59 protein-coding genes (2 of these 59 cut by a window edge) are annotated in these 55155 nt (G+C 72.4%); 27 read left to right on the top strand and 32 right to left on the bottom strand.

What is annotated here, in order from left to right:
- Positions 1 to 658, bottom strand: partial view of a sensor histidine kinase gene (locus tag ACYP53_RS15335; protein ID WP_459647678.1) — the 5' portion only. Its footprint begins 557 nt before the window's first position; only the first 658 of its 1215 coding nucleotides appear in the window; it begins with the start codon at positions 656 to 658; the stop codon falls past the left edge of the window.
- Positions 659 to 793: 135 nt separating this feature from the next.
- Between ACYP53_RS15335 and ACYP53_RS15330 the strand changes: the two genes are divergently transcribed.
- Both ACYP53_RS15330 and ACYP53_RS15325 read left to right on the top strand, forming a co-directional pair.
- Positions 794 to 1474: a hypothetical protein gene (locus tag ACYP53_RS15330; protein ID WP_459647677.1), complete on the top strand. Its 681-nt coding sequence runs from the start codon at positions 794 to 796 to the stop codon at positions 1472 to 1474.
- Positions 1471 to 1899: a hypothetical protein gene (locus tag ACYP53_RS15325; protein WP_459647676.1), complete on the top strand. Its 429-nt coding sequence runs from the start codon at positions 1471 to 1473 to the stop codon at positions 1897 to 1899. Before ACYP53_RS15330 ends, ACYP53_RS15325 begins: the two co-directional genes overlap by 4 nt.
- A 2-nt stretch (positions 1900 to 1901) precedes the next feature.
- On the opposite strand, the gene ACYP53_RS15320 is transcribed toward ACYP53_RS15325, so the two are convergent.
- The gene (locus tag ACYP53_RS15320; protein WP_459647675.1) at positions 1902 to 2801 is read right to left on the bottom strand and encodes a helix-turn-helix transcriptional regulator; all 900 of its coding nucleotides are present in this window, start codon (positions 2799 to 2801) and stop codon (positions 1902 to 1904) included.
- Between the two features lie 102 nt (positions 2802 to 2903).
- Here ACYP53_RS15320 and ACYP53_RS15315 point away from each other — a divergent pair, with 102 nt between their 5' ends.
- The 3 genes from ACYP53_RS15315 to ACYP53_RS15305 all read left to right on the top strand — a co-directional run bounded on the left by ACYP53_RS15315 (position 2904) and on the right by ACYP53_RS15305 (position 5525).
- Positions 2904 to 4424, top strand: coding sequence for an MFS transporter (locus ACYP53_RS15315; RefSeq protein ID WP_459647674.1), 1521 nt, complete (start codon positions 2904 to 2906; stop codon positions 4422 to 4424).
- Between the two features lie 142 nt (positions 4425 to 4566).
- Positions 4567 to 5049 carry a MarR family winged helix-turn-helix transcriptional regulator gene (locus ACYP53_RS15310; protein WP_459647673.1) on the top strand — a complete coding sequence of 161 codons (483 nt, stop codon included), beginning with the start codon at positions 4567 to 4569 and terminating at the stop codon, positions 5047 to 5049.
- Positions 5046 to 5525, top strand: coding sequence for a MarR family transcriptional regulator (locus ACYP53_RS15305; protein WP_459647672.1), 480 nt, complete (start codon positions 5046 to 5048; stop codon positions 5523 to 5525). Before ACYP53_RS15310 ends, ACYP53_RS15305 begins: the two co-directional genes overlap by 4 nt.
- A gap of 43 nt (positions 5526 to 5568) precedes the next feature.
- Here ACYP53_RS15305 and ACYP53_RS15300 read toward each other — a convergent pair whose 3' ends face one another.
- Both ACYP53_RS15300 and ACYP53_RS15295 read right to left on the bottom strand, forming a co-directional pair.
- Entirely contained in the window at positions 5569 to 6696 is a 1128-nt protein-coding gene (locus tag ACYP53_RS15300) for a serine hydrolase domain-containing protein (RefSeq protein WP_459647671.1), read from the bottom strand.
- Positions 6697 to 6811: 115 nt separating this feature from the next.
- Positions 6812 to 7258: an Lrp/AsnC family transcriptional regulator gene (locus tag ACYP53_RS15295; RefSeq protein ID WP_189918060.1), complete on the bottom strand. Its 447-nt coding sequence runs from the start codon at positions 7256 to 7258 to the stop codon at positions 6812 to 6814.
- Between the two features lie 93 nt (positions 7259 to 7351).
- Between ACYP53_RS15295 and ACYP53_RS15290 the strand changes: the two genes are divergently transcribed.
- A complete protein-coding gene (locus ACYP53_RS15290; protein ID WP_459647670.1) occupies positions 7352 to 8167 on the top strand; it encodes an LLM class flavin-dependent oxidoreductase in 816 nt (271 codons plus the stop codon).
- On the top strand, positions 8164 to 8598 hold the full coding sequence (locus ACYP53_RS15285) for a nucleoside deaminase (RefSeq protein WP_459647669.1): 435 nt from the start codon (positions 8164 to 8166) through the stop codon (positions 8596 to 8598). Before ACYP53_RS15290 ends, ACYP53_RS15285 begins: the two co-directional genes overlap by 4 nt.
- 24 nt (positions 8599 to 8622) lie before the next feature.
- Here ACYP53_RS15285 and ACYP53_RS15280 read toward each other — a convergent pair whose 3' ends face one another.
- Positions 8623 to 9240 carry a TetR/AcrR family transcriptional regulator gene (locus ACYP53_RS15280; protein WP_459647668.1) on the bottom strand — a complete coding sequence of 206 codons (618 nt, stop codon included), beginning with the start codon at positions 9238 to 9240 and terminating at the stop codon, positions 8623 to 8625.
- A gap of 75 nt (positions 9241 to 9315) precedes the next feature.
- Between ACYP53_RS15280 and ACYP53_RS15275 the strand changes: the two genes are divergently transcribed.
- Entirely contained in the window at positions 9316 to 9897 is a 582-nt protein-coding gene (locus ACYP53_RS15275; RefSeq protein WP_459647667.1) for an RBBP9/YdeN family alpha/beta hydrolase, read from the top strand.
- An 18-nt stretch (positions 9898 to 9915) separates the two neighbouring features.
- Here the strand turns inward: ACYP53_RS15275 and ACYP53_RS15270 are convergent, their stop codons facing one another.
- Positions 9916 to 10443, bottom strand: coding sequence for an AAA family ATPase (locus ACYP53_RS15270; RefSeq protein WP_459647666.1), 528 nt, complete (start codon positions 10441 to 10443; stop codon positions 9916 to 9918).
- A gap of 145 nt (positions 10444 to 10588) precedes the next feature.
- On the opposite strand from ACYP53_RS15270, the gene ACYP53_RS15265 reads away from it, so the two are divergent.
- Together ACYP53_RS15265 and ACYP53_RS15260 are read left to right on the top strand one after the other, a co-directional pair.
- Positions 10589 to 11059, top strand: coding sequence for a DUF5959 family protein (locus tag ACYP53_RS15265; protein ID WP_459647665.1), 471 nt, complete (start codon positions 10589 to 10591; stop codon positions 11057 to 11059).
- 50 nt (positions 11060 to 11109) lie between these two features.
- Positions 11110 to 11520, top strand: a complete 411-nt coding sequence (locus tag ACYP53_RS15260; RefSeq protein ID WP_459647664.1) for an SCO4402 family protein — start codon at positions 11110 to 11112, stop codon at positions 11518 to 11520.
- Between the two features lie 15 nt (positions 11521 to 11535).
- Here ACYP53_RS15260 and ACYP53_RS15255 read toward each other — a convergent pair whose 3' ends face one another.
- Both ACYP53_RS15255 and ACYP53_RS15250 read right to left on the bottom strand, forming a co-directional pair.
- Positions 11536 to 11673, bottom strand: a complete 138-nt coding sequence (locus ACYP53_RS15255) for a DUF397 domain-containing protein (protein WP_459647663.1) — start codon at positions 11671 to 11673, stop codon at positions 11536 to 11538.
- A 28-nt stretch (positions 11674 to 11701) separates the two neighbouring features.
- Complete coding sequence (locus ACYP53_RS15250; RefSeq protein WP_459647662.1) at positions 11702 to 12568, bottom strand: helix-turn-helix domain-containing protein; 867 nt, start codon at positions 12566 to 12568, stop codon at positions 11702 to 11704.
- 111 nt (positions 12569 to 12679) lie between these two features.
- Between ACYP53_RS15250 and ACYP53_RS15245 the strand changes: the two genes are divergently transcribed.
- The 4 genes from ACYP53_RS15245 (at position 12680) to ACYP53_RS15230 (ending at position 14830) form a co-directional block, all read left to right on the top strand.
- Positions 12680 to 13057, top strand: coding sequence for a hypothetical protein (locus ACYP53_RS15245; protein WP_459647661.1), 378 nt, complete (start codon positions 12680 to 12682; stop codon positions 13055 to 13057).
- The gene (locus tag ACYP53_RS15240; RefSeq protein ID WP_229928727.1) at positions 13054 to 13239 is read left to right on the top strand and encodes a hypothetical protein; all 186 of its coding nucleotides are present in this window, start codon (positions 13054 to 13056) and stop codon (positions 13237 to 13239) included. Before ACYP53_RS15245 ends, ACYP53_RS15240 begins: the two co-directional genes overlap by 4 nt.
- The gene (locus ACYP53_RS15235; RefSeq protein WP_189918025.1) at positions 13236 to 13466 is read left to right on the top strand and encodes a hypothetical protein; all 231 of its coding nucleotides are present in this window, start codon (positions 13236 to 13238) and stop codon (positions 13464 to 13466) included. Before ACYP53_RS15240 ends, ACYP53_RS15235 begins: the two co-directional genes overlap by 4 nt.
- A gap of 254 nt (positions 13467 to 13720) precedes the next feature.
- A complete protein-coding gene (locus tag ACYP53_RS15230) occupies positions 13721 to 14830 on the top strand; it encodes a threonine aldolase family protein (protein WP_459647660.1) in 1110 nt (369 codons plus the stop codon).
- On the opposite strand, the gene ACYP53_RS15225 is transcribed toward ACYP53_RS15230, so the two are convergent.
- Positions 14820 to 16268, bottom strand: a complete 1449-nt coding sequence (locus ACYP53_RS15225) for a wHTH domain-containing protein (RefSeq protein WP_459647987.1) — start codon at positions 16266 to 16268, stop codon at positions 14820 to 14822. The two genes, ACYP53_RS15230 and ACYP53_RS15225, sit on opposite strands and share 11 nt — an antisense overlap.
- 425 nt (positions 16269 to 16693) lie before the next feature.
- Entirely contained in the window at positions 16694 to 18652 is a 1959-nt protein-coding gene (locus tag ACYP53_RS15220; protein WP_459647659.1) for an HD domain-containing protein, read from the bottom strand.
- A gap of 125 nt (positions 18653 to 18777) precedes the next feature.
- On the opposite strand from ACYP53_RS15220, the gene ACYP53_RS15215 reads away from it, so the two are divergent.
- From ACYP53_RS15215 to ACYP53_RS15205, 3 genes are all read left to right on the top strand, one after another.
- A complete protein-coding gene (locus ACYP53_RS15215; protein WP_459647658.1) occupies positions 18778 to 19356 on the top strand; it encodes an NADAR family protein in 579 nt (192 codons plus the stop codon).
- A complete protein-coding gene (locus tag ACYP53_RS15210; protein ID WP_459647657.1) occupies positions 19353 to 20504 on the top strand; it encodes a hypothetical protein in 1152 nt (383 codons plus the stop codon). Before ACYP53_RS15215 ends, ACYP53_RS15210 begins: the two co-directional genes overlap by 4 nt.
- Before the next feature lie 68 nt (positions 20505 to 20572).
- Positions 20573 to 21733, top strand: coding sequence for a hypothetical protein (locus tag ACYP53_RS15205; protein WP_189918019.1), 1161 nt, complete (start codon positions 20573 to 20575; stop codon positions 21731 to 21733).
- 75 nt (positions 21734 to 21808) lie between these two features.
- Here ACYP53_RS15205 and ACYP53_RS15200 read toward each other — a convergent pair whose 3' ends face one another.
- Positions 21809 to 23191, bottom strand: coding sequence for a glycine--tRNA ligase (locus ACYP53_RS15200; RefSeq protein ID WP_189918018.1), 1383 nt, complete (start codon positions 23189 to 23191; stop codon positions 21809 to 21811).
- A 182-nt stretch (positions 23192 to 23373) separates the two neighbouring features.
- Between ACYP53_RS15200 and ACYP53_RS15195 the strand changes: the two genes are divergently transcribed.
- From ACYP53_RS15195 to ACYP53_RS15180, 4 genes are read left to right on the top strand one after another with little or no spacing between them, the layout of a single operon-like run.
- Positions 23374 to 24438 carry a metal ABC transporter substrate-binding protein gene (locus ACYP53_RS15195; protein ID WP_459647986.1) on the top strand — a complete coding sequence of 355 codons (1065 nt, stop codon included), beginning with the start codon at positions 23374 to 23376 and terminating at the stop codon, positions 24436 to 24438.
- A gap of 11 nt (positions 24439 to 24449) precedes the next feature.
- A complete protein-coding gene (locus tag ACYP53_RS15190) occupies positions 24450 to 25214 on the top strand; it encodes a metal ABC transporter ATP-binding protein (protein ID WP_189918017.1) in 765 nt (254 codons plus the stop codon).
- Positions 25211 to 26143 carry a metal ABC transporter permease gene (locus ACYP53_RS15185; protein ID WP_459647656.1) on the top strand — a complete coding sequence of 311 codons (933 nt, stop codon included), beginning with the start codon at positions 25211 to 25213 and terminating at the stop codon, positions 26141 to 26143. The genes ACYP53_RS15190 and ACYP53_RS15185 overlap by 4 nt, the downstream gene beginning before the upstream one ends.
- Positions 26144 to 26178: 35 nt before the next feature.
- Positions 26179 to 26589, top strand: coding sequence for a Fur family transcriptional regulator (locus tag ACYP53_RS15180; RefSeq protein ID WP_189918013.1), 411 nt, complete (start codon positions 26179 to 26181; stop codon positions 26587 to 26589).
- A 79-nt stretch (positions 26590 to 26668) separates the two neighbouring features.
- Here the strand turns inward: ACYP53_RS15180 and ACYP53_RS15175 are convergent, their stop codons facing one another.
- From ACYP53_RS15175 to leuA, 4 genes are all read right to left on the bottom strand, one after another.
- The gene (locus tag ACYP53_RS15175; protein WP_189918011.1) at positions 26669 to 27502 is read right to left on the bottom strand and encodes an isoprenyl transferase; all 834 of its coding nucleotides are present in this window, start codon (positions 27500 to 27502) and stop codon (positions 26669 to 26671) included.
- 4 nt (positions 27503 to 27506) lie between these two features.
- On the bottom strand, positions 27507 to 28253 hold the full coding sequence (recO, locus tag ACYP53_RS15170; protein WP_189918008.1) for a DNA repair protein RecO: 747 nt from the start codon (positions 28251 to 28253) through the stop codon (positions 27507 to 27509).
- Between the two features lie 210 nt (positions 28254 to 28463).
- A complete protein-coding gene (locus ACYP53_RS15165; RefSeq protein WP_189918006.1) occupies positions 28464 to 29129 on the bottom strand; it encodes a TerB family tellurite resistance protein in 666 nt (221 codons plus the stop codon).
- A 262-nt stretch (positions 29130 to 29391) separates the two neighbouring features.
- Complete coding sequence (leuA, locus tag ACYP53_RS15160) at positions 29392 to 31188, bottom strand: 2-isopropylmalate synthase (RefSeq protein WP_189918004.1); 1797 nt, start codon at positions 31186 to 31188, stop codon at positions 29392 to 29394.
- Positions 31189 to 31522: 334 nt separating this feature from the next.
- On the opposite strand from leuA, the gene ACYP53_RS15155 reads away from it, so the two are divergent.
- The gene (locus tag ACYP53_RS15155; protein ID WP_459647655.1) at positions 31523 to 32545 is read left to right on the top strand and encodes a M4 family metallopeptidase; all 1023 of its coding nucleotides are present in this window, start codon (positions 31523 to 31525) and stop codon (positions 32543 to 32545) included.
- A gap of 146 nt (positions 32546 to 32691) precedes the next feature.
- Positions 32692 to 32958, top strand: a complete 267-nt coding sequence (locus ACYP53_RS15150; RefSeq protein WP_189918000.1) for a protealysin inhibitor emfourin — start codon at positions 32692 to 32694, stop codon at positions 32956 to 32958.
- Positions 32959 to 33061: 103 nt separating this feature from the next.
- Here the strand turns inward: ACYP53_RS15150 and era are convergent, their stop codons facing one another.
- The 15 genes from era to hrcA form a co-directional block, all read right to left on the bottom strand.
- Entirely contained in the window at positions 33062 to 33991 is a 930-nt protein-coding gene (gene era / locus ACYP53_RS15145; protein WP_189917997.1) for a GTPase Era, read from the bottom strand.
- Positions 33992 to 34055: 64 nt separating this feature from the next.
- Complete coding sequence (locus ACYP53_RS15140; protein ID WP_189917995.1) at positions 34056 to 34217, bottom strand: hypothetical protein; 162 nt, start codon at positions 34215 to 34217, stop codon at positions 34056 to 34058.
- 135 nt (positions 34218 to 34352) lie between these two features.
- Positions 34353 to 34706, bottom strand: a complete 354-nt coding sequence (locus ACYP53_RS15135; RefSeq protein ID WP_189917993.1) for a cytidine deaminase — start codon at positions 34704 to 34706, stop codon at positions 34353 to 34355.
- 28 nt (positions 34707 to 34734) lie between these two features.
- On the bottom strand, positions 34735 to 35280 hold the full coding sequence (locus tag ACYP53_RS15130) for a DUF4383 domain-containing protein (RefSeq protein ID WP_189917992.1): 546 nt from the start codon (positions 35278 to 35280) through the stop codon (positions 34735 to 34737).
- A gap of 21 nt (positions 35281 to 35301) precedes the next feature.
- Entirely contained in the window at positions 35302 to 35538 is a 237-nt protein-coding gene (locus tag ACYP53_RS15125; RefSeq protein WP_189917990.1) for a hypothetical protein, read from the bottom strand.
- Positions 35539 to 35571: 33 nt separating this feature from the next.
- The gene (locus ACYP53_RS15120; protein WP_189917987.1) at positions 35572 to 36897 is read right to left on the bottom strand and encodes a hemolysin family protein; all 1326 of its coding nucleotides are present in this window, start codon (positions 36895 to 36897) and stop codon (positions 35572 to 35574) included.
- Between the two features lie 19 nt (positions 36898 to 36916).
- Complete coding sequence (ybeY, locus tag ACYP53_RS15115) at positions 36917 to 37411, bottom strand: rRNA maturation RNase YbeY (protein WP_189917985.1); 495 nt, start codon at positions 37409 to 37411, stop codon at positions 36917 to 36919.
- Positions 37412 to 37425: 14 nt separating this feature from the next.
- Complete coding sequence (locus ACYP53_RS15110) at positions 37426 to 38451, bottom strand: PhoH family protein (protein ID WP_229928748.1); 1026 nt, start codon at positions 38449 to 38451, stop codon at positions 37426 to 37428.
- A gap of 325 nt (positions 38452 to 38776) precedes the next feature.
- On the bottom strand, positions 38777 to 39700 hold the full coding sequence (locus tag ACYP53_RS15105) for a ribonuclease Z (protein WP_189917983.1): 924 nt from the start codon (positions 39698 to 39700) through the stop codon (positions 38777 to 38779).
- A gap of 6 nt (positions 39701 to 39706) precedes the next feature.
- Positions 39707 to 40060 (bottom strand): histidine triad nucleotide-binding protein, encoded by a 354-nt coding sequence (locus ACYP53_RS15100; protein ID WP_189917981.1) that lies wholly within the window; start codon positions 40058 to 40060, stop codon positions 39707 to 39709.
- 52 nt (positions 40061 to 40112) lie between these two features.
- Entirely contained in the window at positions 40113 to 40829 is a 717-nt protein-coding gene (locus ACYP53_RS15095; protein ID WP_189917979.1) for an RDD family protein, read from the bottom strand.
- Between the two features lie 140 nt (positions 40830 to 40969).
- On the bottom strand, positions 40970 to 44230 hold the full coding sequence (locus tag ACYP53_RS15090; protein WP_459647654.1) for a S41 family peptidase: 3261 nt from the start codon (positions 44228 to 44230) through the stop codon (positions 40970 to 40972).
- Between the two features lie 131 nt (positions 44231 to 44361).
- The gene (locus tag ACYP53_RS15085) at positions 44362 to 45111 is read right to left on the bottom strand and encodes a 16S rRNA (uracil(1498)-N(3))-methyltransferase (RefSeq protein WP_189917977.1); all 750 of its coding nucleotides are present in this window, start codon (positions 45109 to 45111) and stop codon (positions 44362 to 44364) included.
- A gap of 103 nt (positions 45112 to 45214) precedes the next feature.
- A complete protein-coding gene (gene dnaJ / locus ACYP53_RS15080; RefSeq protein WP_189917975.1) occupies positions 45215 to 46354 on the bottom strand; it encodes a molecular chaperone DnaJ in 1140 nt (379 codons plus the stop codon).
- A gap of 71 nt (positions 46355 to 46425) precedes the next feature.
- On the bottom strand, positions 46426 to 47460 hold the full coding sequence (gene hrcA, locus ACYP53_RS15075) for a heat-inducible transcriptional repressor HrcA (RefSeq protein ID WP_189917973.1): 1035 nt from the start codon (positions 47458 to 47460) through the stop codon (positions 46426 to 46428).
- Between the two features lie 302 nt (positions 47461 to 47762).
- On the opposite strand from hrcA, the gene htpX reads away from it, so the two are divergent.
- The 3 genes from htpX (at position 47763) to ACYP53_RS15060 (ending at position 50197) form a co-directional block, all read left to right on the top strand.
- Positions 47763 to 48683, top strand: coding sequence for a zinc metalloprotease HtpX (htpX, locus tag ACYP53_RS15070; protein ID WP_189917972.1), 921 nt, complete (start codon positions 47763 to 47765; stop codon positions 48681 to 48683).
- 64 nt (positions 48684 to 48747) lie between these two features.
- Positions 48748 to 49332, top strand: coding sequence for a PspA-associated protein PspAB (gene pspAB, locus ACYP53_RS15065; RefSeq protein ID WP_189917970.1), 585 nt, complete (start codon positions 48748 to 48750; stop codon positions 49330 to 49332).
- Between the two features lie 31 nt (positions 49333 to 49363).
- On the top strand, positions 49364 to 50197 hold the full coding sequence (locus ACYP53_RS15060) for a DUF3097 domain-containing protein (protein ID WP_189917968.1): 834 nt from the start codon (positions 49364 to 49366) through the stop codon (positions 50195 to 50197).
- A 31-nt stretch (positions 50198 to 50228) separates the two neighbouring features.
- Here ACYP53_RS15060 and hemW read toward each other — a convergent pair whose 3' ends face one another.
- Together hemW and ACYP53_RS15050 are read right to left on the bottom strand one after the other, a co-directional pair.
- Entirely contained in the window at positions 50229 to 51458 is a 1230-nt protein-coding gene (gene hemW, locus ACYP53_RS15055; protein ID WP_459647653.1) for a radical SAM family heme chaperone HemW, read from the bottom strand.
- 58 nt (positions 51459 to 51516) lie between these two features.
- Complete coding sequence (locus ACYP53_RS15050; RefSeq protein WP_189917964.1) at positions 51517 to 53439, bottom strand: AMP-dependent synthetase/ligase; 1923 nt, start codon at positions 53437 to 53439, stop codon at positions 51517 to 51519.
- A gap of 333 nt (positions 53440 to 53772) precedes the next feature.
- On the opposite strand from ACYP53_RS15050, the gene ACYP53_RS15045 reads away from it, so the two are divergent.
- Positions 53773 to 55155, top strand: partial view of an ABC transporter ATP-binding protein gene (locus tag ACYP53_RS15045; RefSeq protein ID WP_459647652.1) — the 5' portion only. It continues 351 nt past the right edge of the window; 1383 of the gene's 1734 nt are visible here — the first part of the coding sequence; the start codon lies at positions 53773 to 53775; the stop codon falls past the right edge of the window.

Below are 55155 nucleotides of genomic sequence, written 5' to 3'. Positions count from 1 at the left end.
GCTCGATCCGGCGGCGCTCGGCGTCCACCGCGTCGACCAGCCCGGCCCGGCTCTCGGTGATCTCCTCGACCCGGCGCTCCAGGGCCTCCGCCCGGTCCGGGCCGAGCAGCCGCCGCGCCGCCCACACCTCCAGCCGGGCCGTGGCCTCCGCCGCCCAGGGCAGCGCGACCAGCAGCGCCACCCCGATGACCGTCAGCGCGACGTCCGTCCCGGCCAGGTCCGAGCGCAGCGCGGTGCCGGGGGGCATCAGCCAGATCCAGCCGTACAGGGTGGTCAGCACCACGGCCGCGCCCGCGCCGTACAGCACCGCCAGCGCGCCCGCCGCCAGCAGCGGGCCGACCACCAGGTGGTGCAGCACCTGGCGCCAGGTCAGCCCCAGCAGCAGCCTGCGGGAGCCGGTGACCGGGCGCGGCGGCGGGATCTCCACGCCGTACAGCGCGCGCAGCCGGCCGCGCTGGAGGGCGGTCAGCGGACGGGTGCACAGCAGGACGGCGGCGAGCACCGCGAACAGCATCCGGGACTCGGTGACGGCCAGCCAGACCGGCAGGGCCGACGGCAGGCCGGCGGCTATGAAGCGGACGTCCCGCCGGACCTCGGACGACCACGGTGGGCGCCGGAGGCTCCTGACGAGCGCTCGGCGCAGCGTGGTGGAGGGCATGGCCGACAGCGTAGGGCCCGGTGATCATCGGCCGCCATGAAGGGGGGTACCCGCTGGGGGTGTACCTGGCTACACCCCCGATTCGGGGTGGAGCACCACCGACAGAAGGGGGTGCCGGGCGGAAGGCTTGAGCCCATGACGAGCACCGCATCGCACTCCGCCACTCCGCCGCACGGGCGGCGCGTCCCCGGGAACCACGGGGGTGTCACCGGGGGCGCGCTCTTCCCGGCGTCGGAGCCGGCGGGGGCGCGGCCGACCGGGGCGCCGACCGGGTCCCCGGTCGGGTCGCCGGTCGGGTCGCCGGTCGGGTCGTCGTCGGAGGGCTCGCTGCCGGTCGGGTCGCTGCCGGCCGGCGGCGGGCCCTGGTCGGTCCGCAGCGTCGGGGCCGGCCGCGGCCGGGCCGCGCTGGAGCTGTACCAGCACGGGGAGCTGGCCGACGTCCTGGTCGCCGCCCGGCTCACCCCGCAGCTGCTGCGCGGGGCTCGGCGCTGCCCGTCCACCGGGCGGGCCCGGCACGTGCTCGCCTGGGGGCGGCTGCCGGCCGACGGTGCCGCGCCCTCGGTGGTGTTCACCGGGCGGCGCGGGTTCCGAGGCCTCCCGGGGCTCCGGGCGTTCCGGGCGTTCCGGGCCTCCGGACCTGGCCGGTCCCGCCGGGCCGCCGCCGCGGCCGAGGTGGTCACGGTGGCCGGGCGGTTCTGGCTCGCCTGGGCCGAGGGGCCGTTCGACGCGGTGCTGGTCGAGCACCCGGCGGGCGGCGGCGCCGAGCGGCTGCCGCTGGAGCGGGTGCCGGGCCGCCGGGCCGGGGGTGCGGCATGAGCACCGCAGCCCTCTCCGCCCGGCCCGTCCGGACCGTCCCGTTCGTCCCCCCGTTCATATCCTCGGCCGTCCCCGCCGTCGTCCTGCCCGCGCGCTTCGCCCGGGTGCCCGCCCTGGCCGCGGTCGCGCTGCTGCCCTGGCTGGCCGTCCTCGCCGTCTCCCACGAGACGGTGTGGGTCGTGCTGGACCTGGTGGAGTTCTCCGCCCTGCTCTCGCTCGACGCGCTGCTGCGCCGGCGCAGCCCCGCCGCGCTGTGGGCGGGCGCGGCGGTGGCCCTGCTGCTCGTCGGGGACGCCCTGGCCGACATCGCCTGCGCCGGGCCGGGTTGCGCGGTGCTCGCGGCGCTCGTCATGGCGGGCTGCGTCGAGCTGCCGCTCGCGGCGGTGTGCCTGCTGCTCGGGCGGGGCGCCGCCGACCGGGCCTGACCTCAGGCCCCGGTGGGGAGCCGGTCCATCAGCGCGCGGGTCTCGTCGTCCAGCGGGGTGTAGGTGATGATCCGGGTGCCGAGCCGGGGGCTGAGCCAGAAGTTGGTGTACTCGCAGCTCAGCATGCCGACGCCGGGCACCTGGAAGCGCTTGATGCCGTTGCTCGGCCGCATCACGTCGTGCCGCTGCCAGACCTCCGCGAAGTCCGGCGAGGCCTTGAGCAGCCGGGCCAGCAGCGCCTTCCAGGCCGGCTCCGAACTGTGGTCGGCCATCGCCGAGCGGAACCGGGCCACCATGCCGAGCCGCTCGGTGCGGTAGTCGATCAGCACCTCGCGGAACCGCGAGGGCGTGAACGCCATCCACATCAGGTTGCGGTCCTCCGGCGGCAGGGCGGCGAGGTCGCCGACGATCCCGGTGTACTGCGCGTTGTACGCCAGCACGTCGTAGCGGGTGTTGACCGCCAGGGCCGGGTACGGCGCCAGCTGATCCAGCACCAGCCGCACGCTCGGGGTCACCGAGGGGCACTCCCTCACCGGCGCCGGGTCGTCCGCGCCGGCCAGGGTGAACAGGTGCGCGCGCTCGCTCGGGTCGAGCAGCAGCGCCCGGGAGACGGCGTCCAGCACCTGGGTGGACACCTGGATGTCCCGGCCCTGCTCCAGCCACGTGTACCAGGTCACCCCGACCGCGGCGAGCTGCGCGACCTCCTCCCGGCGCAGCCCCGGCGTCCGGCGGCGGCCGGTCATCGGCAGGCCCACCTGGTCGGGCGCGATCCGCTCGCGGCGGCTGCGCAGGAACGCGGCCAGCTCGTGCCGGCGGGCGTCCTCGGCACCGACCGGGCCGACCGGGCGCGGCCTGGCGGATCCGTTGGCGGGGGCTTGTGCGGCGGGGGTCATCAGGCTCATGCTCCCCAGCATGCGGCAGCCGTCAGCCTGTTGCCAGGTACTTCTTATACCTGGATAACCACACTCTGGTACCAGGGTGAGAGCGGGCGGATCGTATGACCCGTGACCCAACGACTCGCCGCCGCCCCCACCCCGCACCGCACCGCCACCACCCCCGGCAGCGCGGCCACCCGCAGCCCCGCCGGCGCCCCGTCCACCGGAGCGCCCGGCACCGCCGCTCTCGGAACCCCCGCCCACGGAACTCCCGCCCTCGGCACCGCCGGGCTGGTCACCGTCCTGCTCGGGGCCTTCCTGCCGATGCTCGACTTCTTCATCGTCAACGTCGCCCTGCCCACCATCGACGAGGACCTGGCCGCCGGGCCCGCCGTCCTCGAACTGGTCGCAGCCGGCTACGGCATCGCCTTCGCCGTCCTCCTCGTCCTCGGCGGGCGCCTCGGCGACATCTTCGGCCGCCGCCGGCTCTTCGTCGTCGGCGCCGCCACCTTCGCCCTCACCTCGCTGGCCTGCGGCCTCGCCCCCGACGCGTGGTCCCTGGTCGCCGCCCGGGCCGCCCAGGGCGCCTCGGCCGCGCTGCTGATCCCCCAGGTGCTCGGCACCATCACCGCCGCCACCGACGGCGCCCGGCGCGGCCGCGCGCTCAGCGTCTACGGCGCGGTCGGCGGCATCTCGGTGGTGATCGGGCAGGTGCTCGGCGGGATGCTGGTCGCCGCCGACCTGTTCGGCACCGGCTGGCGCTCGGTGTTCCTGCTGAACGTGCCGTTCGCGCTGCTCGCCGTCGTCCTCGCGTTCCGCTACGTCCCGGAGAGCCGGGCCACCCAGGCCGCCCGGGTCGACGTGCCCGGCACCGTGCTGCTCACCGCCACGCTGCTCTCCCTGCTCATCCCGCTGATGGAGGGCCGGGCCGCCGGCTGGCCGCTCTGGTCCTGGGTGCTGCTCGCGCTGTTCCCCGTGCTGGCCGTCTCCTTCGCCCTGGTCGAGCGCCGCGCCGAGCGGCGCGGGGACACCCCGCTGGTGCCGCCGACCCTGCTGCGCATCCCCGAGATGCGGCGCGGCCTCGGCATCGCGCTCCCCTACTTCGCCGGCTTCGGCGGCTTCATGTTCGTCATCGCGGTCGCCCTCCAGCAGGGCCTCAGGCTCGGCCCGGTCGCGGCCGGCTGGGCGCTCGTCCCGATGGCCGTCGGCTACTTCAGCGCCTCGCTGGCCGGCCCGCGCCTGATCGGCCGCTGGGGCAGCCGGGTGCTGAGCGCGGGCGCCGTCATCCAGGCCGCCGGCCTCACCACCCTCGCCCTGACCGTCCTCGCCGACTGGTCGCACTTCTCGCCGCTGCGGATGGCCCCGGGCGTCGCCCTCGCGGGCATCGGCCAGGGCCTGATCGGCACCCCGCTGTTCCGGGTCGTCCTCTCCAAGGTGCCCGCCGCCCGGGCCGGCGTCGGCAGCGGCGTCCTCGCCACCAGCCAGCAGTCCAGCCTCGCCCTCGGCGTCGCCACCCTCGGCACCCTGTACCTGTCGCTCTCCCCCAGCCTCGGCATGGGCCACGCGCTCGCCCTCTGCCTCGGGATCCAGCTCCTCGGCTCCTTCACCATCCTGTACCTGACCACCCGGCTGCCCCGTTCCATCGGCTGACCCCACCGGGCCCCCGGGCCCCGGACGGCGGCGGACGGCCCCGCGATCGCACCCCGATCGCGGGGCCGTCGGCGTTCCGGCTTCCGCCGGCCCGCGCGCAAAACAGTAGCCATAGACATAGTAGCCATGTACGGTATCTGTCATGAGTACAGCAGCCGAGGGCGCGACGGCGGGGTTCCTGGTCTGGCGCCTGTCGATGAAGTGGCGGGTGGCCGTCGACCGGGCGGTCGCGCCGTTGGGCCTGACGCACGCCCAGTACGCGGTGATGGCGTCCCTGTACGGCATGGCCCGCTCCGGGCTGCGGCCCAGCCAGCGGCGGCTCGCCGACCACACGGGGCTGGAGGCGCTGTACGTCTCCAAGCTCGCCCGCGCTCTGGAGGCCAACGGGCTCGTCGCCCGCACCCGGGACCCGGACGACCCGCGCGCCATGCAGCTGACGCTCACCGAGGAGGGGCGCGAGGTCACCCGTCGCGCCGTCACGGTGGTCCAGGGCCTCCTGGACCGGCTGCTGGAGCCGCTCGGCGGCCAGGACAGCCCCCGCGCGCGGCAGTTCACGAGCGAACTGGCCGCGCTGCTCGACGCACCTCTTGATCCGTCCACCGAGAACGACGAGGAGCAACCATGACCACGAGTACCGGCACCCCCGCCGCCGCCCCCACCACCACCGCAGCCGTGAACGGCCGGGTCGTCGCCCTGGCGCACAACGCGGCGCGCGCCCTGCTGGAGGGCGTGCTGGAGCGCCACGGCATCACGTTCCGGCAGAGCGTGACGCTCCGGGTCGTCGCGGTCGCGGGCGGCTCGATCGCCACCGACGCGCTCGTCCGCGACGTCACCGGCTCGCTGAAGGTCGACGAGTCCGTCGTACGCGGCGTGGTCGAGGAGCTGACGGCCGCGCGGCTGCTGGCGGCCGACCCCGCCGAGGGGGCCTGGCTGCGGCTCACCGACGCCGGCCGCGAGCTGTACGAGCGCACCACGGCCGAGTCCGCCGAGATCACCGCCCGGCTCTACGGCGGCATTCCCGCCGAGGACCTCGCCGTCGCGGGCCGGGTGCTGGCCCTGGTCACCGAGCGGGCGAACGCCGAGCTGGCCGCGGACGGCTGAGGCCGGAGACCCACCGGAGGCGTACCGGAAGCTCAGCGGCGGCTCAGCGGCAGAACGCCGCGTCCACGACGCCCTCCAGGCGCTCGGTCACGCCGTAGTCGGTCGGGACGGTGGTCACCGCGACGGCCACGGCGCGGCCGTCGTCGGTGACGCCGCCCCGGGTCTCGTACCCCGGGATGTCGCCGCCGTGCCCCCAGTAGACCCCGCCGCAGGAGAGCGGCCGGCTGAGGATCCCCAGGCCGGCGCCCGCGCCGGTGTCCCCGATCGGGACGGTGGTGCGCATCTGGGCGAGCTGGGCGGGCGGGAGGAGGTTCCCGGCGAGCAGTTCGGAGAAGAAGCGGTTGAGGTCGGAGCCGGTGGAGATCATCTGCCCGGCCGCCCAGCCCGCCGAGGGGTCCATCTCGGTGAAGTCGCCCAGCGGCCCGTCGGGGGTGTCCTTGCGGTAGCCGTGGGGGTGGGGCTCGCGGATGGTCCGGTCGCCGACGGCCGGGAAGTAGGTGTGCCGCAGCCCGAGGTGCCGGACGATGCGCCGGTCGATCTCCTCGGCGAGCGGCCGGCCGGTGACCTTCTGGACGAGCAGGCCGGCGAGCACGTAATTGGTGCTGCTGTAGCCGAACTTCTCCCCGGGAGCGAAGACGGGCTTCTGCGCGAGGGCGAGGTCCAGGAGCTCACGGGGCTCGAAGTACCGGTCACGGAGCGAGGGTTCGTCGAGCAGCCCCTCGTAGTCGGCCAATCCGCTGGTGTGCTGCAGGAGTTGGCGGACGGTGATGTGCCCCCCGTCGATGCCCTCGCCACGGATCAGGCCGGGGAGGTACCGGTCGACCAGGGCGTCGAGGTCGACCTTGCCCTCCCCCACCAGCTGCAGCACGACCACCGCGGTGAAGGTCTTGGTGTTGCTGCCGATCCGCACCTGCCCGTCGACCGGCACCTTCGCACCGGTGGCCAGGTCCCCCACTCCCGCCGTGTAGTGGCGGGTCCGGCCGTCCCGGTCCCGTACGGTCGCGAGCGCGGCGGGCACGCCGTCCGCGCGCACCAGCGCGTCCAGCCCCTGCCGGACGGTGTCGGGGCGGGAGGCGGCGGACGCGGTGGCCTGGACGGGCGTCAGGACGCCGGTGCCGACGACGACCGCAGCCGAGAGCGCGAGGGCGATGTGGCGGATCCGCTGACGCATGGGTCAACTCCTCTGGGAACGTGGGGAGTAGGTCCTCCCTGAGCACGACCGCCAGTCTGGTCGCACGGCCCACGAACGACCTCCCCCGATCGAGGGAGCGCCTCCGCCGCCGCCCTCAGGGCCTGGCCGGCCCGCGCAGCGGCAGCGTCCGGCTGTAGACGACGCTCGTGGTGGTGCTGCCGAAGCCGGCCAGCTCGTCGACCAGGGTCTCCAGGTGCTCCATGGAGGTCGCCGCGACCTTCAGGGTGTAGCAGTCGTCGCCGGTGGTGCGCAGGCACTCCAGGAGCTCGCGCCGTTCGGCGAGCAGCCGGCGCAGCGGCTCGTGCCGGTTGCCGGGGTACTTCAGCCGGACGACGGCGAGGACGGGGTAGCCGACCTTCGTCAGGTCCACCGACGCGTGGTAGCCGGTGATGACGCCCAGCGACTCCAGGTTCCGGACGCGCTCGGTGGTCGCGGACGCGCTGAGGCTCACCCGCCGCCCCAGCTCGCTCAGGGAGATCCGGGCCTCGCCCTGCAGCTGCTCGATGATCGCCCAGTCGGTGTCGTCAAGATTCACGGCCATGCGGCGAATCTACCGGGAGAACCACGGCCACGGGCGGCCGAGGCCGGGAGGAATCCGTTCCGTGACCCATGATCACGGGGATAGCCTCGCAGCATGCAACTTGGCGTCAACGTCCCGAACTTCGGCCCGGGCACCGACCCCGGCGTGCTGCGCGAGTGGGCCCGCACCGTGGAGGGGCTCGGCTTCGACCTCCTCATGGTGTCGGACCACGTGGCGGTCACCCCGGACGTGGCCGAGCGGTACCCGGAGCCGTTCCACGAGCCGTTCACCACACTGTCCTGGCTGGCCGGGATCACCACCGGCCTGCGACTGGGCACGACCGTGCTCGTCCTGCCCTACCGCGACCCGCTGCTGGTGGCCCGCATGGCCGACACTCTCGACCGGCTCAGCGGCGGCCGGTTCGTCCTCGGGGTGGGCGTCGGCTGGGCGCGCCAGGAGTTCGCCGCGCTCGGCGTGCCGTTCACCGCGCGCGGCCGGCTGACCGACGAGTACCTGGGCACCCTGCGGGACCTCTGGAAACAACAAGGGCAGGACCGGTCCGTACCGGTCTGGGTCGGCGGCCACAGCCCGGCCGCGCTGCGCCGGGCGGTCCGGTACGGCGACGCCTGGCACCCCCTGCGGCTGCCGCTCGACCGGATGCGGGCCGTCCTCTCCGAGCACCGGATGCCGGGCTTCGCGCCCCGGATCGCCCTGCGGCTGACCACCGAACCGGTCGACGGGACCGACCGCCCCGCCGGAGTGGGCACCGTCGAGCAGGTCCTCGACGACCTGCGGCAGCTGCACGCCCTCGGCGCCGAAACCGTCGTCCTCGACCCGTACCACGGCGACCCGGACGAGACCCGCCGCCCGCAGACCGCCTGGCGGGACCTCACCACCGTGACCACCCACTGGAAGGCGGCGACCGCGTGATCACCGAAACCGACGAGACCCTGCTGCGCCGCGCCGTCGCCATCGCCGCCCGCGCGGTCACCCTCGGCGACGCCCCGTACGGCTCCCTGCTGGCCGGCCCGGACGGCGAAGTCCTCGCCGAGGCGCACAACACCGTGCGTCGCGACGACGACATCACCGCCCACCCGGAACTCAAGCTCGCCCGCTGGGCCGCCCGCGAACTCGACCCGGACACGGCCGCCCGCACCACGATGTACACCAGCTGCCAGCCGTGCGGGATGTGCCACGGCGGCATCGTCCGGTCCGGCATCGGGCGGGTCGTCTACGCGCTGTCGACGGAGCAGCTCGTCGCCCTCAACCCGCCGTCGGGCGCCTGGCCGGAGGTGCCGCAGGACGGCCCGGCCCTGCACGAGGAGGCCCGGACGCCGATCGAGACGTACTACCGGGCCTGAAGGGGCGGCGCCGGTCGGTCCCCGTCACCGCCTGTGCGCGAGGCCGTTCAGCAGCTGCTCGACGTGGCCGGCGGCCAGGACCGGTTCGAGGGGCTGGTGCTCGACCAGGAGGCGGTACCAGAACAGCCCGAAGAAGTGGTCGGTGGCGGCCTGCAGGTCGGCGTCGGCCGGGAGTTCGCCGTTCCGGACGCCGCGGGAGAGCATGGCGAGCAGGACGGCGCGCCGGCTCTCCACCCACTCCCGGAAGGGCCTGGCGAAGGCGGGGTCGAGCTGGGCCTCCGCCATGAGGCCGCGCAGCGTACGGACCCGGACGGGGTGCGCGGTGACGCCGTACAGGGCGGCGGCGAACGCGGTCAGGTCGCCGGCGAGCGAACCGGTGTCCGGCTCGGGCATCCGCTGCTCGACGGCGGTGCGGTAGGCGTCCATGACGAGGACCGCCTTCGACTTCCACCAGCGGTAGATGGTGCTCTTGGCGACGTCGGCGCGGGCGGCGACGCGCTCGATGGTGACGGCCTGGTAGCCGAGTTCCTCGACGAGCTCGATGGCGGCGGCCAGGACGGCGTCGTGGGCGTCCTGGCTGCGGACCCGGCCGCCGGTGCGGCGGCCGGCCGTTCCTCGGCTGGGGTTTTCTCCGGAAGGCACCTCCTCACGCTAGCAGCGTGCTACCTTCTAATCGAAACGCGACGGATCGTTTGAATTCAGGGGAGTGGATCGATCATGAGCGAGATCGTGGTAGCACACGGCTACGGCGCGAGCGACGACAGCGTCTGGTTCCCGTACCTCACCGAGCAGTTGGCGCAAGCAGGCCACCGGGTCACCGTGCCCCGGCTGCCCGACACCGAGGCGCCGCGACTGGAGCCGTGGCGCAAGGCCTACGGCGAGGCCGCACTCGCTGCGGGCCCGGCCGGGTCCACCGTCCTGGTCGGGCACAGCATCGGCGCCGTCAACGTGCTGCGCTTCCTGGAGCAGCACGACCCCGAGGCGGACGGCGTGTTCGCGGGCGTGCTGCTGGTGTCGGCCTCCGCCCACGAGGTCGGGTACGAGGCGCTCGCCTCGTTCTTCGACGGCGAGTTCGACTGGGCGCGCATCCGCCGCTCGGCCCGGCACTTCCGGATCCTCCAGGCCATGGACGACCCGGTCAACCAGCCCGACCCCACCGAGCACGTCCGCCTGCTCGTCGAAGGCCTCGGCGCCACCGCCGTCGTCATGCCCACCGGCGGGCACTTCGGCGCCACCCCGGACGACCACGTCGAGGTGCCGGAGGCCGTCCGGCTGGTCCTGGAACTGCTCGCGGCCTGACCCGCCCGGTGGCCGCCGTCACCCGAACGACGGCCACCGGTTCGCCGCCCACGCCCGCCAGTCCGTCCAGCCGGGCGGCGGACCCTCGACCGCCCCGAGGCCCGCCAGTTCCGCCGCGTCGGGCTCCTCGAAGTGCGCCCGCCCGTCCAGGATCTCCGCCTCGGTCATCGGGAACGTCTCATCCGGCGCGGTCTCCCAGCGGCGGGCGATCCGGGCACGCTGGGGCCGGTCGTCCACCGGCAGATAGAGCATGCGGAAGCACGCACCCTCGGCCTCCGCCAGCCAGCGGATCGCGGACCGCTCCTGCCGCGACCAACAGCCGTAGTCCACCACGACATCGGTGCCCAGCCGGACCGCCTCCAGGGCGAGCCAGAGCATCCGCCCCTCCAGCACGTCCCGCTTCCCCTCCGCCTCCGCCGCCCCGAACAGCGGCAGCATCCAGTCGTCGGGCGTCAGCCGCAGCGCGCCCCGCTCCTCGGCGATCCGCCGAGCCCTCGTGGTCTTGCCGGCCCCGGGCAGGCCGACCATCAGGAACAAGGTCGTCACCCCCGGATGGTGACAGGGCGACAGAACCGGGGACCACCGGATTACGCCATGGCCCCCTCGCGGTACCCGCTGGACCCGCTGGACCCGCTGGACCCGTGATGCGGCAGGATGCACGCCGGACCAGAACGAGGAAGCGAGGTCGGCGATGACCGAACCAGGTGCCGTGGACCTGATCCGCCTGGAGGACCCCGATGGCGACCGGTGCACCGTTCGCGTCACCGGTCGCTCCGAGCCCGGCATGCCGACCGGACACGACATCCTCCGCGCCGAGATCTCGGTGCACGCCGACTTCGTCGACGCCCGGCTGAAGCTCCATCTCTCCCAACGCGACCTCGACGCCTGGCAGCAGGAGCTGACCGGCCTCGCCCCCGGCGCGGACGCGAGCATCGGTGGGGACCGCGGGCCCAGTCTCACCCTCCACCTGCACGAGGACCGCTCCCTCGCCGTGACGATCCACGATCCCGACCGCCTCAGCGCGCTGCTGTGGATCCGGCCGCAGGAGAACTGGACGGACGAGCACCACGACCGACTCGACCGGGTCCGACGGACCTGGCCCAGCGAGGTCCTGGAAACGGCCCCCAGGATCTACGAACGGCGTCCCACCCGCCAGGGCTGAGCGGCACCGGGGCCGAGAGCAGCGCCGGGCGCCACGACTATCCTCGGCCCGTGACCGACCACGGCATCGCCCTCCCCTACCACCGCCTCCACGTCGTGCCCGCCGTCGTGGCACTGGCCAGCCCGACCTGGCAGCGGGAGACCTGGCTCGACCCGGAACGCCTCGAAGACCTCGCCCACACCGTGCACGTGCTCTTCGACGACTTCTGCCACGCGGACGACCCGGCGCCCTGCCTGGGCTACAGCCTCCGCACCGAGGAGGAGGTCGAGCTCATGGCACGCCTCGGCACCGCCTACGGCGCAGTACAGGACGCGGTCGGCGCCAGCGCCCCCGACGAGGCCTACCTCGACGCGCCCGGCTGGCCCGCCGTGGTCTCCGTCGCCGCGCGCCTGGCCCAGGTGATGGTCACCAACGACCTGCTGGCCCTGGAGAAGCTGCACCAGGCCGGCCACCCCTCCTAACGGACGACGGGGAGGTCAGCCGGCAGTGCCGAACTCGCCCGCGCAGACGGCGGATACGAAGGACTGCCAGGCGGCGGGGGTGAAGGCGAGGGCGGGGCCGTCGGGGTCCTTGGAGTCGCGGACGCGACCAGGGCGGGCGTCGTCAGCCTCCACGCACGACCCGTTGTCGGTGTTGCTGTAGCTACTCTTGCGCCACCGAGTCGCCTGCTGATCCGTTCCCGCCACGCTCGTATCCCTCTGCGATCGACTGGATGAAGGCCAGAGATGCCCGAGCGGACAATGCACTGGCCCGCGCCACATCGTATGCGCGGCGAGACTTGGCCAACACCTTCGGATCATCCAACAGCTGACCTGCATAAGCAGATTCACTGTAGGCAAGGGGAGGAGCATCTCCGAACGTCATAAGACAGAGCAGACCCGAAAGTGAACAGGATCCTGCCTCGAATGGGAACACCTGAAGGACAATGCGACGGCGCTTGACCAAGTCCACCATGTGCCGCAACTGACCAGCCATGACCTGGCGGCCGCCAACGACTCTTCTGAGCACAGCCTCATCAAGAATGAACCACAACTCAGGCCCACCCGGCGCCGTGATCCGCTGCCCCCGCTCCATCCGTGCGGCGACATTCTGGGCAATCCACTCGTCGGACCACGGGGTTGCGGCGTCCAGAAACAAAGCGCGCGCATACTCGGGAGTCTGCAGCACGCCGGGGACGAAATGCCCAGCGTACTCGCTGATCGTCAACGCCCGAGTCTCGTGATCCGCAGCATGGGCGAAGTAGTCCGAGAACCTCGTGAAGCCCTCCAGAGAGTGCAGCCGCTCCAGCGCTCCACCGGTATCGAGAGCCACGTCGATCCGCTGCGACAGATCGATCTGCGGCACCCGGACCGCCTGCTCCAACTGCCCGATGTAGCCGCCGGAGACGAACACCAGTCCCCCCAGCCGTTCCTGCGTCATCCGGGGCACAAATTCCTCCCGAAGCCTCTTCAGTTCGGCACCGTAGTACTCGCGAGGAGTCATTCCGCGGGGGACTTCGAGCCTGGACATCGAGCTCTCCAAATCCTACGTTCAACCTGCTGTGACGATCTGGCTTCACAGCGTAGCCAGTGAATAGCAATCTGGTGGGGCAAATCCCAAACCCCCCTCAGGAGCAGCGCCATGGCTTCCATGCTCAGAAAGATCACCGCCGAGGACCGCCGCGAGGCCGCCGACGCCCTCGACGACCTCAAGGCGACCCTCGCCTACGCCGGGGCCCAACTCCCCTCCCCCGGCATCGACTGGAAGTGCGCCTCCGTCACCGGCATCGTCCTCATCGACCTCGGCGCCGCTCCGACCTCCGTCGTCCGCCAGATCGTCGACCTCCTCCGCGCCGGGGTGCGGGCCCAGCGCGAGCAGGCCGCTCAGCAGCCCTGGTACCCGGAGGCCGGCTCGACCGTCACGCTCCACGCGGACGGCGGCGTGCCCCTGCCCGCCAAAGTCGTCGGCGCCAACGGAAAGTTGATCAGCGTCCGGCTGGAGAGCTGGATCCCCTCGTGACCACGCCGACCGTCCCGGCCGTCACGGCCCCCGCCCCCGGCGACCTGGTCTACGACCACCGCGCCGAGCGGCTCGGCGTCGTCATGGACCTCGTCGGCCGCATCGTCTACCTCCGCCCGCCGCGCGGCGGCGTCGAGTGGACGGCCCGCCCCGAGCACCTCGGGTCTCCCCCTGCCTCATGACCCCACCGACCCGCCCCCGCGCCTCCCTGGTCGTCGCCGCAGCCTTCTCCGTCGCGACCGGGGCCGGCGCGGGGGCTCTCGTCTCCCACCCCGTGCGCCACCACCACCCGGGCCTGGCCGAATTGCTCTTCCTCCTCGTCCTCTGCGCCGTCACCCTGCTGCTCAACTCCGCACTCAGCAGCGCCATCCAGCGCCGACACCCGACGCCCGACACAGCCCGCGAATGACGAGGTCACCACCGTCGTGTACGACAGCGACTACGGGCCGGGCTTGATCTGGCAGGCCGAGCGAACAGGGGGCCTCCGCCTGTCCCGGATCAACGACGGCGGGACGGCGAGTACCGCGTGTCCGTCCACCGAGGCGACGGACCGGCCGAGGAACGCCTGGTGCTCAACCCGGGCCACCCCGCACCCGTGGAGTGCTGAGGACCTCCCGGGAAAAGCAGTTGGCCCGGCCCGTTCGCCGGTCCGAGAATCACCGGATGACCGATGACCAGAGCGAGCTCCACCGGCGACGCGCGGCCCGTACCACCTGCAAGCGGTTCCTCTCCGGCGACCGCCTCCCCACCATCCGCGAACGGCTCACCCGGCTCGCCGCCCTGGACGGCCTGGACGTCCACCCCGACTTCTACGGCAACGACGGACCGGTCCGGCAGCTGGAGGAACGGACCGCGGCCCTGCTCGGCCACGAGGACGCGGTCTTCTTCCCCACCGGCACCATGGCCCAGCAGGTCGCCCTCCGCCACCACGCCGAACAGACCAGCAACCCCGCTGTAGTGCTCCACCCGCTCAGCCACATCGAACGCCACGAGCGCCACGCCTACACCCAGCTCACCGGCCTGCGCGGCCTCTGGCCCACCACCGAACACCGCCAGCCCACGCCCGCCGAACTCACCGCACTCGGCGAACCGTTCGGCACCCTGACCGTCGAACTCCCGCTCCGCGACCCCGGCTACCTCCTCCCCACCTGGGACGAACTCACCGCGCTCGTCGACGCGGCCCACGAAGCCGACGCCCGGGTGCATTTCGACGGCGCACGCCTCTGGAACACCACCGCCCACTTCGGCAAGCCGCTCCACGAGATCGCCGCCCTCGCCGACAGCGTCTACGTCTCCTACTACAAGGACCTCGGCGGCATGAGCGGCGCCGCCCTCGCCGGAGACGCCGGCCTCACCGCCTACGCCCGCACCTGGCGCCACCGCTACGGCGGCCAACTCTTCCAGCAGTGGCCCGCCGCCCTCGCCGCCCTCGACGGCCTGGACACCGTCCTCCCCCACCTCGCCGACTACACCCGCCATGCTGCGACGACCCTCATCCCGGCCCTGGCCGCGCTCCCCGGCGCCCGCGTGTACCCGGAGGTCCCGCCGACGCACGAGTTCCAACTCTGGCTCCCCCACCCCGCCAAGGCCCTCAACGCCGCCCACCTGGCCCTCGCCGAGCAAGAGGGCACCTGGTTCCTCCCCTACTGGCAGGACGCCGCCCCCGGCCTCGCCATGGCCGAAGTCAGCCTCGCCGGCCCCGCCCAGGAATGGACGGCCGACGAGGTGACCGAACTCGGCCACCGCTTCCTGGAGCTGGCCGCTACGGCCTGACCGAGGGAATCTCCCGAGGCACCCGGGCCAGGGCTGCGCGGATCATCTCGGCGACGTCAGGAACGTCGACGCCCAGTTCGCGCAGCCAGTGCGCCGTTTCAGCGAGGGACATCTGGGCCTGACGGGAGGCCAGTACAAGGTCCGGCAACGACGCGGCGGTGTCCTTGTCCACATTCCCCAGCAACACGGCCCTGTAAGGATCCAGTCCTTGGGGAAGTTCTGCCCTGCTCAGGGGGACACCGTACGTGGCCAAGCGCGAAGTGATCTCGCCAAGCGACACGCCGAATTCACCCGCCGTGACAAGCACGCGATTGAGCGGGACCACCTGACCGACCGACACCCCGGCGAACCAGGAGACGCCCTCGGACAAGAGGGCCCGGTCCAGGTCTTCCGGCTCCTCAGGAAATGTCAACCCCGTGAGGATCCCATAAGCAGCCAGCCGATCCACTGCCACAGCATGCGAGACATCGGAATCCGCGACCACACTGATCAGCTGCGCGAACGGGATGGGGACATCCGGAAAGACCTGGTCTCCGCCATGAAGGTCCGGACGCCCCAGGATCTCACGGTCCTGGGGCTCCCGCCGCTCCGGCAAAGGCAGTACGCGGAAGCCCAGGGCCGACAAGCTCTCGGCGACCGACTCCGCCGCCACCCCGAATTCGTCGGCGGCGGCGAGCAGATGCCCCGGAGGCACCGTGGACGCCATGCTGAGCCAAGGCCACTGACCGTCCAGGTCCCTGCTGAGCAACCTGAGGAGGTCCTCGTCCGGCTCGACGGGGCTTCGCAAGGACTCCACTCGGCCCCCCAGTGCTTCCAGCCGTCTGACGATGTCGACGGCCTCAAGTTTCAGGGTGCTAGCGGCCTGAAGTACGTGGCCCGGTGGAATCGCTTCATCGAGGTCCAGCCAGTTGCCGCGCTTGATCGTCTGGTCCGTGCTCAGGAGCCGCAAGGTTTCCTGCGTGAGGAGATCCTCGCCCTGCGGACCATTCGGGACGTCGAACCCGTAGCGACGAAGGCGAGCAGCGGCCTCCACCAGTCCGACGCCCAGGGCGTGATGAACGCGTACGAGATCGGCGGTCCGGATACTCCCGTCAGACGGTGCCCTTCCCCCATCCGCGGCTTCGAGGAGCGCCGCCTCCTGACGAAACGAGCAGGACCCAGCGTGCAGGAACCCCGCTGGGTCCTTGTCGATCGCTCCGAGCGCTCTCGCCCTGAGAGCAACCTCGTACGGATCACGGCCGGTGCGTCGGGCATGGCCGTAGACAGCGGAGAGCGCGCCCGGCGTGTGTCCTCCGTCCGTGGACAGGTTCCTGTCCGATGGACACGCGCGCAACAGACCCGCGAGGTCAGAAACCTCCGGCACCAAGCGCACGAGCTCATCGCGGAGTTCACTCGAACCATGAGCAAGGATCCGCCACAGAAAGAGATGGTTGGGCATGTCAACCGGCCGGCCGGTTCGACCGGTCCGCCTTCCCGGGAGGAAGAGTGCCGCGAGGTCGGCATCCGGATCGAAAACACCCATCGACCGCAGGTCGACACTCACACCTTCGCGCCTCATTGACATACCGGCATCAGCGAAAACCTGCGCGATGGCGTCCGCGAGCTGGGGGCTCCCCCTCACTACCCTTGCCAACCAGTCGAACGAGACGAATCGAACCGGGTCGACAACCAGCGCCCTCGCCGCCTGATCGATCAGACCGGATGTGCCGGCAGGAAGACCATCCAACACCTGCGCGCGGTCGACCGAGAGGCGCACCGGCGCATAAGGCCCGCGCAAGTTGATGACCAGGCCATAAGGATGATCGCCTCCCACGCTCAGAAGGCTGGGTTCGGGCGGTGGCTTGACGACCAGCCCATCCACCATCAAGACGCCATTGCCGTCGCACCACTGCACGTCCACGTCGCGCGGAGCCTCAGCCCAAGGCGCGGTCCGCTTCGGATAGCCGACCAATCGTGCGTAGTCGAGAACGCCTCGCTCCCACTTCTCGATCCGGCTTCCCTGCTCCGCCGTGGTGGTGAACTCCGCGATGCCGAGCACCTCACAGAGCACGTCCACACACGACCAGGTCGGGACCCACTCTGCCTCCTCCCTGAGGTATAGCCGCACCCGGGTGAAGGGTTTCGTCCCCTGCTCGGCCACGGCGATCTTGAAAAGGTGACCCGGCCCGTAGATCGAGGCCACAAGGACCGCTCCCGCCGCCCCCGTCCGCCTGTCCATCCGGCACGTGGTGACCCGGATCTCGTCGGCCAGCATGAAGTAGCTGAGCACCCCGATGCCGAACGGCTGTTCGGAAAGAGCTTGATCGGGGGCTTCTTGCCAGCCCACAGCGCCTCCTCCGCCTTGTAGGCCGGCTGGTCGGCGAAGCGGGCACCCGCCTGGGAAAACACCCCTCGCAGCTGGGCCTCCCCCATGCCGACCCCGTCGTCCTCACACTCCAGGTAGGGTCGGCCGTCCTCGTCCTCCCCCTGGATGAAGGTGATGGAGCCCTCGTACTCCTGGAGCGGATGCCCCTCCGCCCGCAGGTAGTCCGTGCGGGCCCGGCGGTAGCGGCAGGCGTCCAGCGCGTTCTGGTAGAGCTCACGGACAGCCAGATTGCGGTCCTTGTACAACTGGGTGCCCATCAGCATGTCCCGCACCCGACGCTCGTCCAGGCGGAACTTGGCCCAGTTGACGATCTTCGAATCGGAGGCCTGGACGTCGGTCGTCGAGAGCCGTCGCGGCAGCTCCGGCATGGCGCTGGTGACCCTGTCCGGGATCGCCCGCTGGATGCCGTGCAGCATCTCGTCGAGCCTGGCGATGTGCTCTTCCAACGCCTGTTCCACCGCGCCGTGGTGGTAGACGGCGCTGAGCACCGGCAGCACGTCCGAGCCGCCCCAGGAGAACTGGTCCAGGGTCTCCCGCAGCTGCTCCGGCTCCACCGCCTCGGGGATGCCCACGTGGTCGACGATGATGTCCGGCAGTGCCGTCAGCTCGATGGCCATCCCGTTGGCGAGCGCGAGCAGCAGGGCGAGCCGCCGCTCGCGGACGAGCTGCCGACCGGAACCGCGCAGCGACTGCTCGGGTTTGAGCTCGTCGAGGTGTTCCGTCGAGCAGACCTCCGGGCCGCGTTGCAGGCCGTACAGCAGTTTCCGCAGCCGCGCCGGGTCCAAGGCATCCTTCAGCACGGATCCGGTCGGCACGATCTGGTCGACGAGCTCCGGAAAGGTCTTGTCCAGCGCCACACCGCAGTGGACCCGCAACCAGCGGTGGTACAGCCACCAACCGATCGGCTCCCGACCCTCCGGGCGGCGCGGCACCCGGCCCAGCAGAGTGCCGTAGTCCCCCAGGGTCCGCTGGTAAGACAACCGGTCGCCAGTCGCCGACGGGTCCTGCTCCAGGTTCGTCGGATCGACGGCGCGATGCCACCATACGGCCGTCTCCGCCTGGTGGACGTGGTGGATCAGCGGCACCAGGAGCAGCAGCGCGGCCTCGGCCGGGTACAGGTCCGGTGGCAGGTACTTCTCGGCCTGCTCCAGGAAGCGTAGGCCGTAGCCCGGGTCCCGCCAGGGGTCGGCGACCAGCATCCGCTGCGCATGCTCATGGCGTACCTGGAGCTGGGCGGCCACGATCGCCGCGCCCTGCTTGTACGGCTCGACGTTGTGCTGTGCGGGGACCTTGTGCCAGACCTCGGAATCCCAGACCTTCTGCGCCCAGGGGCCAAGTTGCTGCGCCCCTCCGGGCAATCCGTTCTGGTAGTTCGCGATGTTGTTGATGACGCCTGCTTGGGTCAGGTTCCCGACCCTGCCGCTGCCGAACTCATTGTGGATGTCGTTCCGTTCCATCCCCGCCCGTCCCGCGATGCCCCTGTCTGCGTGCGGAAATCCTAGAAGCCGGGCCACCCCCTCGCAGGCGATACGCCGTAATCAAAGGGTTCGCGGCCACGACCCCTTTGTGTCACTATGACGATATGAGCGAGATGCGCGTGGGGTACCCGGCCGACGTCCGGAGCCGTGAGGAGTTGGCGGCGCTGATGGCCGACGGGGTGCACCCGAAGTGGGTGATGTTCTGGGGGCACACGGCCCGCAAGGGTGGCGGCACCCGGCAGGAGTGCCTGAGCCAGTGGTGGCCCGGGGACTTCACCGTCGACGGGGTGACGTACGCGTCCGCCGAGCACTGGATGATGGCCGGCAAGGCCCGGATGTTCGGGGACTCGGCCATCGAGGAGCAGGTACTGGCGGCCGCGACGCCGGCCGAGGCGAAGAAGCTGGGCCGGCTGGTGAAGGACTTCGACGACGAGGTCTGGGTGGCCGGGCGGTTCGAGCTGGTGGTGGCGGGCAACGTCGCCAAGTTCGGGCAGGACGAGTCGCTGCGCGCGTACCTGCTGGGCACCGGCGGCCGGGTGCTGGTGGAGGCCAGCCCGGTGGACCGGATCTGGGGCATCGGGCTGGCGGCCGACGACATCCGGGCGCAGCAGCCCGCCGAGTGGCGCGGGCTGAACCTGCTGGGCTTCGCGCTGATGGAGGCGCGGGCGCGGCTGGCCGCGTGAGCAGCGTCGCGCCGCTGCTGAACGGGACGGTGGTGGTCTCGGCCGCCGCCTCCCTGGTCCTGGCGCCCAGGGTGCTGCGGGCCGAGCCCCGGCCGCCGGGCCGCACCGGCCGCACCGGCCGCACCGGCCGCACCGGCCGCACCGGCAGGATCGGCCCGGAGGCGGCGCTCGCGGCCGTCGTCGCGCTGGTCTTCCTCAACCAGGTCCTGGTGGCCGTCTACGTGAACCGGGTGCACGGCGGGGACGCCTCCTTCGTCGCCCGCTACCTGCCGCCGGGCTGGTTCGACGTCCCCCGCCTCGGCTCCCTCGCCGCCCGCTTCCCGGCGCCGGAGCTGCTGGCACCCTCCGTCCTGCGGGTGCAGGCCTTCCTCGAACTGCCGCTGGTCCTGCTGGCGTTCGTCTCCGTCGTCCGGCGGCTGGACCGTGACCTGTACGTCCGACTGGCCCGTTCGCCGCTGATCCCGCTCGCCGCCGCCTCGTACACGGTGGCGTTCTGCGCGATCGAGTGGGACCTGCGGAACCCGTACACCGTGGACGACCTGGTGCTGCGCGCGCTCTCGGCCGTCGTCACGCCGCCGCTGATCGCCTGGCCGGCCCGGCGCGAGCCCGTTGCCAAACGCCCCGCCCGGGGCAACCCGTTCCTCTTCGCGCTCGACCTGTGGGCGTACGGCCAGTTGATGCTGGTGCTGTACGACACCGTGCTGCTCTACAACCTGGCCCGGCTCGGCAGCCATGTCCTCCCCGCCGCGGCCGCGTCGGCGGTCCTCGCCGCGACCCACCTGCTCCGCCGCTCCGCGACCTCACCGACCGGCCCGTACCTCACCACGCTCACCGCGACCATCGGCCGGGCGCTGGCGCTCTTCCTCGTCCCCGCCCTGGCGATCCGCTACGCGCAGACCTTCGCCACGCCCCGACTCGCCGCACTGGCGGGCCTGGTGGTGCTGGGCGCGGCCGCCCGGCGGGACACCGTACGGCTCCTGCTTCCCGCCGTCGCCGGTGCGGCGGTCGGCTGCGTCGTGGCCGCCCTCCTCCCGGGGCCCTACTACGAGGCGACGCTGCTGCGGAGCGCGACCGGCGCACTTCTTGCCGCGACCGCCGTCTGCGCGCTCCTTGACACCACTCGGGCACGACTGGTCGTGCGCTCTTAACTCCCCCGCCACATACCAACGCCAGGATGTCCTGCAGTCAGGGTCTGGATGGACAGGTTGGGGCGATCATGCGCATGCGGCCGACGGCACAATCCGCAGGCCAACAGCTGGAGGGCGAGCAAAGAGCCGCCGAACTCCGCGCGGAGCTGGACGAGTTACTCCGCGCGAGCCGCTACGCGAGTCAGCGTGAACGGCGACTGAACGAGGCGATCCGGGCGAACCCGGGGCGCAGCAGGCCGGACGGCGAGCTGTTGCGGCAGCTCGCCCAGGCCCGCACCCTCCGCGAGGGGCTGGGGGCCCGCTGCCTCCAGATCAGCAACCAGCTGGAGGCACTGGAGATCCGCCTCAGACACGAACAGCAGCAGGAACCACCGCAGCACCACCAGCAGCACCAGCACCATCAGCAAGACCAGCACCACTTCGAACACCACCACGAGCCCGAGCCGGCCCCCACCCCGCCGAAGGCCCCGCCGCCGCCCGCCCGCCCCGACATCGGCGCCCTCACCGAGCGGATCACCACCCTCCACCGCGCCGGGGCCCTCGCCGCGGAGGCGGAGCTGCTCGACCAGGCGGCCGCCCGCCTCGCCCCCGCCGACGCCGCCCTGCTGGTCGGCATGCTCGCCCAGTACGGCCCGACCGGCTCCTCCCTGCACCTGGCCCGGAGCGCCGCCCGTCTCACGGCGGAACACGCGGTCGCCGTCCTGACGGAGTTACGCGAGCTGGGCCTGGCCGAGGAGGCCGCCGCACTGTTCCACGCCTTCTGGGCCTACCCGGCGACCTCCGTCCCGGGGCTCCTCGCCGCGCTGGAGCAGGCCGGGCAGAACGCCGACGGCGCGACGCTGCTCTGGGAGTGGGGCTCGGCGCCGACGCCCGAGCTGACCTCCCTCGCCGCCTGCCTCCAGCAGCACGGGCGCCCCGGCGACGTCCGGACCCTGCTGCGCCAGGCCGCCGGCCGGCCCACCGCGGACCTCGCCGCGCTCGCCGCCGAGCTGCCGCCGGCGCTGACCACCGATCTGCTGAAGGAACTGACGGCGCTCCGCCCGCCGGCCGAACTCGTGCGCCTGGCCTCGGCGTTGGACGAGGCCGGCAGCCGGGAGCTGTACGGGCAGCTGCTGGTCGCGCTGCTCGCCGACGGCCCGCGCCACCGCACCACCCTCGCCGCCCTCCGCGCGGCCGGCCTGTCGACGACCCCGCCCGCGGCCCCCCGCTCCCGCTGGGGATGGCGGTAGCCGCGGAACACCCGGAAAGCGAGGAGCCCCCGCCCACCCCGAAGGGCGGACGGGGGCTACCCGAAAAGACCCGACTCAGCAGCCGATCAGGCGGGCACCGAGGTACGCCTTGACCTGGTCCAGCGAGACGCGCTCCTGCGACATGGTGTCGCGGTCGCGGACGGTCACCGCGTTGTCCTCGAGGGTGTCGAAGTCGACGGTGACGCAGAACGGCGTGCCGATCTCGTCCTGGCGGCGGTAGCGCTTGCCGATGGCGCCGGCGTCGTCGAACTCGACGTTCCACGCGGTGCGCAGGTCGGCGGCCAGGCCGCGGGCCTTCGGGGAGAGGTCGGCGTTGCGCGACAGCGGCAGGACGGCGACCTTGACCGGGGCCAGGCGCGGGTCGAGCCGCATGCCGACGCGCTTCTCCATGACGCCCTTGGCGTTCGGCGCCTCGTCCTCGAAGTAGGCGTCGATCAGGAAGGCCAGCATGGCGCGGTTGAGGCCGGCCGCCGGCTCGATGACGTACGGGAAGTAGCGCTCGCCGGACTCCTGGTCGAAGTACCGGAGGTCCTTGCCGGAGGCCTCGCTGTGCACCCGCAGGTCGTAGTCGGTGCGGTTGGCGACGCCCTCCAGCTCGGAGAACTCGCTGCCACCGAAGTTGAAGCGGTACTCGATGTCCACGGTGCGCTTGGCGTAGTGGGAGAGCTTCTCCTTCGGGTGCTCGAAGAAGCGCATGTTCTCGGTGCGCAGGCCGAGGCCGACGTACCAGTCCCAGCGCTGCTGCAGCCAGTACTCGTGCCACTGCTCGTCATCGCCCGGCTTGACGAAGAACTCCATCTCCATCTGCTCGAACTCGCGGGTCCGGAAGATGAAGTTGCCGGGGGTGATCTCGTTGCGGAAGCTCTTGCCGGTCTGGGCGATGCCGAACGGCGGCTTCTTGCGCGAAGTGGTCTGGACGGCACTGAAGTTGGTGAAGATGCCCTGGGCGGTCTCGGGGCGCAGGAACGCCAGGCCGCTGGCCTCCTCGGTGACACCGAGGTGGGTCTTCAGCATGCCCGAGAAGTCCTTGGGCTCGGTGAACTGGCCCTTGGTGCCGCAGTCGGGGCAGTTGACGTCCTTGAGGCCGTTCGGCGGCGGGAAGCCGTGCTTGGCCTCGTACTTCTCCTCCAGGTGGTCGGCCCGGTGGCGCTTGTGGCAGGAAAGGCACTCGGTCAGCGGGTCGTTGAAGGTGGCGACGTGGCCGGAGGCCTCCCAGACCTCGCGGGCGAGGATCACCGACGAGTCGAGACCGACGACGTCCTCACGGGCCTGTACCATCGCGCGCCACCACTGGCGCTTGATGTTCTCCTTGAGCTCGACACCCAGCGGCCCGTAGTCCCAGGCGGCACGCGTGCCGCCGTAGATCTCGCTGCAGGGGTAGACGAAGCCACGGCGCTTGCTCAGGCTGACGATCGTGTCGATCTTGTCGGCGGCCACAGTGCTCTCTTCAGTACGTACGGCACGGTCAGGGCACGGCTGGTTGCGCGTACCCGAATACCTCAGGTTACCGGCCATATGGGTACGTGATTCAAATCGGTATCGTCCGGCCGCCCCCACTCTCCGCCACCTGCCGTTCACCCATTCGAGTGAGTTGACAATCATTTCCATGTGAGATGAGAATGATTGTCATGATGATCGGACGACGTACCCGCACCTCCATAGCCATCGCCGCCACCGCCCTCGTCTCCGCCCTCGCCCTCACCGCCTGCGGAGGCAGCAGCAGCGCCGACAGTGGCAACGGCAGGCTGAAGGTCGTCGCCTCCTTCTACCCGATGGAGTTCCTGGCCCAGCAGATCGGCAAGGAGCACGTCGCGGTCACCGACCTCACCGCCGCCGGCGTCGAGCCGCACGACCTGGAGCTCACCGCCAAGCAGGTCGGCACCGTCCAGAAGGCCGACGCGATCATCTACCTCAAGGGCCTGCAGCCCACCGTCGACCAGGCCGTCGCGCAGTCGTCCAGCAAGCACCGGATCGACGCCACCGCCGCCAGCCCGCTGGTCGACCACCACCTCGACGAGGGCACCGACGAAGGCGCCGGGGACGGCCACGCCGCCGACGGCCACAAGCACGAGGGCCCGGCCGGCGACCCGCACATCTGGCTCGACCCGACCCGCTACGCGGCGATCGCCAAGAGCGTCGGCGACGAGTTCGCCAAGGCCGACCCGGCCCACGCCGAGGACTACAAGAAGAACACCGACGAGCTGGTCACCAAGCTCACCGCGCTCGACCAGGACTTCCGGGCCGGCCTGAAGGACACCAGGACCAAGACCTTCGTCACCAGCCACGCCGCCTTCGGCTACCTCGCCGACCACTACGGCCTCACCCAGGTCGCCATCAACGGCGTCGACCCGGAGTCCGAGCCCACCCCGGCCCGCCTCGCCGCCGTGCAGAAGGCCGCCAAGGACAACGGCGTCACCACGATCTTCTTCGAGACCCTGGTCAGCCCCAAGCTCGCCGACACCGTCGCCAAGGACCTCGGCCTCAAGACCGCCGTGCTGGACCCGCTGGAGGGCGTCAAGGACCCCTCCAAGGAGAACTACCTCACCGTCATGAAGCAGAACCTGGCCAACCTCCAGGCCGCCCTCGGCGCCACGGCCACCCCGGCCGACGCCCCCGCGGCCGGCACCCCCGCAGCCACCCCGACCGGCGCCCCCGACGCCACCACCCCTGCCGCCACCAGCTGACGGGAAGCACCATGACGCACCCGATACCCCCGGCCGTCCGCCTCCGTGACGCCGTCGCCTCGCGCGGCGGCCGGCCGGTGCTGCGCGGCGTCGACCTCACCGTCCAGCCCGGCGAGGTCGTCGCCCTGCTGGGCGCCAACGGCTCCGGCAAGTCGACCACCGTCAAGACCGTGATCGGCTCCGTCCCGCTGGAGCACGGCACCCTGGAGCTGTTCGGCACCCCGTACGGCTCCTTCCGCGCCTGGCACCGCATCGGGTACGTCCCGCAGCGCACCACCGCCGCCTCCGGCGTCCCGGCCACCGTGCGCGAGGTGGTCTCCACCGGACGGCTGCCGCAGCACCGGCTGCTGCCGTTCCGCCGCAAGGACCGCGCCGCGGTGGACCGCGCGCTGGCCGCCGTCGGCATGCTGGAGCGGGCCGGGGACGGCGTCGCCGACCTGTCCGGCGGCCAGCAGCAGCGGGTGCTGATCGCCCGCGCCCTGGTCGGCTCCCCCGACCTGCTGATCATGGACGAGCCGATGGCCGGGGTGGACGCCGCCAGCCAGCAGGTGCTCGCCGACACCCTGCGCTCCGAGGTCGGCCGCGGCTCCGCCGTCCTCCTCGTCCTGCACGAACTCGGGCCGCTGGAGCCGCTGATCGACCGCACCGTCGTCCTGCGGGACGGCTGCGTCGCCCACGACGGCCCGCCCGTCCCCGAGACCGGCCTGCACGCGCTGCCCGGCCACGACCACGTCCACCCGCACGCCGACCTGACCCCGCCGAGGCTGCTCGCATGACCGAGATGCTGTCCTACGACTTCATGCAGCGCGCCCTGCTCGCCGCCGTCCTGGTCGGGATCACCGCCCCGGCCGTCGGCATCTACCTGGTGCAGCGCCGCCAGGCCCTGATGGGCGACGGCATGGGCCACGTCGCGATGACCGGCGTCGGCCTCGGCTTCATCTTCCAGACCAGCCCGGTCTGGATGGCCGTGCTGGTCTGCGTGCTCGGCGCCGTCACCATGGAGCTGGTCCGCTCGCGCGGCAACCAGCGCGGCGACATCGCCCTCGCGATGCTCTTCTACGGCGGCATGGCCTGCGGCAAGCTGCTCGTCTCGCTCTCCGCCGAGGCCGGCTCGGGCTCGCTGGAGAGCTACCTGTGGGGCTCGATCCTCACCGTCGCCCCCGCCGACCTGGCCGCGATCGCGGTGCTCGGCGCGGTCGTCATCGCGGTCACCGTCGGCCTGCGCCGCCAGCTCTTCGCGATCTGCCAGGACGAGGACTTCGCCCGGGTCACCGGACTGCCGGTGCGCACCCTCAACCTGCTGCTCGCCGTGATGGCCGCGGTCACCGTGACCGTCGCCATGCGGGTGGTCGGGCTGCTGCTGGTCAGCGCCCTGATGGTGGTCCCGGTGGTCGCCGCCCAGCAGCTCACCCGCTCCTTCGCCGCCACCCAGGCCGCCTCGATCGCGCTCGGCGTGGTCGTCTCGCTGGCCGGCGTCACCGGCTCCTACCACCTCGACGTGCCCTCCGGCCCGGCCATCGTGCTGCTCGCCATCGCGGTGTTCGCCGTGTTCAGCGCGCTCGCCGCACCGCTCGCCCGGCGCCGGCACCGCGGGAACACCGAGCACGGACCGAAGGTCTGCGACGGCCGACCGCCGGTCCAGGGGCCGGAGCGGACTTCCTCCGACACGACCACACCTGAGCGGCGGGCCGGGCTGGCACAATGATGTGCGAGACGCCCACGACCCCAGGAGGACCCACGGTGACCACCGCAGGCCCGTCGCCGCGCGCCCGCTCGACCCGGCAGCGTGCCGCCGTCTCGGCCGCCCTGGACGAGATCGCGGACTTCCGCAGCGCGCAGGAGCTCCACGACCTGCTCAAGCACCGCGGGGACTCCGTCGGTCTGACCACGGTGTACCGCACGCTGCAGTCGCTCGCGGACGCCGGTGAGGTGGACGTGCTGCGCACCGCCGACGGCGAGGCCGTCTACCGCCGGTGCAGCAGCGGGCACCACCACCACCTGGTCTGCCGGCACTGCGGCGCCACCGTCGAGGTGGAGGGCCCGGCGGTGGAGCGCTGGGCCAACTCGGTCGCCGCCGAGCACGGTTTCAGTGACATCGCGCACACGCTGGAGATCTTCGGCACCTGCGCGGAGTGCGCCAAGAAGGCCTGAGCCGGCCGGCCGCGAGGCGGCAACGGAAAGGACCCACCGGGATCTGCCCGGTGGGTCCTTCCGCGTCGCCGTACGGCCCTCAGCGCTGGGACGGCCGCGGGGCGGGCAGCTCGTTCGGGATCGCCCCGCCGAAGCGCCGGTCGCGCATCGCGTACTGCTCGCAGGCGCGCCACAGGTCGCGGCGGTCGAAGTCCGGCCAGAGCACGTCCTGGAACACGAACTCGGCGTAAGCCGACTGCCAGGGCAGGAAGTTGGAGGTGCGCTGCTCGCCGCTGGGGCGCAGGAAGAGGTCCACGTCCGGCATGTCCGGGTGGTACATGTACTTGGCGAGGGTCTTCTCGTTGACCTTCTTCGGGTCCAGCTTCCCGGCGGCGACGTCACGGGCGATCCCCTGCGCCGCGTCCGCCAGTTCGGCCCGGCCGCCGTAGTTGACGCACATGTAGAGCGTGACGGCGTCGTTCTCCTTGGTGTGCTGCTCGGCGACCTGCAGCTCCTGGACGACGCTCTTCCACAGCTTGGGCATCCGGCCGGCCCAGCGGATCCGCACGCCCATCGCGCCCATCTCCTCGCGGCGGCGGGCGATGACGTCCCGGTTGAAGTTCATCAGGAACTTCACCTCGTCGGGCGAGCGCTTCCAGTTCTCGGTCGAGAAGGCGTACAGCGAGATGTTCTTGACCCCGAGCTCGATGGCGCCCGCGAGGACGTCCAGCACCACCGACTCGCCGACCTTGTGGCCCTCGGTGCGGGGCAGCCCGCGCTCCTTGGCCCAGCGGCCGTTGCCGTCCATCACGATGGCGACGTGGCCGGGGACCAGCTCGCCGGGGATCTTCGGGGGCTGTGCACCGCTGGGGTGCGGGGTCGGGGGCGCGTACGCCCGCTGCTTGCCGCCGCCGAAGAGCCGTCGCGCTGCCATGTGCTCACTTCTCCACGTATCTCATCGAGCGGATGCCCCGCTCCAGGTGCCACTGCAGATAGGCCGCGACCAGGCCGCTGCCCTCCCGCCAGTACCGGGGCTCGCAGGCGTCGGCCGTCCGCCAGTCCCCTGACAGCAGCGCCCCGAGCAGTACCAGTGTCTCAGGGGAGGGTACGGCACATCCGGGCACTCGGCAGTCCGGGCAGAGGACCCCGCCCGCCGGGAGCGAGAAGAAACGGTTCGGCCCCTCCAGGCCGCACTTGGCGCAGTCGGTGAAGCTCGCGCCGTACCCGTTCACCGCGAGCGAGCGCAGCAGGAAGGCGTCGAGCACCAGGTGCGATTCGTGCACCCCCGCCGCCAGCGTCCGCAGCCCGCCCACCAGCAGCAGGTACTGCTGGACGGCGGGCTCGCCCTCGTTCTCGGCGAAGCGCTCGGCCGTCTCCAGCATCGCGGTGCCGGCGGTGTAGCGGCCGTAGTCGGTGACGATCGAACCGCCGTACGGCGCGATGGTCTCCACCTGGGTGCAGAGCGGCAACCCGCGGCCGATCAACTCACTCCCCCGGCTGAAGAACTGCACGTCCACGTGCGAGAAGGGCTCCAGGCGGGCACCGAACTTGGACTTGGTCTTCCGCACCCCGCGCGCCACCGCCCGCACCTTGCCGTGCTGGCGGGTCAGCAGGGTGATGATCCGATCGGCCTCGCCGAGCTTCTGCGCCCGCAACACGACGCCGTCGTCCCGGAAAAGACTCATGCGGTCCATTGTCCCCCAGCCGCGGACCGCGACGGACAGCCGTGTTGCCCGCACCGGGGCCGTGGGGGGCCACCGCGGTGCGGGTCACGGCGGGCCCGGAGTGTGGGGTTCGGGGCCCGTTCTGTGGGGGATTCCGGAGATGGTCCACGGGAGGCGCGGGTGGCGCAGGGCGCACGAGGCGCCGGTGACATGACGGCCGACGGGACGGGCCTACTGGTACGGCGTCCTGGTCGCCGCCTCCAGCAGCGCCCCGACCCGGGTCTGCGGCAGGTCCAGGCAGCGCCCGACCGCGGCCAGCGCCTCGCGCTCCTGCGGCAGGTAGCGCCCGTCGGCCAGGGCGATCGAGGCGCCCTGCAGCAGCAGCCGTTCGCGGCCCTGGTGGGCGAGGTGCGGGGTGAGCGGTTCGAGCACCGCGTGCAGTTCCACGGCCAGGCCGCCGGCCATCCCGTGGGCGTCGTAGAGCTCGCCGCCGAGCCCGGAGAGGGCGGCGAGCGCGGCCAGCACCTGGGCCTCGCCGCAGTCCTCGAACCCGGCGTCGCGCACGGCCGCGCAGGCCGCGTCGCGGGCCGCCCGGTGGGCGGTGCCGCCGGCCGCGAGCAGGGCCAGCGCGATGGTGTACTGGGCGTCCCGCAGCATCCCGCCGAGGCGGACGCAGGTCGGCTGTTCGAGGCTCTCGACGCCGTACCGGCCGTGGCAGCTGGTGCACTGCACGCTGCCGATCACCGGTCCGAGCGGGAGCACCGGGGTCCCCAGCAACCGCAGCCACCGCCGGCCGTGCTGCCGGCGGTAGTTGCGGTCCCCGCCGCAGCCCGGGCAGAAGAAGTCACCGAGAACGTCAGTCCGCCACCGCGGGCGAACACCCCACAACCTGGTCACGGCGCCACTCCCCAGACATGGCAGGCGGCCTGCTCGACGATGGGCAGGTCACGCGACCGGACACCGGGCCGTCCCACCGACCCGGCCTGCCGGTGGATCGATGTTGCCACGGTTACCGGCACGTGTCAGCACCTCGAACGGCTTCCGATCCCAAAAAATGTGGCGCAGGACACAGCGGCCCCGGCAGTGCCCCGCAGGGGGCCCGCAGGCACGGCGAAGGGCCGCCCCGCAGGACGGCCCCGCCGCGTGCCACTCGTACGAACTACCCGCGCTGCGACCGGTTGACGGCGCTGATCATCGCCTTCAGCGAGGCCAGCACGGTGTTGCCGTCGATGCCCACGCCCCACAGCACCTGGCCGTCCACCGCGCACTCGACGTACGCGGCGGCCTGGGCGTCGCCGCCCTCGCTCAGCGCGTGCTCGGCGTAGTCCAGGACGCGGACGTCGAAGCCGATCCGGGCCAGCGCGTCCGCGAAGGCCGAGACCGGGCCGTTGCCGGTACCGCTCAGCGCCACCGGCACGCCGTCCACCACGGCCTCGGCGGTCAGCGCGTCCCGGCCGTCCTCGGTGGTCAGGGTGCGCGAGCCGGTCAGCGCCAGCCGGCCCCACGGGTTGCCGGTGGTCGGCAGGTACTCGTCCTCGAAGACCCGCCAGATCTCGGCCGGGGTGACCTCGCCGCCCTCGGCGTCGGTCTTGGCCTGGATGATCCGGGAGAACTCGATCTGCATCCGGCGCGGCAGGTCCAGCTTGTGGTCGTTCTTCAGGACATACGCGACGCCGCCCTTGCCGGACTGGCTGTTGACCCGGATGACCGCCTCGTAGGTGCGGCCGACGTCCTTCGGGTCGATCGGCAGGTACGGCACGCCCCAGGTGTGCTCCTCCACCGGTACTCCGGCCGCCTTCGCGTCCGCCTCCAGGGCGTCGAAGCCCTTCTTGATGGCGTCCTGGTGCGAGCCGGAGAAGGAGGTGTACACCAGGTCGCCGGCGTACGGGTGGCGCGGGTGCACCTCCATCTGGTTGCAGTACTCGGCGGTGCGGCGCACCTCGTCGATGTCGGAGAAGTCGATCTGCGGGTCGATGCCCTGCGAGAACAGGTTCATCCCCAGCGTCACCAGGTCGACGTTGCCGGTGCGCTCGCCCTGCCCGAACAGACAGCCCTCGATGCGGTCGGCGCCCGCCATGTAGGCCAGTTCGGCGGAGGCGACGGCGGTGCCGCGGTCGTTGTGCGGGTGCACCGACAGGCAGACGAACTCGCGGCGCGACAGGTTGCGCGACATCCACTCGAACTGGTCGGCCTGGACGTTCGGGGTGGCCCGCTCGATGGTGGCCGGCAGGTTCAGGATGATCTCGCGGCCCTCGCCCGGCTGCCAGACGTCCATGACCGCCTCGCAGACCTCCAGCGCGAAGTCCAGCTCGGTGTCGACGAAGATCTCCGGCGAGTACTGGTAGCCGAAGACGGTGTCCTCGCCCAGCAGCTTCTCGGCGTACTCCATCACCAGCCGGGTGCCCTCGGTGGCGATCGCCTTGGTGGCCGCCCGGTCGTTGCGGAACACCACCCGGCGGAACAGCGGCGCGGTCGCGTTGTACAGGTGGACGGTCGCGCGCGGAGCGCCGACCAGCGACTCGACGGTCTTCTCGATCAGCTCCTCGCGGGCCTGCGTCAGCACCGAGATGGTGACGTCCTCGGGGATCGCCCCCTCCTCGATCAGCGACCGCACGAAGGCGTGGTCGGTGGCGCCGGAGGACGGGAAGCCGACCTCGATCTCCTTGTAGCCCATGGCGACCAGCAGGTCGAACATCTTGCGCTTGCGGGCCGGGGACATCGGGTCGATCAGCGCCTGGTTGCCGTCCCGCAGGTCGGTCGAGAGCCAGCGCGGCGCCTTGCTGATCACGGTGTTCGGCCAGGTGCGGTCCGGCAGCTCCACGGCGCCGAACGGCAGGTAGCGCCCGTACCGCATGCCGGAGGGCTGCTGGCGCACGGAAGCGGCGGTGATCGGGGTGGGACGGTCGACGAAGGCGCGACCGGCGGGGATGGACGCGGCGGAGGTCTGCTCGGTCATGGAGGTGACTCTCGGCTTCCTGTGGATGCTTAGGTAGCGGGCGTCGGGAGGGGTGAACACCGACTGGCCGGCCTCTGCTGCCGCTCGCGACCCGCCGTTGGATCGCCGAATCCGCGCACAGCTCGTTCCCCGCGGCGAGGGAGCCGGCCCCTGTGGACTACAGGCCCTCGACGCGGCAGCTAAGAAGAAGCAGCCCGTTGCGCATGATGGAACCCAGCGTAACCCAGCACCGCGCGCCCCCGAAGTGATCCGGGCTTCCGTTCCACCCCTTGAGACGCCACCCGGTCATGACAAGGGGGTGACATCCGGTCACCGAAGCCTCACCCTGGGCGACATGACTGCAGCTGTTCCGATCTGCGCGATCGTCCCGCCGTACGTCCTCGACCGCCTCGCCGAGGCCGGTCACGAAGCCGCCGTCCACTCCCTCGCGCCGGACGCCGCGCACCGCGCGGCCCGACTCTCCCCGCCCCCGCCCACCGGTGGCGCCCCGGGCCTCAACCGGGTGATCTCCGACGCCGACCACAGCCAGCGGCTGCCCGGCCGCACCGTGCGCACCGAAGGCCGGGCGGCGGTCTCCGACGCCTCCGTCAACCACGCCTACGACGGCCTCGGCGCCACCTTCGCGCTCTACGCCGACGCCTTCGGCCGGCACTCGATCGACGACCACGACCTGCGGCTGGACGCCACCGTCCACTACGGCCGCAAGTACGACAACGCCTTCTGGAACGGCCACCAGATGGTCTTCGGCGACGGCGACGGCGAGATCTTCGGCGACTTCACCGCCTGCATCGACGTCATCGGCCACGAACTCACCCACGGCGTCACGCAGTTCACCGCCGGGCTGGACTACCAGGACCAGCCCGGCGCGCTCAACGAGTCGGTCTCCGACGTCTTCGGCTCGCTGGTCAAGCAGTACGCGCTGCACCAGGGCGCCGCCGACGCCGACTGGCTGATCGGCGCCGGACTGCTCGCCCCCGGCATCCAGGGCGTGGCCCTGCGCTCGATGAAGGCCCCCGGCACCGCCTACGACGACCCCCGGCTCGGCAAGGACCCGCAGCCCGCGCACATGCGGGACTACGTGCACACCGCCGAGGACAACGGCGGCGTGCACATCAACTCCGGCATCCCCAACCACGCGTTCTACCTGCTGGCCACCGCCCTCGGCGGCTCGGCCTGGGAGCGCGCCGGGCGGATCTGGTACGACGCGCTGACCGGGCGCACGCTGCCCGCCGACGCCGACTTCACCGCCTTCGCCCGGGCCACCGTGGCCGCCGCCAAGGCCCGCTACCCCGGCCGGTCCTCGATCGCGGACACCGTCACCGCCTCCTGGGCGCAGGTCGGGATCAGCCCGGGGTGACCGCCGCACGACCCGCTGCTGCAGCACGCCCTACGGCGGGCCCGCCGTAGCGCCCGACGGCGGTTGAGACCGGGTTGAGACGGGCTTAAGGTCACGGTCCGGGAAAAGTCCGGCGAATCCCATCCCTGCGTAGCACCATGGACACCATGCGTATCCAGGTGACCCGGACCGGCGGCTTCGCGGGAATCGTCCGCCACGCGGAACTCGACACCGCCGAGCGCACGGACGCCCCCCACGTCCACGCACTCGCCCGCGAGGCCGTCGCGGGCGGGCTGCGCGCCCCGTCGTACGGGGTGCCGGACGGCTTCCACTACGAGATCACCGTCGACGGCCGGACGGTCTACTGCGCCGACCCGAAGCTCACCGACTCCCAGCGGGAGCTGGTGTCCCTGGTGCTGCGCGAAGGCGCGTAGCGCGGGCCCGGGGCCGGAGCCGGGAAAGGGCGAGAGCCCGGCCGGACGGGGTGCGTCCGGCCGGGCCCTCGATCGGGTGAACTCCCCCGCGGGGAGCCCTCGCTCAGAATCCGAGCTTGCGCAGCTGCTTGGGGTCGCGCTGCCAGTCCTTGGCCACCTTGACGTGCAGGTCGAGGAAGACCGGGGTGCCGAGCAGGGCCTCGATGTGCTTGCGGGCGGTGGTGCCGACGTGCTTGAGCCGCGCGCCCTTGGCGCCGATCACGATCGCCTTCTGGCTCTGCCGCTCGATGTACACGTTGGCGTGGATGTCCAGCAGCGGGCGGTCCGCCGGGCGGCCCTCGCGCGGGAGCATCTCCTCGACCACGACGGCCAGCGAGTGCGGCAGCTCGTCGCGCACGCCCTCCAGTGCGGCCTCGCGGATCAGCTCGGCGACCATGATCTGCTCGGGCTCGTCGGTGAGGTCGCCGTCCGGGTAGAGCTGGCCGCCCTCGGGCAGCAGCTTGGTGAGCAGGTCGGCGACCAGCTCGACCTGCTTGTCGCCGACCGCGGAGACCGGGATGATCTCGTCCCACTCGAAGCCCAGCTCGACGCCGAGCTGGTGGATGGCGATGAGCTGCTCGGCCAGGCGCTTGGAGTCGACCAGGTCGGTCTTGGTGACGATGGCGACCTTCGGGGTCTTCTTGATCCCGGCGATCTCCTTGGCGATGAACTTGTCGCCGGGGCCGATCTTCTGGTCGGCGGGCAGGCAGAAACCGATCACGTCGACCTCGGCCCAGGTGGTGCGGACCAGGTCGTTGAGGCGCTCGCCGAGCAGCGTGCGCGGCTTGTGCAGGCCGGGGGTGTCGACCAGGACCAGCTGGGCGTCCGGGCGGTGCACGATGCCGCGGACGGTGTGCCGGGTGGTCTGCGGGCGGTCGGAGGTGATCGCGACCTTCGTCCCCACCAGGGCGTTGGTCAGGGTCGACTTGCCCGCGTTGGGCCGGCCGACGAAGCACGCGAACCCGGAGCGGTACGAGGAGGAAGGGGCATTCATGGGCTCCATTCTCCCTGATCACCGGAGCCCCGCCGTCCCGGGTCGCCCGAGGGGGCGCCGGGGCCTACTTCCCGCCCTTGCCGTTCGTGGGGATCAGCGAGACCACCACCAGGACCAGCAGGAAGCCGAGCGAGCCGAACAGCCAGACCTGCGACCCGGTCTCCTGCCACTTGCCGAGCCCCATCACGAACAGCAGCAGCCCGGCGAAGAACGCCACCGCCCCCATGCCCCAGCCCCCTCACCGAGTCCACTCCCCCGGTGAGATTATCCGTTGAGCCGATCGGGGCAAGACGCCGGGCCGCCAACCGTACGAGGCCCCCACGAGGCCCCTCAGCGGGCCTCAACGGGCCTCAGCGGGGCCTCAGCGCGCCTCCGCGGCCACCCGCAGCGCCCCGTCCGGACCGGCCAGCAGCACCGGCGTCCCGGCCCCGCCCAGGTCCCGCACGGCCGCCAGGTCCGCCTCGGCCGGCTGCTCCGCCTCGCTCACCACGGCCGCCGCCTCCAGCGACCTGGCGCCGCTGGCCACCGCCATCGCCACCGCCGTCTGCAGCGCGCTCAGCCGCAGCGACTCCAGCGCGACCGTCCCCGCCACGTAGGTGCGGCCGGTCTCGTCACGCACCGCGGCCCCCTCGGCGACGCCGTTGCGGGCGCGGGCCGAGCGGGCCAGGGTGATGATCTTCTTGTCCTCGGGGTCGAGCTCGACGATGTCACTCATGCCGCCGAGCATAGGCACCCCTTCCCCCTCAGTGGCCGACCGGGTGGGTGCGGCCCGGGTTCGGGTTGAGGACCTTGACGAAGGTCTTCGGCCCGGACGGCAACGGCTCCTCCCGCTCGGCGCGCTCCCGCCAGAACGGGTTGTCGTGCGGCAGGTGGCCGCTCACCCGGCCGTACATCCCGAAGGTCGTCAGGACGACCCCGAAAATGAACGCGAACAGCACGTTCGACATCCGGAAGTTGAGGATGTTGGCGTCCGGCCGCCCGAGCACCGTCAGGCCGTAGAAACCGGACACGACGAACAGGACGCCCACCGCCATGTTGAGGTTGGACGCGAAGTTCCCGCCGATCACCGCCCCGACCACCAGGCCCGCGCCCACCACGATGGACAGGATGCTCAGCGCGCCGTTGGTCGACAGCCCCGCGACCCGGTCACCGTGGGTGGACAGGAAGCCGGAGTGGTCGGCCAGCCCCAGGCACCCGAACACGATCAGGAAGATCCCCCCGAGCCCCGCCCCGATCCGCCACACCACGGCGAGCCGGTTGTCGACGGGCAGTTCGTCTTGCAGCTTCATGGCGACCTCCAAGGCCACGCCCTAGCTGTACGGATGGCTCCCCTGCATGTGCGGCGTCTCGTGCATGTACAGCGAGCCGCACTGCTGGCAGCACCGCAACCCGGTGCCCCATTCCTGCTCGGGCCGCGTCTCGGCCTCGTCGGACATCGTGCGCCCGCAGAGCGCCACCGACAGGTCCTCGTCCCGCACCACGTGCCAGGACTTGGCTCCGCCGGCCGCCCCTTGCGGGCCGTACTCCGCGCGAAGTTTGTGCGTCATGCCCTCCATGGTCGCTCGGCGACCGCCCACCCGCTACTCGCCCGCCGGGCCGGCCGGTTCGTCGCCCGCGCGGACCGGGGCGGCGACCATGGAGCCGATCCGGTTGCGGCGGCCCGCCGAGGACTCGGCGGTCAGCAGGATGCCGGTCAGGCCGTCGTCGGCCGGCTCCGGGAGGGGGATCTCGCAGGCGGAGCCGGGGATCGGCACCCGGCCGAGGTGCTTGGCCAGCAGGCCGCCGACGGTCTCGACGTCCTCGTCCTCCAGCTCGATGCCGAACAGCTCGCCCAGGTCCTCGACCAGCAGCCGGGCGGTGATCCGGTACGAGCCGTCGCCGAGGTCCTCGACCGGCGCGATCTCCCGGTCGTACTCGTCGGTGATCTCGCCGACGATCTCCTCCAGGACGTCCTCGATGGTGACCAGGCCGGCCGTGCCGCCGTACTCGTCGATCACGATCGCCACGTGCGAGCGGCGCTGCTGCATCTCGCGCAGCAGGTCGCCGGCCGGCTTGGAGTCGGGGACGAAGACGGCCGGGCGCATCACCGCGCCGACCTCCTCGGCCTCGGCCTCCCGGTTGATGTGGGTGCGCCGCACCAGGTCCTTGAGGTAGACGATGCCGACGACGTCGTCCTCGTTGTCGCCGACCACCGGGATGCGGGAGAAGCCCGAGCGCAGCGCCAGGGTGAGCGCCTGCCGGACGGTCTTGTGCCGCTCGATCATCACCAGGTCGGTGCGCGGCACCATCACCTCGCGCACGATGGTGTCGCCCAGTTCGAAGACCGAGTGCACCATCCGGCGCTCCTCGTCCTCGATCAGGTCGTCCTTCTCGGCGAGGTCCACCAGCGCCCGCAGCTCCGCCTCGGAGGCGAACGGCCCCTCCCGGTAGCCCTTGCCCGGGGTCAGGGCGTTGCCGAGCAGGATCAGCAGCCGCGGGATCGGCCCGAGCACGGCGGCCAGCGGCAGCAGCACGAAGGAGGCCGCGGTCGCCGTGGTGAGCGGGTGCTGGCGCCCGATCGTGCGCGGCGAGACCCCCACCGCGACGAAGGACACCAGCACCATCACGCCGAACGCCAGCAGGACGGCCTGCCAGGTCGGCGTCACGTTGCGCACGCACACCACGGTGACCAGGACGGCCGCGGCCATCTCGCTGGCCACCCGGATCAGGGTGGCCAGGTTGAGGTAGCGGATCGGGTCGGAGGCGAGGGTCAGCAGCCGGGCGGAGCCCCGCCGGCCGACCCGCACGGCCTCCTCCGCCCGGAACCGGGAGACCCGGGAGATGCCCGCCTCGGCGCACGCGGCCAGCCAGCCGAGCACGACGAGCAGCACGGCACCCAGGATGAAGCTCGTACTCTCACCACTCACAGGGGTTCGGGCTCCGCGCTCAGTGGGTGGTGGGGGCCGGGGAGATGCCGCCGAGGCCGCGGCCCGCCCGCCAGTCGTCCAGGATGCGCTTCTGGAGGGCGAACATCTCCTCCTCCTCGTCCGGCTCCTCGTGGTCGTACCCGAGGACGTGCAGCACGCCGTGCACGGTGAGCAGCTGGAGCTCCTCGTCCATGGAGTGCTTGGAGGGGGCGGCCTTGCCCTGCTGCTCGGCGACCTCGGGGCAGAGCACGATGTCGCCGAGCAGGCCCTGCGGGAGCTCCTCGCCCTCCTTGCCGGGACGCAGCTCGTCCATCGGGAAGGACATCACGTCCGTGGGCCCGGGGAGGTCCATCCACTGGATGTGCAGCTCCTCCATCGCCGCACCGTCCACCAGGATCACGGACAGTTCGGACTGCGGGTGGATCCGCATCTTGTCCAGGGCGAAGCGGGCGACGTCGAGGATGGCTTCCTCATCGGCGTCCCAACCGGACTCGTTGGCGATGTCGATCGACATGACGGGCTGTGTGCTCAGCTTTCGGTGCGATGGGACTGTCGGGGTGCGCGGGGCGTGGTCGTCTTGCCCGGGCGCCGCTGGGCGGGCTTGCGGGCGGCCGGGGAGGTCTCCTCGGCCTCCTGACGGGCGTCCCAGCGCTCGTAGGCGTCCACGATCCGGCCGACCAGCTTGTGGCGGACCACGTCGGTGCTGGTGAGGACGGAGAAGTGGATGTCGGGCACGTCGGCCAGGATCTCCTGGACGACCTTGAGGCCGCTCCTGGTGCCGCCCGGGAGGTCGATCTGGCTGGTGTCGCCGGTGACGACCACCCGGGAGTTGAACCCGAGGCGGGTGAGGAACATCTTCATCTGCTCGGGCGAGGTGTTCTGGGCCTCGTCCAGGATGATGAAGGCGTCGTTGAGGGTGCGGCCGCGCATGTACGCGAGCGGCGCGACCTCGATGGTGCCGGCCGCCATCAGGCGCGGGATGGAGTCCGGGTCCATCATGTCGTGCAGCGCGTCGTACAGCGGGCGCAGGTAGGGGTCGATCTTCTCGTAGAGGGTGCCGGGCAGGAAGCCCAGCCGCTCCCCCGCCTCGACCGCCGGGCGGGTCAGGATGATCCGGTTGACCTCCTTGGCCTGCAGGGCCTGGACGGCCTTGGCCATCGCCAGGTAGGTCTTGCCGGTGCCCGCCGGGCCGAGGCCGAAGACGATCGTGTGCTTGTCGATCGCGTCGACGTAGCGCTGCTGGTTGAGGGTCTTGGGGCGGATCGTGCGGCCGCGGTTGGACAGGATGTTCGCGGTGAACACCTCGGACGGCGCCGGGCTGTCCGGGTCCTGGCTGCGGAGCATGGCGATGGAGCGCTCCACGGAGTCCTCCGTCAGGGGCTGGCCGGTGCGCAGCACCAGCATCATCTCGTTGAAGAGCTTCTTGACGAGGGCGACCTCGGCCCGCTCCCCGGTGGCGGTCACCTCGTTGCCGCGGACGTGGATGTCGGCGGCGGGGAAGCCCTGCTCGATCACGCGCAGCAGCGAGTCCGCCGTGCCGAGCAGGGTGACCATCGGGTGCTTCTCGGGGATGACGATCCGGGCGCTGACGCGGCCGTCGTCGGCCGGTTCGGGGCGCGACTGTCCGTTCGTACGGGTCTGCGATGTGTCACTCATAGGTCGGCGCTGGGGCCTGCCTCATCCCATCCGTGGTCTCGTGTGCCGCTCGGTCTCTCCGGGGCACCAGGGTACGCCGCGAGCGTGATCGCCGCGGCGGGCGGCGGGGCCGCACCCGTCGATGCTGCGGCAGTTCGGGGGACGGCGCGAGCCCTTTTTCCACCGGGTCCCCGGTAGGGGCGGTTCACGGGCGGCTCCACGGGCCGCGCCACGGCCGGCGGCCTCACGGCTGGCGGCGGGCGGGGACCGGCACCCGGACGAGGTCGGTGGCCAGCACCAGCTCCCCGTCGAAGTGCTTGCGGGCGTCGGCCAGGTGCTGGCCGAGGTCCGGGTAGCGCTGGGAGAAGTGGGTCAGCACCAGGGTGCGCGCGCCGGCCTCGGCGGCGACCTTGGCGGCCTGGCCGGCGGTGAGGTGGCCGTGCTCCTCGGCGAGGCGGCCGTCGGCGTCGGTGAAGGTGGCCTCGACGACCAGCAGGTCGGTGTCCTCGGCGAGCGCGTGCACGCCCTCGCAGAGCCGGGTGTCCATCACGAAGGCGAACTTCTGGCCCGGCCGGGGCTCGCTGACCTCGTCCAGGGTGACCCGGCGGCCGTCCACCTCGACCGCGCCGTCGTGCTGCAGCCGGCCCACCGCCGGGCCCGCGACGCCCAGCGCGGCGAGCCGCTCGGGCACCAGCCGGCGGCCGTCCGGCTCGGACAGCCGGTAGCCGAAGGACTCCACGGGGTGGTCCAGCCGGACGGCGTCCAGCGCGAAGCGGGCGCCGGGCGCGGGCAGCGGGCCCGGCTCGTCGATCGGCCGGGGCCGCAGCACCGCGGTCTCGTGGTACGCGGTGGCGTGCCGCAGCCGCTCGAAGTAGACGTCGCCGGAGGCCGGGAAGTAGACGTCCACCGGATGCGGGACCCGGTCCAGGTTGATCCGCTGGATCACCCCCGCGAGGCCCAGGCAGTGGTCACCGTGGAAGTGGGTGACCGCGATCCGGGTGATCTGGGTGGCCGTGACCCCGGCGTGCAGCATCTGCCGCTGGGTGCCCTCGCCGGGGTCGAACAGCAGGCCCTCGCCGTCCCAGCGCAGCAGGTAGCCGTTGTGGTTGCGGTGCCGGGTGGGCACCTGGCTGGCGGTGCCGAGGACGACGAGCTCGCGCTGGGACACCTGGGATCAGACCATGCTCTCGGTCATGCGGGTGCCGCCGAGCACGTGGACGTGCGCGTGGAAGACGGTCTGCCCGGCGCCCGCACCGGTGTTGAAGATCAGCCGGTAGTCCGCGATGCCCTCGTCCTCGGCCACCCGGCCCGCCTCGGCGAGCAGTTCGCCGGCGATCTCCGGCTCGGCGGCGGCCAGCGCGGCCGCGTTCGGGTAGTGGACGTGCGGGATCACCAGGACGTGCACCGGGGCCTTGGGGGCGATGTCGCGGAAGGCGAGGACGCGCTCGGTCTTGCGCACCACCGTCGCCGGGATCTCTCCCGCCACGATCTTGCAGAACAGGCAGTCGGTCTGCGGCTCGCCGGCCATCGGCTACTCCTCGGGATCGGTACGTCGGGTGATGGGGCCGTACGGGCGCAGCCTAGCCGAGCCCGGCCACGGCCTGCTGGTACTCCTGGAGGTGCTTCCAGCGCACCGCGCGCATGCCGACGATGTCACCGTCCTCGGTGTCGAAGTCCTCGGTGAGGAAGGCGACCGCGAGGATGACGAACCCGAGCAGCCAGCGCCTGGTGAGCCGCCAGGTGTTCGGCCGCATCACCCGCTTGCGGCGCACCACCCGCATCGCCAGGATCCCCTTGCCGACGCTGAAACCGGTGAGCCGGGCCAGCACCACCTGGTTGAGGAAGGACACGGCGAGGCCGACGACCACCAGCGCCACGAAGTACGGCACCGCCGGGCCGCCGCTGTGCACGGTGTGGCCGGCCACCTGCCGGACCTTCGGGCGGCTGGCGGCGTTGGCGGCGACGAAGCCGAGGCCGACGGCGAAGAAGAAGTCGAGCACGATCGCCAGGAAGCGCCGGCTGCCGGCCGCCTCCTTGGGGCACGGCGGCAGCGCGGCGGCACGCTGCGGCTGCGGCTGGTACGGCTGCTGCGGGTGCGGCTGCTGCGGGTAGGGGTTCGGGTACGCCTGCGGCTGGCCGTACTGCTGCGGCGGCGGCTGCTGCGCGTACCCCTGCGGCTGGCCGTACCCCTGCGGCGGGTACGGCTGCGGTTGCTGCTGGTGGGGCGGGTAGGCCTGCGGTTGCTGTGGTGCGTAAGGGTTCTGGCCGTACTGCGGTGGCGGGTAGCCCTGCGCCATGGTGGTTCCCCCGTGAGCTGTGGATCAAGAAACAGCCCCGCATCCTACCCAGGCCCCCCGACACGGGAAGTCGGCCCGTCCGACTTCCCGTGCTGCCACTCGCCCGCTCGCCTCCGGGCCGAAGGGGCGGGACACTCCCCCTACGGCCGCCAGGGCATCGGCGGGGCCGTGCGGGCCGGGCTGTCGGCGAGGGCGGCGAGGGCGATCCGGACGCCTTCGGCCAGTTGCGGGTCCTCGCCGGCCGCCCAGTGGTGCGGGGCGATCGGCACCTCGACGTCCGGGTCGACGCCGTGGTTCTCCACCCCCCAGCCGTAGTTCTCCAGCCAGAAGGCGTACTTGGGCTGGGTGACCAGGGTGCCGTCGACCAGCCGGTAGCGGCTGTCGATGCCGATCACCCCGCCCCAGGTGCGGGTGCCGACCACCGGGCCGATCCCCAGCGCCTGGATGGCGCCGTTGACGATGTCGCCGTCCGAGCCGGAGTCCTGGTCGGCGAGCGCGACGACCGGCCCGCGCGGGGCGTCGGCGGGGTAGGGCACCGCGCTGTCGGTGTCCCGGCTGACGTTCCAGCCGACGATCCGGCGGGCGAGCTTCTCGATCACCAGTTGCGAGGTGTGGCCGCCGCGGTTCTCCCGGATGTCGACGATCACGCCCTCCTTGGCCATCTCGGAGCGCAGGTCGCGGTGGATCTGGGCCCAGCCGGTGGTCTGCATGTCGGGGACGTGCAGGTAGCCGAGGCGCCCGTCGGACAGTTCGCGGACCGCGGCCCGCCGCCCCGCCACCCAGTCGTGGTAGCGCAGCGCCTCGTCGTCGGCGAGCGGGACGACCACCGGGTGGCGCCGGTCGGTGCCGTCCTTGCCGGTCACGGTCAGCTCGACCGGCTGCCCGGCGGTGCCGGCCAGCAGCGGCGCCGGGCCGGTGACCGGGTCCACCGGGCGGCCGTTGACCGCGAGGACGGCGTCGCCCGGGCGGATCGCGGCGCCGGGCGCGGCCAGCGGCGAGCGGGCCCGCGGGTCGGAGGACTCGCCGGGCAGGATCCGGGCGATCCGCCACTGCCCGCCGTCCTTGACGAGGTCCGCGCCGAGCAGGCCCTGGCGCCGGGCGGGCTCGGTGTGCGGGCCGTACGGGACGACGTAGGCGTGCGAGGTGCCGAGTTCGCCGTGCACCTCCCACAGCAGGTCGATCAGGTCGTCGTGCGAGCCGACCCGCTCCACCAGCGGCCGGTAGCGCTCCAGGACCCCGGCCCAGTCGACGCCGGCCAGGTCGGGGCGCCAGTAGTTGTCGCGCATCAGCCGGCCGTTCTCGGCGTACATCTGCCGCCACTCGGCGGCCGGGTCGACGGTGACCCGCAGCCGGTCGAGGTCGACGGCGGTCTCGTCGTCCTCGCCGCCCGCCTTGTGGTCGGCCGGGACGATCCGCAGCTCGCCCCCGTCCAGCACGGCGACCCGGCCGCCGTCCCCGCTGACCGCGAAACCGTCGACGTCGTGCACCAGTTGCTCGACCCGGCGCTTCTTCAGGTCGAAGCGCTCCAGCACCGGCCGGGGCCGCTCGTCCTCCAACGAGGCCGCCTCGTCGCCGAGTTCGCCGAGCAGCGGGGCCCTGGTCCAGAGCAGGCCGTCCTTGGCGGCCCGCAGGGTGCCGAACAGCCCGCCCTCGACCGGGAACGGGACGATCCGGTCGGCGATGCCGTCCAGGTCCACCCTGGTCACCGGCGCGCCGTCGGTGCCGCCCTCCTCGCCGTCCGCCTTCTTGGCCCGCGGCTCGTCCTCCTCCCCGCCGAGCGGGCGCCCGGCGCGGTGCGGCCCGAACGGGGACGGGGTGTCGGCGGCCAGCGTGATCAGGTACGGGCGGCAGCCGTTGGGGAAGGACAGGTCGAAGACGTGCGAGTCGTAGACCGGGTCGAAGTTGCGCACCGACAGGAACGCCAGGTAGCGGCCGTCCGCGGTGAAGGCCGGCGAGGTGTCGATGAAGCGCTGCTGAGTGGCCTCGCTCACGGTGCGGGTGGCCAGGTTGGCCAGCACGATCTGGCGCAGCGAGTACGGGCCCAGCCCCGGCACCGGCCGCGACCAGGCCAGCCAGGCCGAGTCCGGGCTGAACACCAGCCCGCTGACCTCGCCGTCGGTGCTGCGGTCCAGCTCGTGCACGGTGCCGTCGGAGAGCGACACCAGCAGCACCCGGCCGTCGTGCACGCCGAGCGCGGCCTGCTTGCCGTCCGGGGAGACGGTGAGCACGTTGACCCGGCCGAGCTGCCCGGCGGCCAGCCGGCGGCGCTCGGCGCCGTGCACGGCGGGCGCGAACTCCAGGGCGTCCTCGCCCTCCGCGTCGGACACCCAGAGCACGCCCTGGGCGCCGTCCTCGCCCGGCACCACCCGGGCCAGGCGCCCGCGCACGCCCGGGGTCTCGTCCAGCACCCGGGCCGGGCCCTCGCGGTGGGTCAGCCAGTGGACACTGCCGCGCACCACGACGGCGCTGGCCCGGCCGGTGCGGTCGGGGGCGACCGTCTCCAGCCAGTGCGCGGCGTGCACCGGGCGGGGGCGGCGGCCGCTGCGCGGGCCGGCCAGCCGGACGTCCAGCGGGCGCGGCTCGGCGCCGGCCAGGTCGTCCAGCAGCCAGAGGTCACCGGCCCGGTGGAACACCACCCGGGTGCCGTCGGTGGCGGCGTTGCGGGCGTAGAAGCCGTCCCGGCCGGTGGTGTGGCGGCGCAGGTCGGAGCCGTCCGGGAGGCTGGACCACAGCTCGCCGACGCCCTCGTGGTCGGACAGGAAGCCGATCCGCCCGCCCGGGGCGCCGTCCGGGCCCGCCACCCACAGCGGCGAGGACAGCTGGCCGTCCAGCTCCTGGTGGATCCGGGCGAACTCCTCCCGGCCCAGCCACAGCTTCCCGGCCCGGCCGCCCCGGTACCGCTTCCACCAGGCCGGTTCGCGGATCGCGGCGCTGGCCAGCAGCACCCGGTCCCCGCCCGGCTCGAAGGCGATCCCGCCGACCGGCCCGTACGGCAGCCGCACCGGCTCGCCGCCGTCCAGCGGCAGGGCGTGCGCCCAGGTGCGGCGCAGGGTGGCCTGGCCGGCGGTGGTGGTGGCGATCGGGCGGCCGTCGGCCGTCCAGCCCTGCACCCGGGTCTGGCCGCTGCCCCAGTGGGTGAGCCGGCGGGACGGACCGCCGTCCACCGGCACCACGTGCACCTCGGGCGCGCCGTCCCGGGTGGAGGTGAAGGCGATGTGCCGCCCGTCCGGGGAGAACCGGGGGTCGTGGACCGGCCGGTGGTCGGCCGTCAGCCGCCACGCCCGGCCGCCGTCCAGCGGGGCGAGCCAGAGGTCGTTCTCGGCGACGAAGGCGACCAGGTCGCCGTGCAGGTGGGGGTGGCGCAGGTAGGCGCCCGCGGAGGTGCTCAGGGAGTCCGTCACGCGGCCAGCGTAAGCACGTACGCGGAGGAGCCGCCGGGCTTTTCGGCAGAGTCGGGCCCCTCGGACGAGCCCGGCTGGACCCCGGCGCGCGGCCGTAGTAGGCGCACCCCCCACGGCCTCCCTCCTCCGCGCTACGCCCAGCGGCCGGTGCGCCCCAGCAGCAGCGCCCCGGCGGCCACCCCGGCCGTGGAGGTGCGCAGCACCGAGGGGCCCAGCCGGTACGGCGCGGCGCCGGCCTGTGCGAAGGCGGCCAGCTCCTCCGGGGAGACCCCGCCCTCCGGGCCGACCACCAGCACCAGGTCCCCGTCGGCGGGCAGCGCGGCGTGCGCCAGCGGCTCGGAGCCCTCCTCGTGCAGCACGGCGGCGAACGCGGCCTGGGCCAGGACCGGCGCCAGCTGCTTGGTGGTCATCGGGTCGCGCACCTCGGGGAAGCGCAGCCGGCGGGACTGCTTGCCCGCCTCCCGGGCGGTGGCCCGCCACTTGGCGAGCGCCTTGGCGCCCCGCTCGCCCTTCCACTGGGTGATGCAGCGGGAGGCCGACCACGGGATCACCACGTCCACGCCGACCTCGGTCATGGTCTCCACGGCCAGCTCGCCGCGGTCGCCCTTGGGCAGCGCCTGGACGACGACGATCCGCGGCGCGGGCAGCGGCTCGCGCCGCACCGCGGTGACGGCCACGTCGATCGCGTCCTTGCCGTGCACCCCGGCGACGGTCCCGTCCACGCCGAGCCCCAGCCCGTCGGCCAGGGTCACCGCCTCGCCGGCCTCCAGCCGCTTCACGGCGGCGGCGTGCCGCCCCTCCGGGCCGTCCAGGCGCACCACGGTGCCGGGCTCGGCGGCGGCGATCCGCTCGGTGTCGACGACGAAGACGGGCGCGGTCATGCGGGGGAACCTTTCCGGAGTGGGCCCGGCGGCCGCCGGGGCCGCGGGGGAGAAACGCGAGAGGGGTGCCGGGGGTCGGCCCCCGGCACCCCTCCGCGGCCGGCTACCGGCCGTTGAAGGCGTCCTTCAGGCGGGAGAACAGGCCCTGCTGGCCCGGCGCGAACTGGCCGGACGGCTGCTCCTCGCCGCGCAGCACCGCGAGGCGGCGCAGCAGCTCCTCCTGCTCGGAGTCGAGCTTGGTGGGCGTCTTCACCTCGACGTGCACTATCAGGTCGCCCCGGCCGCCCCCGCGCAGGTGGGTGATGCCCCGGCCGTGCAGCGGGATCGACTGGCCGGACTGGGTGCCGGGCCGGATGTCGACCTCCTCCAGGCCGTCCAGGGTCTGCAGCGGCACCCGGGTGCCGAGCGAGGCCGCCGTCATCGGGATGGTGACGGTGCAGTGCAGGTCGTCCCCGCGCCGCTGGAAGATGGTGTGGGTGGTCTCGGCGATCTCGACGTACAGGTCGCCGGCCGGGCCGCCGCCGGGGCCGACCTCGCCCTCGCCGGCCAGCTGGATCCGGGTGCCGTTGTCGACACCGGCCGGGATCTTGACCGTCAGGGTGCGACGGGCGCGGACCCGGCCGTCGCCGGCGCACTCCGGGCACGGGGTCGGCACGACGGTGCCGAAGCCCTGGCACTGCGGGCAGGGGCGGGAGGTCATGACCTGGCCCAGGAAGGACCGGGTGACCTGGGAGACCTCGCCCTTGCCGCGACACATGTCGCAGGTCTGCGCGGAGGTGCCGGGGGCCGCGCCCTCGCCGCTGCACGTGGTGCAGGTGACGGCGGTGTCGACCTGGAGCTCCTTGGTGGTGCCGAACGCGGCCTCCTCCAGGGTGATCTCCAGCCGGATCATGGCGTCCTGGCCGCGGCGGGTGCGCGAGCGCGGGCCCCGCTGGCCGGCCGCGGCGCCGAAGAAGGCGTCCATGATGTCGGAGAAGCCGAAGCCCGCGGCGCCCGCGCCGAAGCCGCCCGCACCGCCGCCGCTCGGGGACAGCGGGTCCCCGCCGAGGTCGTAGACCTGGCGCTTCTGCGGATCGGAGAGCACCTCGTAGGCGGCGTTGATCTCCTTGAACCGCTCCTGCGTCTTCGGGTCCGGGTTGACGTCCGGGTGCAGTTCGCGTGCCAGGCGCCGGAACGCCTTCTTGATCTCGTCCTGCCCCGCATCCCGTCGGACGCCGAGTACCGCGTAGTAGTCCGTGGCCACCAAATGCTCCGCTTGTTCCGCCTGTAGTAGTGCTGCGACTGGACGCCGTCAGTTTGCCCGACGGCTGTTTGCTACGACTCGGCCAGGATCTGACCCACGTACCGCGCCACCGCCCGCACCGCCCCCATTGTGCCCGGGTAGTCCATCCGGGTCGGACCGATCACACCCAGTTTGGCCACGCTCTCGTCGCCCGAACCGTAACCGACGGACACCACCGAAGTGGAAATCAGCCCTTCGTAGGCGTTCTCACGCCCGATCCGGACCGTCATCCCCGCGTCGTTGGTCTCACCCAGGAGGCGGAGCAGGATGACCTGCTCCTCCAGGGCCTCCAGCACCGGCTGGATGGTGAGCGGGAAGTCGTGGCCGAGGCGGGTCAGGTTGGCCGTGCCGGCCAGCATGATCCGCTCCTCGTTCTGTTCCGCGAGGGTCTCGAACAGCGTCGCCAGGACCGTGCTGACGGTCGGCCGGTCGGCCTGGTCGAACGCCGCCGGGAGCTCCTCCAGGAGCCCCGGGACCTCCGGGAGGCGGCGGCCGGCCGCCCTGGTGTTGAGCGCGGTCCGCAGGTCCGCCAGGACCGTCTCGCCGACCGGGCCCGGGCAGTCGACCATCCGCTGCTCGACCCGGCCGGTGTTGGTGATCAGCACCAGCATCACCTTCGCCGGGGCCAGCGCCACCAGCTCGATGTGCCGCACCGTGGAGCGCGTCAGGGACGGGTACTGCACCACCGCGACCTGCCGGGTCAGCTGGGCGAGCAGCCGCACGGTGCGCGCGACCACGTCGTCCAGGTCGACCGCGCCGTCCAGGAAGTGCCGGATGGCCCGGCGCTCCGGGGCGCTCATCGGCTTGATCTCGGCGAGCTTGTCGACGAAGAGGCGGTACCCCTTGTCGGTCGGGATCCGGCCGGCGCTGGTGTGCGGCTGGTGGATGTAGCCCTCCTCCTCCAGCGCCGCCATGTCGTTGCGGACGGTCGCCGGCGAGACCCCGAGGTTGTGCCGCTCCACGAGCGCCTTGGAACCGACCGGCTCCTCGGTGCCCACGTAGTCCTGCACGATCGCGCGGAGCACGGCGAGCTTGCGGTCGTCCAGCTGGCGGACCTCACCGGCCATGGGGCACGCACCTCCGTCTTCGCACGTTGTCCGTCTGTGTCCCTGTGTGTCACTGGGTTACTGCTGCGGGCCGCTCCGGGAGACCCCGCCCTTGGCACTCTGAACACGCGAGTGCCAAAACCGTATCTGCCAGTGTAAGGCCCGGGTCCTACGGCAGGAACGGCCCGACCGGCGTGATCCTGCCCGCAGTTCCGGGTACGGCCCGCGGGGCGGTGACCGTTCACGCTTCCCGGCGCGGGGGTGGTGCCCCGGGGCCGTCCGGGTGGCAGCATCGAAAGCGACGGCGAACGGAGGAGCAAGCGATGTCGAGCTCGGGCCAGCACAACCGTTTCGCACCCGATCGCGGCCTGACCGGCCGCATGGTCGCGACGATGTTCGTGATCGGGCTGCTGTACGTCGGTTTCACCGGCCTGCTGATCGCGCTGCTGCGCGGCGCCTGGCCGCTCATCGTCCTGATCTCCGGCGGGCTGTTCGTGGCCCAGTTCTGGTTCAGCGACAAGATCACCGAACGGGCGATGGGCGCCCACCAGGTGACCCCGGAGGAGTTCCCCCAGCTGCACGGCACGATCGACCGGCTCTGCGCGCTGGCCGACATGCCCAAGCCCCGCGTGGCGGTCGCCGACAACGACATGCCGAACGCCTTCGCCACCGGCCGCAACCCGCAGAACGCCGTGGTCTGCGTGACCACCGGCCTGCTGCGCCGGCTGGAACCGGAGGAACTGGAGGGCGTCCTCGCCCACGAGCTCTCCCACGTCGCCCACCGGGACGTCGCGGTGATGACCATCGCCGGCTTCCTCGGCGTGCTCGCCGGCGCGATGACCCGGATCGCCGTGTACGGCGGCTTCATGGGCGGCAACCGCAACAGCAACGACCAGAACGCGGCCATCGCGGCGCTGATCATCCCGCTGGTCTCGATGGTCGTCTACGCGATCAGCTTCCTGCTCACCCGGCTGCTGTCCCGCTACCGCGAACTGGCCGCCGACCGCGCCGCCGCCCAGCTCACCGGCCGGCCCAGCGCCCTCGCCTCGGCCCTCACCAAGGTCACCGGGCAGATCGCGGCCATCCCCAGCAAGGACCTGCGCCAGGCCCAGCCGTACAACGCCTTCTACTTCGCCCCCGCGCTGAGCGCCCGGGAGACCGCCTCGCAGCTGTTCTCCACCCACCCGTCGCTGGAGAAGCGGCTGGAGCAGCTGGCGAGGATCTCCGAGCAGCTCGGCCGCTGACCGCCCGAGGACACGCCCGAACACACGCCCCGAACACACGCCCCGAGCACACGAGAGGACCGCCGTGGGAATCCTGGACACCCTGTTCGGCCGCAGCAAGCCCGTCAAGCCCGACCTCGACCAGCTGTTCGGCGTGCCGTCCGCCGCGCTCACCCTGGAGGCCGCCGCCGGCTTCCTCCCCACCGGGCTCGGCTCGGTCTGCTTCGCGGCCGTCGAGGGCGCGGCCTTCGTCCAGGTCGAACAGCAGGTGCGGGCGCTGCTGGACGCCGACACCGAGCGCGGCGGCGTCCCCGTGGAGGCCTCCAAAGACGACTACGGCTACTCCTGGCTGCTCGCCCGGCACTCCCCCGGGGAGCTCCCGGAGCTGGTGAACGACCTGCACGCGGTCAACAGCGAGCTGGAGGCGAACGGCTTCGGGCCGCAACTGCTCTGCTCGCTGGTCGCCTTCCGCAACGGGGAGGGGCAGTCGCTGGGCCTGGTCTACCTCTACAAGCGCGGCACCTTCTACCCCTTCGCCCCGATGCCCGGCGGCGGCGAGAAGCGCAACAGCCCGCTGGAACTGCAGGTCAACGCGATGCTGGGGAACGACCTGCGGCTGGAGAAGGACCTCGGCCGCTGGTTCCCGGTCTGGGGCGCGCCGGGCCTCTGACGGCCCGTCCGCCGTCCCTATGATCACCCGTATGCGCAGCCGCGAGTACGGACCCGACCTGACCCCGCCCTGGAAGAAGCAGGCCCCCGCGCCGGAGGTGCCCGCCGAGCGGGACCTGGTGGTCGAGGAGGCGGCGACCGGCTACTGCGGGGCCGTGGTGCGCTGCGAGAAGACCGCCGAGGGGTTCACCGTCACCCTGGAGGACCGTTTCGGCAAGCACCGGGTCTTCCCGCTGGTCCCGCGCGGCTTCCTGCTGGAGGGCCGGGTCGTCACCCTGGTCCGCCCGGCCGGCCCGGCGCCGTCCAAGGCGCCCGGCCGCACCGCCTCCGGCTCGATCGCCGTCCCCGGGGCCCGCGCCCGGGTCGCCCGCGAGTCGCGGATCTACGTCGAGGGCCGGCACGACGCCGAACTGGTCGAGCGGGTCTGGGGCGACGACCTGCGCGTCGAGGGCGTCGTCGTCGAGTACCTGCGCGGCATCGACGACCTGCCGGCGATCGTCGCCGACTTCGCCCCCGGCCCCGGCCGCCGCCTCGGCGTCCTGGTCGACCACCTGCTCCCCGGCACCAAGGAGCACCGCATCGCCGCCCGGGTCACCGGGGAGTCCGTCCTCGTCGTCGGCCACCCCTACATCGACGTCTGGCAGGCCGTGAAGCCCGCCTCCCTGGGCATCCCCGGCTGGCCCGCCGTCCCCCGCGGCGAGGACTGGAAGGAAGGCACCTGCCGCCGCCTCGGCTGGCCGGTGGACACCCCGGCGGCCTGGAAGCACATCCTCTCCAAGGTCAACTCCTACAAGGACCTGGAGCCCGAACTCCTGGGCCGCGTCGAGGAACTGATCGACTTCGTGACCCTGCCGGACCAGGCGTAGGTCCGGATGCCGTTGTGACCGTGTCCGGCGGTCAGTCCACCAGATCCCGTACGACGCCGTCGGCCAGCAGCCTGCCCTGGAGGGTGAGGGCGGCGCGGCCGCGCTCGTAGGGGCCGGCGGCGAGGAGGCCGTCGGCGAGGGCGCGGTCGGCGGCCTTGCGGCCGGTGTCGGTGAGCAGGTCGAGGGAGACGCCCTCCACCAGGCGCAGCTCCAGCAGGATGCGTTCGACGCGGCGGTCCTCCTCGGCGAGGACCTCGCGGCCCAGGGCCGGGGTGCGGTCCTCGGCGAGGGCCTGGGCGTAGGCGGCGGGGTGCTTGGCGTTCCACCAGCGGACGCCGCCGACGTGGCTGTGGGCGCCGGGGCCGGCCCCCCACCAGTCGGCGCCGGTCCAGTAGAGCTCGTTGTGGCGGCAGCGGCCCTCGGGGGTGGTGGCCCAGTTGGAGACCTCGTACCAGTGGTACCCGGCGGCGGCCAGGGCCTGTTCGGCGATGAGGTAGCGGTCGGCGTGCACGTCGTCGTCGATCATCGGCAGTTCGCCGCGCTTGACCCGGGCGGCGAGCCGGGTGCCCTCCTCGACGATCAGGGAGTACGCGGAGACGTGGTCGGGCCCGGCGCCGATGGCGGCGTCCAGGGAGGCCCGCCAGTCGTCGTCGGACTCGCCCGGGGTGCCGTAGATCAGGTCGAGGTTGACGTGCTCGAACCCGGCCGCGCGGGCCTCGGCGACGCACGCCTCCGGGCGGCCCGGGGTGTGGTGGCGGTCCAGCAGCTTCAGCACGTGCGGGCGGGCGCTCTGCATGCCGAAGGAGATCCGGTTGTAGCCGCCCTCGCGCAGCTCTGCCAGGTACGCCGGGTCCACCGACTCCGGGTTGGCCTCGGTGGTGACCTCGGCGTCCTCGGCGAGCCCGAACTCCTCGCGGATCGCGGCGAGCATCTTCACCAGGTCGCGGGCGGGCAGCAGGGTGGGCGTGCCGCCGCCGAGGAAGACGGTGCGCACCGGCAGGTCGACGTCCCCCAGCACCCGCCGGGCCAGCCGGACCTCGGCGACCACGTTGTCCGCGTACGTCTCCTGGGAGGCGACGGCCCCGGAGGAGCGCAGCTCGGTGGCGGTGTAGGTGTTGAAGTCGCAGTAGCCGCAGCGGCTGGCGCAGTACGGCACGTGCAGGTAGAAGCCGAACGGCCGGCTGCCGAGCCCGGCGAGGGCGTGCGCGGGCAGGGAACCGTCGGACGGCACGGGTTCGCCGTCGGGGAGTGCGGAGGGCATGACCCCATTGTCCCGTACGGCTCACCCGAACCGGTGAGCCGTACGGGGGCGGGCCGGGTCAGGCCTCGTTGGCGCCCGCGTACATCGCGGTGACCGCGTCCGCGTAGGTCCGCTCCACCACCGGGCGCTTGATCTTCAGGCTCGGGGTGAGCTCGCCGTGCTCCACGTCGAGGTCGCGCGGCAGCAGGTGGAACCTCTTGATCGTCTGCCAGCGCTGCAGCCCCGTGTTGAGCCGCTTCACGAAGCCCTCGATCAGCTCGTGGACGGCCGGATCGGCGGCCAGTTCGGCGTACGACTTGCCGGCCAGGCCGTGCTCGGCGGCCCACGGCAGGAGCACCGCCTCGTCCAGGCCGATCAGCGCCGTGCAGTAGTTGCGGCCGTTGCCGATCACCAGGATGTTGCTGACGAACGGGCACACCGCCTTGAACTTGCCCTCGACCTCGCTGGGCGCCACGTACTTGCCGCCGGAGGTCTTGAACAGGTCCTTCTTGCGGTCGGTGATCCGCAGGAAGCCGTCCGGGGTCAGCTCGCCGATGTCCTCGGTGTGGAACCAGCCGTCCGGCTCCAGCACCTCGGCGGTCTTCTCCGGCAGGTCGTGGTAGCCGCGCATGATGCCGGGGCCGCGCAGCAGGATCTCGCCGTCCTCGGCGATCCGCACCTCGGTGCCCGGCAGCGGACGGCCCACCGTGCCGATCCGCACGTCCTCCTCGCGGTTGACGCAGGACCCGGCGCTGGTCTCGCTCAGGCCGTAGCCCTCCAGGATCGGCACCCCGGCTCCGAGGAAGAAGTAGCCGATCTCCGGGGCCAGCGCGGCGCTGCCGGAGACCGCGCCGCGCAGCCGGCCGCCGAAGGCCGCCCGGATCTTCGCGTACACCAGCCTGTCCGCCAGCGCGTGCTGCAGCCGCAGGCCCAGCGGGGCGGTGCCGACACCGCTGGCGATCCGGCTCTCCTGGACCGCCCGGGCGTACTCGCGGGCCACCTTGGCGGCCCACATGAAGATCTTGTACTTGGCGCCGCCCTCGGCCCGGGCCTTGCCCGCGATGCCGTTGTAGACCTTCTCGAAGATGCGCGGCGCCGAGGCCATGATCGTCGGCCGGATCACCGGCAGGTTGTGGATGATCCGGTCCACCCGGCCGTCCAGCGCCATCACGTGCCCGGTGGCGATCTGCCCGGAGATCAGCGTCTTGCCGAACACGTGCGACAGCGGCAGCCACATGAACTGCACGTCGTCGGAGCGCAGCAGCCCGCTGGCCTCCTGCGCCCGGCCCTCGTACGCCCAGCAGTCGTGCACCAGGCGCACGCCCTTGGGACGGCCGGTGGTGCCCGAGGTGTAGATCAGGGTGGCCAGCTGCTCCTTGTCGAGCCCGGCGACGGCCTTCTCCACCGCGTCCGGGTGCCGCTCCAGGTACTCGGCGCCGCGCCGCTCCAGCTCGGCGAGGGTGAGCACCTCCAGGCCGGGCGCCTCGGGCGTCTCCCCGGGCGCGTCGAAGAGGATCACGGTGCGCAGCTCGGGCAGCTGCTCCAGCTGCCCGGCGGCCTTGGCCAGCTGCGCGGCGTTCTCCGCGAACAGCGCCCGGGAGCCGGAGTTCGCCAGGATGAAGGCCGTCTCGTCGGCGTTGGTGCTCGGGTAGACGGTCGTGATCGCGGCGCCCGCGCACATGGCGCCGAGGTCCGTGAGGACCCATTCGAGCCGGGTGGAGGAGGCCAGGGCGACCCGGTCCTCCGACCGGATGCCGAGGGCCATCAGCCCGGCGGCCACCGCCTTGACCCGGGTCGCGGTCTGCGCCCAGGTCAGCGAGCGCCACTGCTCGGCGCCGGGCGCGCCGTCCGCGGCCTGCTCGTCGACCGGGGCGGGGTAGCGGTAGGCCTCGCCGTCAGGGGTCGCGGCGACCCGCTCCAGGAACAGGTGCGCGACGGAGGCGGGGCGCCCGGCGACCAGGTCGGGCCTGCCGGAGTCGATCAGGGACTGCGCGGAACTCAACGAGGACCTCCGGGGGCGGGTGGCCGTCTGAGGGATTGTCGCGGCGTCCGTGGGGGCGGTCGCCGGGCCCCGGTTAACCTGAGCGGTACCGGTCAGTAACAAGGGGGCAATCAGCAGCCTAGGGGGAAACCGGTCATTCCGTAAGAGGGTGGATCCAGCTGGCACGCCCCCGCGCCACCGGTGACCGCACCGCCCGGCGCCCCGCCGAACTGCCGGGCAGTTCGGCAAAAGCCCGGCAAACCCTCGGTTCGCGCACGCCGAATGCCCTGTACGACGCTACAGAAGAACGAGAATCGGGGTGCGAACCCGACCCGCGACGACAAGAGTGTGCTAGTGCTGATCAGACTGCTGCGGGCGTACTTGCGCCCCTACTCCCGACCGATCACCCTGCTGGTGGTCCTCCAGCTGGTGTCCACCCTCGCCGCGCTCTACCTGCCGACGCTCAACGCCGACATCATCGACGACGGCGTCGTCAAGGGCGACACCGGCTACATCCTGCGCGTCGGCGGGGTGATGATCGGCGTGACCATCGCCCAGGCGGCCTGCTCGATCGGCGCCGTCCTCATCGGCGCCCGCGTCGCCATGGCCTTCGGCCGGGACCTCCGCGCCGCCGTCTTCGACCGGGTGCAGAGCTTCTCCGCCCGCGAGGTCGGCCAGTTCGGCGCCCCCTCGCTGATCACCCGCACCACCAACGACGTCCAGCAGATCCAGATGCTCGCCCTGATGAGCTTCACGCTCATGGTCGCCGCACCGATCATGTGCGTCGGCGGCATCATCATGGCGCTCAACCAGGACGTCCCGCTGTCCGGCCTGCTGCTCGCCGTCGTCCCCGCGCTCGCCGTCGTCGTCATCCTGCTCGTCCGCGCGCTGCGCCCCCAGTTCCGCAGCATGCAGGAGCGCATCGACACCGTGAACCGGGTCCTGCGCGAGCAGATCACCGGCATCCGGGTCATCCGCGCCTTCGTCAAGGACGACCAGGAGCAGGCCCGCTTCGCCGGCGCCAACGAGGACCTCACCAGCGTCGCCCGGCACGTCGGCCGGCTGATGGCCGTCATGTTCCCGGCCGTCATGCTCGTCGTGAACGTCTCCAGCGTCGCCGTGCTCTGGTTCGGCGCCAAGCGCATCGACAGCCACGCCATGGAGATCGGGGCGCTCACCGCCTTCCTCAGCTACCTGATGCAGATCCTGATGAGCGTCATGATGGCCACCTTCATGTTCATGATGGTGCCCCGCGCCGAGGTCTGCGCCGACCGCGTCCAGGACGTCCTCGGCACCGAGTCCAGCGTCGTCCCGCCCGCCACGCCCGTCACCGAGGCCCCCCGCCGCGGCACCCTCGAACTGCGCGACGTCGAATTCCGCTACCCCGGCGCCGAGGCCTCCGTCCTGCGCGGCATCGACCTCACCGCCCGCCCCGGCGAGACCACCGCCATCATCGGCTCCACCGGCAGCGGCAAGTCCACCCTGCTCGGCCTCGTCCCCCGGCTCTTCGACGCCACCTCCGGCCAGGTCCTGATCGACGGCACCGACGTCCGCGACCTCGCCGCCGACGCCATCGCCGACAGCGTCGGCATCGTCCCCCAGAAGCCCTACCTGTTCTCCGGCACCGTCGCCAGCAACCTCCGCTACGGCCGGCCCGACGCCACCGACGAGGACCTCTGGCACGCCCTGGAGACCGCCCAGGCCAAGGAGTTCGTCGAAAGGCTCCCCGAAGGCCTG

The organism is Kitasatospora sp. Ki12, from assembly GCF_054601375.1.
This window is presented reverse-complemented; position numbering and strand designations above follow the sequence as displayed.

Coding starts and splice junctions, on each gene's coding strand:
- ACYP53_RS15330 (WP_459647677.1), top strand. CDS start 794: ATGACGAGCACCGCATCGCACTCCGCCACTCCGCCGCACGGGCGGCGC.
- ACYP53_RS15325 (WP_459647676.1), top strand. CDS start 1,471: ATGAGCACCGCAGCCCTCTCCGCCCGGCCCGTCCGGACCGTCCCGTTC.
- ACYP53_RS15320 (WP_459647675.1), bottom strand. CDS start 2,801: ATGAGCCTGATGACCCCCGCCGCACAAGCCCCCGCCAACGGATCCGCC.
- ACYP53_RS15310 (WP_459647673.1), top strand. CDS start 4,567: ATGAGTACAGCAGCCGAGGGCGCGACGGCGGGGTTCCTGGTCTGGCGC.
- ACYP53_RS15305 (WP_459647672.1), top strand. CDS start 5,046: ATGACCACGAGTACCGGCACCCCCGCCGCCGCCCCCACCACCACCGCA.
- ACYP53_RS15300 (WP_459647671.1), bottom strand. CDS start 6,696: ATGCGTCAGCGGATCCGCCACATCGCCCTCGCGCTCTCGGCTGCGGTC.
- ACYP53_RS15295 (WP_189918060.1), bottom strand. CDS start 7,258: ATGGCCGTGAATCTTGACGACACCGACTGGGCGATCATCGAGCAGCTG.
- ACYP53_RS15290 (WP_459647670.1), top strand. CDS start 7,352: ATGCAACTTGGCGTCAACGTCCCGAACTTCGGCCCGGGCACCGACCCC.
- ACYP53_RS15275 (WP_459647667.1), top strand. CDS start 9,316: ATGAGCGAGATCGTGGTAGCACACGGCTACGGCGCGAGCGACGACAGC.
- ACYP53_RS15265 (WP_459647665.1), top strand. CDS start 10,589: ATGACCGAACCAGGTGCCGTGGACCTGATCCGCCTGGAGGACCCCGAT.
- ACYP53_RS15250 (WP_459647662.1), bottom strand. CDS start 12,568: ATGTCCAGGCTCGAAGTCCCCCGCGGAATGACTCCTCGCGAGTACTAC.
- ACYP53_RS15245 (WP_459647661.1), top strand. CDS start 12,680: ATGGCTTCCATGCTCAGAAAGATCACCGCCGAGGACCGCCGCGAGGCC.
- ACYP53_RS15235 (WP_189918025.1), top strand. CDS start 13,236: ATGACCCCACCGACCCGCCCCCGCGCCTCCCTGGTCGTCGCCGCAGCC.
- ACYP53_RS15230 (WP_459647660.1), top strand. CDS start 13,721: ATGACCGATGACCAGAGCGAGCTCCACCGGCGACGCGCGGCCCGTACC.
- ACYP53_RS15225 (WP_459647987.1), bottom strand. CDS start 16,268: ATGCCCAACCATCTCTTTCTGTGGCGGATCCTTGCTCATGGTTCGAGT.
- ACYP53_RS15220 (WP_459647659.1), bottom strand. CDS start 18,652: ATGGAACGGAACGACATCCACAATGAGTTCGGCAGCGGCAGGGTCGGG.
- ACYP53_RS15215 (WP_459647658.1), top strand. CDS start 18,778: ATGAGCGAGATGCGCGTGGGGTACCCGGCCGACGTCCGGAGCCGTGAG.
- ACYP53_RS15205 (WP_189918019.1), top strand. CDS start 20,573: ATGCGCATGCGGCCGACGGCACAATCCGCAGGCCAACAGCTGGAGGGC.
- ACYP53_RS15195 (WP_459647986.1), top strand. CDS start 23,374: ATGATTGTCATGATGATCGGACGACGTACCCGCACCTCCATAGCCATC.
- ACYP53_RS15190 (WP_189918017.1), top strand. CDS start 24,450: ATGACGCACCCGATACCCCCGGCCGTCCGCCTCCGTGACGCCGTCGCC.
- ACYP53_RS15185 (WP_459647656.1), top strand. CDS start 25,211: ATGACCGAGATGCTGTCCTACGACTTCATGCAGCGCGCCCTGCTCGCC.
- ACYP53_RS15175 (WP_189918011.1), bottom strand. CDS start 27,502: ATGGCAGCGCGACGGCTCTTCGGCGGCGGCAAGCAGCGGGCGTACGCG.
- recO (WP_189918008.1), bottom strand. CDS start 28,253: ATGAGTCTTTTCCGGGACGACGGCGTCGTGTTGCGGGCGCAGAAGCTC.
- leuA (WP_189918004.1), bottom strand. CDS start 31,188: ATGACCGAGCAGACCTCCGCCGCGTCCATCCCCGCCGGTCGCGCCTTC.
- ACYP53_RS15155 (WP_459647655.1), top strand. CDS start 31,523: ATGACTGCAGCTGTTCCGATCTGCGCGATCGTCCCGCCGTACGTCCTC.
- ACYP53_RS15150 (WP_189918000.1), top strand. CDS start 32,692: ATGCGTATCCAGGTGACCCGGACCGGCGGCTTCGCGGGAATCGTCCGC.
- era (WP_189917997.1), bottom strand. CDS start 33,991: ATGAATGCCCCTTCCTCCTCGTACCGCTCCGGGTTCGCGTGCTTCGTC.
- ACYP53_RS15140 (WP_189917995.1), bottom strand. CDS start 34,217: ATGGGGGCGGTGGCGTTCTTCGCCGGGCTGCTGCTGTTCGTGATGGGG.
- ACYP53_RS15135 (WP_189917993.1), bottom strand. CDS start 34,706: ATGAGTGACATCGTCGAGCTCGACCCCGAGGACAAGAAGATCATCACC.
- ACYP53_RS15130 (WP_189917992.1), bottom strand. CDS start 35,280: ATGAAGCTGCAAGACGAACTGCCCGTCGACAACCGGCTCGCCGTGGTG.
- ACYP53_RS15125 (WP_189917990.1), bottom strand. CDS start 35,538: ATGACGCACAAACTTCGCGCGGAGTACGGCCCGCAAGGGGCGGCCGGC.
- ybeY (WP_189917985.1), bottom strand. CDS start 37,411: ATGTCGATCGACATCGCCAACGAGTCCGGTTGGGACGCCGATGAGGAA.
- ACYP53_RS15110 (WP_229928748.1), bottom strand. CDS start 38,451: ATGGTCACCCTGCTCGGCACGGCGGACTCGCTGCTGCGCGTGATCGAG.
- ACYP53_RS15100 (WP_189917981.1), bottom strand. CDS start 40,060: ATGGCCGGCGAGCCGCAGACCGACTGCCTGTTCTGCAAGATCGTGGCG.
- ACYP53_RS15095 (WP_189917979.1), bottom strand. CDS start 40,829: ATGGCGCAGGGCTACCCGCCACCGCAGTACGGCCAGAACCCTTACGCA.
- ACYP53_RS15085 (WP_189917977.1), bottom strand. CDS start 45,111: ATGACCGCGCCCGTCTTCGTCGTCGACACCGAGCGGATCGCCGCCGCC.
- hrcA (WP_189917973.1), bottom strand. CDS start 47,460: ATGGCCGGTGAGGTCCGCCAGCTGGACGACCGCAAGCTCGCCGTGCTC.
- htpX (WP_189917972.1), top strand. CDS start 47,763: ATGTCGAGCTCGGGCCAGCACAACCGTTTCGCACCCGATCGCGGCCTG.
- ACYP53_RS15060 (WP_189917968.1), top strand. CDS start 49,364: ATGCGCAGCCGCGAGTACGGACCCGACCTGACCCCGCCCTGGAAGAAG.
- hemW (WP_459647653.1), bottom strand. CDS start 51,458: ATGCCCTCCGCACTCCCCGACGGCGAACCCGTGCCGTCCGACGGTTCC.